Raw genomic sequence first — 57,671 nt, forward strand, 5'->3', positions numbered from 1 at the left:
AAATCACCCACAAATATAATATTAAAAAAGAATCACATATTATAATAGTGATTCTTTTTCGACAAGAGAACAAATACCTCGTTTTAACAATAATATGAGATATGTAAATTCGAAATGTGTTTCTTATATATAGTTTTTACTCATATAAAAATTTATAGATTTACAGATTGGAATCTTAATATTCAGGAATATGCGTGGTTATTTTTGTCCTTGTAGTTGCTCTACTATAGTTTTTGCCTGTGTATCAAGTCTCTGGGCCGCTTCACCAATACCATTGAATTCATGAACTGCTTGTTCTATACATGAGTAACTTTCAGTAACACTCTTTTCTGATTGTAGAGTCCCTGCACTAATCTTTTGTACCTGCTTGGTTATATTCTCTACATTAAAGTGTACATCTTTAGTTACGTTTTTAACTTTATTTGCTAAATTACGAACTTCATTTGCAACAACATTAAAACCACTACCATAAGTACCCGCATGAGCGGCCTGAATTCCAGCATTTAAGGCTAATAAATTAGTTTGTGTGGCAATTTCATTAATCGTTTTCACCATGTCGCGTATAATATTAGTTTGTTCGTTAAGCTCTTGTAATAATTTCATATTGTCATTCGTTTGTTCAACTATTTGTTTAATGGCCGCGGAAACCATATGACTACGCTTAATCCCTTCTTGCGCACGTTCCTTTAGATTTTCCGCCATCTCTTGCAATTCATGTGTTACCTTTGCCGTGCCATCTTCACGTGCAGTAATATCTGTAGCGACTTTAATAACCGCTTGAATCTCTCCATTCTTATCTATAACGGGGGTATACGTCGCTTCTAGCCATATAGTGTTCCCTTGTTTCGTAATTCTCTGTATTTTCCTTTGAAATGAGACTCCATTCCGAAAATTTCTCCAAAAGATATCATATTCTGGACTTTGAGCAAACTGTGCAGTACAAAACTGGCGATGATGACTGTTTAATAGTTCATCCACTTCATAACCCATTGCATATGCAAAATTATGATTTGCCCAGATTACTTTTCCATAGGGATCAAACTCAATCATAGCTAGTGAACGTTCTAATGCAGCAAGTACCTCCCCTTGATTTAATACTTGAGTACTAAGTGAAGTAGTTTTGGAAATATAATCACTCTTCATATGCTTCTCCCCATTTCAAAAATAAATTAAATATCATCGTATCTCCCATCGAATATACCACTATCAAATTATACTAATATTCATATAATTTGTCCCACTTTAATTCGTATATATCAACGATTTTTAATAATATTTTTTCAAAATAAAAAGAGCACTTTTAATTTCAAAGTGCTCTACCATAAAGCTATTCGCGTAGAATTCCAAAAATAGAAAATAACACCAAACGTAATGAACTTCCTTAATCAAAACTACTTTATAAATATCTTATCGAAACAAGCATTTTCACAAAATAAAATACGTTCAAGCAACTGCTTTATTTTTATACGATAAAAACATACTATTTCACCTATTACAATTATCTAGTACTCACGTAAAATAATTTGAGAAGCATAAGACTTAATATACCTCCTATTTAAATTTCCACATAGCATCTTTTTAATGCTAGATATAAGATGCGTTCACCAATTATAAATTCATTTATATGTAACTAATTATTTGATCAATTTTTGAAATAATATATTTGTTCTTGTAATGCCCTTTTTTCATATACTTCTTATCCTTCAATCGTAACCCCCGTAAACATCGATAAGTTTCCCGTTATTTTCTCACCTACACGTAAAAATAGCCCTGCGGCTCTTCCGCTTATACAATGAGAGCCAATTAATAGTTTACCAGTATACGGACCATCCCACGTGTCAATTGTATAGTCAGGCATTTCTATATATTGCTGATATATTTTCCGTTGTTCAAAGTAGTACTCTGTTTTATCTTCAGCTAATAATTCATCATTTTCGTATATAGATACCCCTCCACCTTCACGGCCGTATAAAGGTTTAGAAACATATGATTCATTTTTTTCTATAAATGTTTTATTTGTAAAATATGTTGGTAGGAAGTATTTCTGAATGATTCCTCGCTCTTCTTCCTCAAAGAAAACTTCCTCTTCATAAAGTTGCCAAATTAATGCGAGTACACTTTTATTTTGCATAAGAAAAGCAGCCGGTGGATTTATGATTTTCACTCTTCCTTGCGCTATATGATCTAAAAATTGGAGTCCAATTCTTTTTCCATTTTTATCGGCATCTAAAACTAAATATTCAATTGGATATAGTCTATATAAATAATGGATTCGTTCACCATTTGGCGTATATATACCATCATCTGCCACGACGATATCTTGTATACCTATATAGTTCGTTGATTGATCTAAGCAATAGCTTTTTAAAAATCGAACTGTTTGATGATCTTCATCGTGCCAATCATAACTAGTAAAATATATCGTCTCTTCAGGACTTATATTATAGTCATGTTTAATTTGTTCCCATGCCTGCACAATATGCTCTTCTATATGATTCGGATGGTTCACATCATGATAACGGCACAAAACTTCGTTTGCGACAGACGGCTCTAAATAACCTGTTGGTGTATCACAATTTACTTCTATTAACTTTATATCTTCACCATTTACGATAAAATCAAACCTTGTAAAATATGAAAATAAACCAATATGTTTCATTCTCACAATTTCCCACGTTTCAGCTGGAAATCCTAGTTTTTGAAAATCTTCTGTCGTATTTACAATATATTGATACGTTCTATATAATACATACATAATTTCCTCTGTCGCTTTTGAAATAGCAGTATATGTGTTTACTGGCATACGATACATACCCGTTGCCATATATTGATTCCATTCTTCCTTCTCTAAAAGGCTCGGCCATGTAAATCCATTCCTACCAGCCTCTTCCGCAAGTGAAAACCATACTTTCATATACTCTTTCTGCTCTTGTTCTGTATACATAACTCCATTATCCTTTCATTTTATGATCCCGCTGGTGCTTTTGCGTTTCCAATTCCACTGGAACCAGGATTCACTTTCGGCGTTTGTGTCGTAGATGATTTCGGCGTATTTGTATCTGGCGTCACTTTATTTGAGGAATTTGGCTGTTGTTTATTTAAATCCACTTTATTGGAAGAGTTATTATTATTACTGTTAGTGCCGCCGTAATATCCTCCACCACCGCTGCCACCAGTTCTACTTTGGTCTTTTTCACGATATGGAATAATGTTATTTGTATACGGTTTCTTCATTACATTTGATTTTGCTGTATAATTCATATTTGGGGTTCTGCTTGCTAATAAATATCCTGCTACGAATGGAAGTATTGGTAAATGTGAATTTTCATTATACGATGAAAATGATGGATTATTTTCTTTACATAACTCATCATTTTCTACATTTTCATTAGTAGGAGTTTTATCGTCACAATTTAATGTTTCTTGTTCATTCTCTTGTTTTCCACCATCTGTTTTAACAGCAGTACTTTCTTTCTGGGCCGTTTCTTCTTCATAATCTCCACAGCCCGTTAATAAAAAAGATGACACTCCTATTGAAGTAGCAATTTTTATAAATTTACTTTTATCCATTCTCATGTGTTATACACCTAATTTCTTTTATCTATATTTTTCCAGATACCTTTATTATATAATGTAATTCTTACTTTTTTCAAACTATACTCAATATGTATATTTACATATTTTTAATGCTATTCTTCCAGATAGCATTGAAACCTTTCGACTCCCGGATAGCTTTCTCCTAAACTTTTAACCTGAAAACCAATTTTCTTATAAAATTCTACTGCCTCTTTGTCTGTCTCTGCTTCTACATAAGTCAATTGATGTAGTCTTACTACTTTCTTTATCATTTGCAACGCAATTCCTTTATAACGATATTGTGGAAGGACTGCTATATGGCAAATTCTCGCTTTATTTGCTCCGATTATTTCAATACCTATACAAGCCTCTTCTTCATATTTGTACAAAGTCCCTTTATTACTTTGATAATATAAAACTGCTTTCTTTAAGCTAGCTTCACTTGGCCCGACTGCATACTGTAACACATTTAAAATTGGATCTTTCTCAATTTGTTTCACGCGTTGCAAATTCATTTCTACATCCCTTTCCATGAAAAAAGACTAGCTCTTTCTATAAAGAGCTAATCTCATTACGCCGTTATTTTTTCTTCTTTTTTCACAACTACAGCCACATAACTATGTAGTATCATCCCAATAATAACTAGGCTCATACCAATCCAAGATAAAGATGACGGAATTGGCGCAGATAACAAGATGAGCTCTCCTGCTAGCGCAAATAATACTTCACCAGACTGAGTTGCTTCGACTGTTGCTAGTTTTTGTGGATCATCTTTTACAAGATCTGTCGCAAAGAAGAATAATACAGTCGCAATTAAACCTGAACTAACCGCTACTATAAAACATTGAAAAACTTGACTACTTGACGGTAGCCCGCCTGTTGATGCTTCATAACCAGATAGTAAAAACCAGAATGGCAGGCTTGCTAATGTCATACCGAGAACTCGCTGGAATACATCTAACTCCCCTTTACAAACTTGCATCATTTTTCGATTTCCAAGAGGATACGCAAACGCTGCAATAAGTACAGGAACGACACATAAAACGGTTTCACGAATTCCTAATGAAGAAGCATGTTCTATTTGCATGAGTACAACACCGCATAAAATAATGCCCGACATAACTAATTCTTTCATTGGAAGTTTTTTATGTAATGGATCCACTGCAAAAAATGGTGTTAACAAAATTCCTGCGACGATTGTAATTTGCCATGTTGATGCAACAAGCCAACCAGGTCCAAAAGCTCCAGCAAAACTAAGCGGAGCATAAAAGAGGCCAAATCCAACGATACTCCACACTAACCATTCTTTCGGATTGTTTCTCATATATTGAAAGAGTTGCTTTAAGTTTCCTCTATACATGACAATAAGTAAAAGCATTGGAACCATAAAGTAGTACCGTAATGAAGCACTCCAAATCCAGCTTCCACCTTCTAAGTCCATCGCCCGGTTTAAAACGAAGGTAAAGGCAAAGAAAAATGATGCCAATATCCCTATTGCAATAGCTTTCATTATAAAACCCCTTGTTTAGTTTCTTCTTATACTATACAACAAATTAAATATAATTAAAATTCGAAATCTTTATCTCGCATCTATTCTAGCTTTAAATAGTCTTCTTAACTGACTAATATGAGCTTGATGGTACCGATTATGATCAGCTATATGCCATATCCCCCACCTTATAGTCGCATTTTCTCCCTTTTCATAAAAAACTTCCCGCGTTAAATCGTGTTCTGTTAGTTTCATACATTCCTCATATAACATACATTGCACAGCTTCATAATCTTGCATTAATTGTTGCAGCGTATGTTTTCTTAAACTTGGCAGTTCTCCTACTTCATTTAACATAGGTCCATATATATTTTCAAATGTCAGTGGAACTGCTTCTCCTTTTAAGCGGTACACCCAATGTAAATCGACTACTGCTAAATGTTGAAGTAGTTGTCCGATGCTATTTTCATTATTTTCTGACCCTTCAAAAGACAGTTCTTTCTCATCAATACCTTCCACTAACTTTTGCAATCGTTTAAATGTATCCGTAACCGTCGCATACAAAATCGCTACTTGCGGATTCATATTTTTTTCTAAATGGAAATCTTTCATGCTAAACTACCTCTCTTAAAAGAAAAACACCATATGTTCATCATCACTATACACACCGTTCATTTTTATAGCTCTTTTTTCAATTCCATACGTTTTAAAACCCATTGATTCATACAATTTTTTTGCTGGATCGTTTGTGGACACAACACCTAATGTCAATTGTTCCAAGTTCAGTTCTCTTGCTCTTTCAATTGCCTTACGTATTAACTCACGTGCAAGACCACTTCTTCGATTACTTGCATCTACATACATCGCAACGATATGACCTTTATGTTTATACGCATCTTTCTCTTCTGTTAGTAAAGTAACAACTCCAATTAATTGATGCTCTTCATTAAAAGCACCAAATGTACAACTAGTAGTAGCTGTTAAATTACTTTCCACTCGCCTAATAGGATTTTCCTGACGAATCGCCTCTTCATAAGTTGTTACAAATGCCTCTGGATTTACTTGTAATGCTTGTAAACGTAAGTCCCAATATTTATTCGCGTCTTCTTTCGTAAGTAATCGAATCATATTACTCCATCCCCTTTAAGTTAACATAATATTTTTATAAGACACTATTCAAAAATTCGTATTCTTCCCTTAACATACTATAACGATAACGATGAATGAACTTCCCTTGACGTAATCGATCATTTCCCATTAGCCCTTCACAAACAAAACCAGCCTTTTCATAACTCTTTCTAGCTTGAAAATTATCTTCATCTACACGTATCCAAACTTTTTCTAATTCAAATTCGTAGAATGCTAGATGTAACATACTATATAGAGCCGCTATTCCATACCCTTTACCCCAGTATTCTTTATCACCAATTGCGATTCCCAGTTCCGCATTTTTATTTGTTTTATCAAAGTTTTTAAGATCTACCCATCCAATATGTATGCCGTGCTCTGCAGTGATAGCTCTTTGTTCATAGCCATTTTTCCGATTTATACATGCTTCAATCCATTTTTTCGTTTCTTCACGAGTAAACGGCGGATATTGATCTGTTACAACTAGATGTTTTGTTACTTTGGTATCTAATGACCATTGAAATCGATCTTCTACATCGTCTAGTGTCAATTCCCTTAATTGAACGAATGGTACATTCATTGTGCTATCCCCTTTTTATTTTCCTATAGAAAATCCTTCGAACATTCTTCCTCCATACTGTTCTAGCGTTTTTTCTACAAAAGTAATTAATTTACTTTTCTCTCCTGTTGTATAAAAATGATCAAACGCCGCTACAAATTGATCTGCATATTGATCATCATATCTTCTAAGTACCCTTATAAACCATTTTGAATTTCCAAGCCATTTCCCATTTACTCTTAATACATATTCATGTAATAAATCTGCTAATAAATTCGCGATAAACAATTCTTCTTCTCTTTTTGATGCACCAATAAAATCATCCAAAGTATCCGTAATAAAATACCGCTTCTGCTGCATCATTTCTTCAGTCCATTTAGCTGGTCCTTTATTTAGTAAATCATTTGCTTCTCTTTTTAATTTCTCAACACTTTCATTTTCCCCTTTTAATACAATTCCCTCTGAAACTAATTGTGGTAACGAAGGTCTTCCGCGATCACAATCCATTTTAAAAAAGGTTTTATACGTTTCAAAATTATGTACAAATACTTCGGCTGGCCATCCATTACTATAGAAAGATTCTCTATAACAAGATGACAAACTACAATCAATTATTACAATGTCCAGATCAGATGTTTTTGTCGCTTCCCCTCGTACAACGCTTCCTCCCAGTAAAGCTACATCACAATTCGGAAATTGTGATGTAATTATGCTTTGTGCCGCTTCCATTGGTTTCATAGCCATTCTCCCATTCTTATTTCACTTTCTTTTTTTCAGCTCTTTCTTTTGTTTTTTTTATATAGGCTTCTGCATCAGGTGTTTTACATGACGTTACACCGTGATCAACTTCTACTTTTCCTATCACGCGTGCAGTTTCAATCGCCTGTCGTTCCAACCTTTCATTCCGGACTCCTATTGCAATTAAAGCTCTATTCATCGCTTCTCTTTTACGATTTTTTTCATTATGTATATAAGTTTTAATCTCTTCTAGATACGGTAAAAAGAAGTCATCATGTAACGTTTTATTTTTAATCGTGATATTCGCTAATAATGACCAACCTGCTCTTCCGATCCATTCATCATCAGACTTTGTCCATTCTTCCATTCTTTCTATCGCGATTGGCGATGTACAAATAGCGGTCATCAAAACGTCCATTAAACAATAATAATCAACTTCCTTTACCCATTTATTTAGCTGTTCTGTCGTAACTTTCTTCGGATCTAAAATCATCGTCGCTAAAGTCATTGCATCCATATTTTTTGTTTCCCATAATAAAATTGCTAAATCATGATCTTTTTTTATCTTCTTTTTTAACAATTTTAAATTGGCAAAACTAACTCCGAATAGTGGCTCTTTCGCTCCGTGGTTCTTATACGTTTTACGATTTTGTTCTGTTCCATACTCCTCTAGTTGCTGCATTACTTCCTCAAGTAACATATGCCCACCTCTTTATCTTTTATGTTGATTTCATATGTGCATGTACGATATATTCTACATTACTTTTTGGTTTTCCTATATGTATTTTTAAAATACGGTATGTGAAATTTTATAGATGCGTTTTAATGTAACAGACACCCTCTTCGCTAGCATATTCTGTATACAATACCCTACTAACTCACTCATTGGATTTACTATATATATGAACCAATTACATGCATTTTCATTCAATTCTTATTTCATTTTAGTAAACCTGTAAAATAATAAAATCTTGCATATTTTTGGACAAACTTTTTTGCGCTTGTAAAAAAGTTTTTTTGCAATTACCGCCCTATAATTGCTAATATAGTAGAGTAGAACTTTTATAGAGAGAAGGAAAATTATGCACAATGGAATTCGAATGACAACTTTAGTAAAAAGGGCTATGTTAGTTTGCGCGGGGGTATTATTTACTTACGAAGCCGCTTTTGGATCAGTACATACTGCTCTAGCAAGTACAGAGGATGAAACAAAATCTGTTCAACTTGTAAGTGAAATTCAATCATCTCTTGCACCGAAAGAAGCTCCAAAACAATATAATGGGCAAGTTAGAAAAGTAGCTTACTTAACATTTGATGATGGTCCTGGAAAATACACAGCTGAGCTTTTAGATATGTTAAAAAGTGAAAATGCAAAAGCAACATTTTTCCTAATTGGTTCAAACGTAAAAGCATTCCCGGAACTTGTAAAACGTGAAAATGCTGAAGGCCACTATGTTGGGATGCACAGTATGACTCATAACTACAAGAAGCTTTACACAGAAGGTCATTACGTTGATGAAATGAAAGAAGACCAAGGCTTAATCGCCGGTGTTCTAGGAAAATCACCAGTATTAACACGCCCTGCTTACGGCTCAATGCCAGGATTAAACGAAGCTCTTCGCAACAAAGTTGTTGAGAACGGACTAAAAGTTTGGGATTGGACTATCGATTCATTAGACTGGAAATACAACAAAATGCAAGTTGATGCTGCATCAGCTAAAATTGTAGAAAACGTTCTACATGGTGCTACAAACCCAACAGAAGTTATTCTTATGCACGACATTCATCCACAATCCGTAAAAGCAGTACCTGGAATTATTAAAGGACTGAAGGAAAAAGGATATGAATTAGAAGCCTATAGTGAGAACGAACACTTCCCATTAAACTTCTGGCACGATAATCGTATGTAATGAAAAGACTTGATTTCCTCTAGTAGGTTATCAAGTCTTTTTTTATCGTTTTGGGAATTTCCTTTGTTGCTCTTCAATAGAACGAATAATATTCTCCCTATCATCTTGAGTTATACCGATAGAAAATTCGTACTCTTCTTCCTTACGCCATGCGGGGTTAAGTTCCAGCGATAAGCGAATAACAATGTTAAACTCCCCTGATTTTTCCCCCATAAATTCAAACGCTAAATTTGGTTCTATGAAATCTAGTTCGTTATATGTAGGATTTGGTAAAGATTCAAACCATTTTATCATGTACTGTAAGTCGTATGTTTGTAAAAAAGGATCCATCGTTTCAAAAACTTTATTTTCTTCTGATAGTTTCGCTTTTACCATTAGCCAATTTCTATCACACTCGTCTTTTGCATCTTTAAATTGGTAATTTACAACCTCTAAATGTAATGCTACTTTTTCATTTTTAAAATTCATAAATATCCCCCTTCTTTCTTGGAATCTTTCGTTTTATAAAATTGTATTAATTCCGATCCTTAAAATCATTACCCTTTATACATGAAATATATTTGATTTGCTATATAATCCGAACTAAAGTGCAGTCCATTCCTTATCCACCACATAATGATACCTACCAAAGAGGCTGTCTTAATATCAACTGCAACATAATCATCAGGTAACTTCTTGTTTGTATTCCCTCTTCTTGTTTCTATTAATTGCTTTAAAAATAAAAACAGTTGTTCCTCAAATTGATTCATTTTAAATAATATAAATAAAAAATTCCGGTGGATATATAAATAATCTAGAAATTGTGTTAGCTTTTGTTTTTCTGATAAATCCTTTGCATGTATTAAATCAACAATTTTATTAGAAAGCTCATTTAAAATCTCGTTAGTGATTTGGTCTAGTAAATCTTGAATATCTTGATAATGTAAGTAAAATGTTGTTCGATTTAATCCTGCTTTTGTTGCGATTTTCTGAACCGTTAAGCTTGAAATAGTAGGATTCTCACATAAAAGAGAAAAAACAGCATTTTTAAACATTTCTCTTGAACGAACTGTACGCGGATCATCTTTTTTAAGTGTAGACATTTTGAAACTCCTTTATAGATTTTCTCTTTACTTACTCGACAGTACATATCTAATCTGTCGAGTAGTGAACATTTTCATCAAAACTGTTCATGGTCAGAGAAAACGTATTTTGTTACCATTAATTTTATCGACACATTGTCGATAAATCAAGAAAACAATGAAGGAGTTTACCAATGCAAAAGGAAATATCAGAAAGAAATAAAAAAATTATTTTAATTGTACTCATTGCAGGTTGTTTTTTATCAACGTTAAATCAGACACTATTAAATGTAGCGATGAGTAATTTAATGGAGGTATTTGATGTTACAGCTGCAACCGTGCAATGGCTATCGACAGGATTTATGCTCATAAATGGGGTTCTAGTACCAATTACTGCATTTTTAATGAAATGCTTTACAACAAGGCAACTCTTTATTAGCTCGATGCTCTCTTTGTTTATTGGAACGATTATTTGTGCATGTGCCACGAATTTTGGCGTTCTGTTAACAGGAAGAATGATACAGGCAGTTGGAGCAGGAATTATTATGCCACTAATGATGACTGTTATTTTATATTTGTACCCTATTGAGAAACGTGGGAGTATTATGGGGACTATCGGATTCGCTATAATTTTTGCGCCAGCTATTGCTCCAACATTATCTGGCTTTATTATTGAATATGTATCATGGAGATGGCTATTTATTGGACTAGCTCCATTTGTATTCATCGTTATAATTCTCGCGTTTAAATATTTAATGAATGTTGCCAATACAACAAAAGCAAAATTAGATATCGTAAGTGTCATTTTATCTACGATTGGTTTTGGTTGTATTATATTCGGATTTAGTAGTGCTGGAAGCAAAGGCTGGGATCATCCAGTTGTTATGACAACAATTATTACCGGTGTAATTGTTACAACCTTATTCTGTTTACGTCAAATAAAGTCTAATGATCCATTACTAAATTTATCCGTATTTAAGTATAAAATCTTCACTCTTACATCTGTCATTAACATACTTATTACAATGATTATTTATGCGGATTTAATTCTATTGCCAATTTATTTACAAAACGGACGAGGTTTTACTGCATTTGAATCAGGTTTACTTTTATTACCTGGAGCTGTCATTAATGCCTTCTTATCACCTATCACAGGAAGAATGTTTGATAAATACGGGGCGAAACCACTCTTCATTACAGGTTTAATATGTATCATTATTTCGATGTGGGGTGTAATTGATTTGACCGAATCCACAACTTATATGTATTTAATGGTTCGAACCATTATTCTTCGAATTGGATTAAGCTTCATTTCGATGCCTTTAAATACTGCGGGGCTGAATGCTTTACCAAGAGAACTGGGTTCACATGGTTCAGCAGTAAACAATACCATTCGCCAATTAGCAGGTGCGATTGGAACAGCGGTTATCATCACCGTATATACAATCCAATCAACTTCACATTCTTTACAGTTATCTAATGAACATGGAAACATATCAGCTATGCTAGTAGCGAAATTAACTTCTATCTTCAGCTCAAGTGATGCCTACGTATTTATGTTAGTCTTATCTTTTATTGCTTTAATTATTGCATGTTTCATGCCTAAAAAAGTAGCAATTCAAAAATATGAGAGTAACTCTTAAAGCAAAAATGACATTAAAAATTAAATACTTAAAAGATGGGTTTGAATTTGTACCGGATCCACCTTTTTAAGTATTCATTGCTTACGATTATAATTATTATCCTCGATTTAACTTTTGAAAATTTAATATAGCGTAACAGCTTAGCACATATTACTCTTAAGGAGTGATATGTGTATGGATTTTCTTTCAACCGAATATTTGTCAGCCTTACTGGCCATCATTGTAATCGATTTAGTATTAGCCGGTGATAATGCCATTGTAATTGGATTAGCAGCAAGGCGATTACCGAAAGATCAACAAAAGAAAGTGATTATATGGGGAACTATCGGGGCAATCGCGATTAGAGCCCTCGCTACCTTAGTTGTCGTTTGGTTATTAAAAATACCAGGGCTACTTCTAATTGGTGGTGTACTCCTTATATGGATTGCTTACAAATTAATTGCTGAAGGCAAAGATCATGATATTAAGGCCGAAGAAGGATTTTGGTCTGCTATTAAAACCATTATCATTGCTGATGCATTAATGGGAATTGATAATGTACTCGCTGTTGCGGGAGCTGCGCATGGCAATTTTTCTTTAGTCATCATTGGACTATTAGTGTCCATTCCAGTAGTAGTATGGGGTAGTACATTAATTTTAAAATGGGTGGACCGATTCCCTGTCATCATTACAATCGGAGCAGCTGTCTTAGCTTATACTGCCGCGAAAATGATTGTAGATGAAAAATGGTTCGCTGGATTTTTCGAAAGTAACCCTTTTATAAAATGGGCCTTTATCATTATTATCATTGCCGGTGTAGTATTCTTTGGTAAGATGAAACAAAAAACGAAAGATGTTTCTATATAATGACAACGTTATATGTACAAACAAAAGCGCTACTCCTATGAGTAGCGCTCTTTAATATTTATTTCGTTTCCCCGTCTTCAGTCGTCTTTACCTTCGTTTTATTTTTATCACGATGGTTATAGTTGTACTTCGAACGATCTACCGGCGTAAATCCTTCCGGTGTATAGAATCGTAATAAGTCACCGTTTACGACTTGGTCAGAGTATTTCAGTGATTTTTGAACCATTTGTTCATTTTGTTTTATTTCGTCTGTTAATTCAACAGGGTTACCAGTCGCTGTATCATAGTATTTTCCGTTCAGTGCAGTAACTGTTGGACTTACGTAGTTACCGTTACGGAATGGAACAACTTGTTTATGCTCTGGTGATAATAAATCTGATCCGAACTGGACATAATTTTTCGTATCTGTACCTAGTAAGTGTAATAGTGTCGGAAGAACATCAATTTCTCCGCCGTATTGATGTTGTACGCCGCCCTTCATTCCTGGGACACGAATGATTAATGGTACACGTTGCAGTTGTGCATTTTCAAATGAGTTCATTTCTTTACCCATTACTTGAGACATTGCTGCACCATGATTATCGGAAATACCGTAATGGTCACCGTACATAACGATAATTGAGTTATCGTATAAACCAGATTGTTTCAAATAATCCATGAATCCTTTTACAGATTCATCTAAATAACGTGCTGTTTGGAAATACGTATCTACTGATGAATCACCTGTTTTAGCTGGTTCAATCGTCGCTTCCTCTTTATCAATCGGATAAGGGAAATGGTTCGATAACGTAATGAACTTCGTATAGAACGGTTGTTTCAATGTTTGTAATAACGGAATAGATTCATTAAAGAACGGCTTATCTTTTAATCCATAGTTTACTACATCTTTTTCGTTCATATCGTAGTATGACGCATCAAAGAATTTATTAAAACCAAATGATTTATAAATATCATCACGGTTCCAGAATGTTTTATAGTTACCGTGGAACACTGCTGATGTGTATCCTTGTTGACCTAAAATAGCTGGTGCTGATTGATACGTGTTATGAGCTTTATTTGTAAAAACAGATCCTTGTGGTAATCCAAACATTGAGTTTTCTAGCATGAACTCTGCATCAGATGTTTTACCTTGTCCTGTTTGATGGAAGAAGTTATCAAAGTATAACGTATTCGCATCTTTTGTAAATGAGTTTAAGAACGGTGTAACTTCTTGCCCATTTAATTTATAATCAATTAAAAAGTTTTGGAATGACTCTAAATGAATATAAATTACGTTCATTCCTTTTCCTTTACCAAAGTACTCAGGGTTTGGACTTGCATATGTTGATGCTAGATAATTTCTAACCTCTGTCATATTATCTCCGTCAGCTAACGCCCGTTCTGTTGATGCTTTCGCACTTTGAATACCATCATAAATCGTATAGTTGTATGCCCCTAAATATTTCACAATATAATTACGGTCAAATGTTCTTGTTAATAATTCAGGACGATCAGATTCTGCAAGACCTAAGTTAATGCTGAATAATAAAATACCTGCTACAAATACTAGTGATAATTTATGTTTCGCAACACGCATCGGTTTAGGATTTACAAATTTTGTTGCAACTAAAACAATTAAAATGATTGTGTCTAAGAAGTATAATGGATCATATCCGTGTAGTAATGCAAAAATACTACCGCCTAAATCTCCAAAGTTATTCGTTTGTGTTAATGTCGGGAACGTAATAAAGTCGCTGAAAAAACGATAATATACTACGTTTGCGTATAAAAGTATAGACATTAACAAATTAATAACAATTAACCAAATGTAAGCACGTTTCCCCTTTGCGAATAATGCAAGCCCTAAAAATAGAACTGCTGAACTAAGCGGGTTGAAAAACAGCAAGAATTTTTGGATTGTGTTTGAAATTCCTAAATTAAATTCCGTTACATAAGCTGCATATGTTTTGAGCCAAAATAAAATAACGGCAAACAGAAAGAATCCAAAATGATTGCTTAGCACACTTTTACTTTTTAATAAGAATTGTTTCATTTCTCCACCTCTTTTGATCATCCAAGGCTTATTTTTTTATAAGTCTGTCTCTCTATTCAATTTTTTATCTTCAAATAGATTTTATCTATTTAACTATATGAAGAATACTAGTAATTATAATTTGAAGCTAGTATTTATTCAACTATTTCTTTCTAGACATTTTGACCTTGGTTTCTATTTAACGAAATAAATTTGTAACATTTCCTGTTTTCTCCCAAGATTCATCCACTAATTATGACATCACATACTATATACCTTTATTCACTGCTTCGCAAATAAATATGTCTCCAGTTCTGGAACATTAATGTAATATAATGAAATTCACAATAGATAGCATTTGTTTTTTTCGGTGTATATTAAATCCCTTCATGTATTTCAATTGTCTTCATACTTCAGCCATTCCTTTATATGCAACATGAAAATGTCTTCCCTCCTCTAAAGCTATTTTTGAATAATTATTCATAATTCATAAACACAATGATTATAAAAAAAACCTCGCTCTCATAACGAGAGCGAGGTTTTTCATCATTTATTATTGACCTTTGTACATTGCATCTACTTGCTTTTGAAGTTCTTCATTTTCTAAGAACTCATCGTAAGTAGCCTCTTTATCGACTACACCGTTTGGCGTTACTTCGATAATGCGGTTTGCAATTGTTTGTACGAACTGATGGTCATGAGATGTGAATAACATCGTACCTTTGAATGCGATTAAACCGTTGTTTAATGCTGTGATAGACTCAAGGTCTAAATGGTTCGTTGGATCGTCAAGTGTGATTACGTTCGCACCACTTAACATCATTTTAGATAGCATACAACGAACTTTTTCGCCTCCAGATAATACAGAAACGTTCTTCTTAACTTCTTCACCTGAGAATAACATACGCCCTAAGAAACCACGTAAGAAGCTTTCTGACTCATCTTGTGGAGAGAATTGGCGTAACCAATCAACTAAGTTGGAGTCACTGTTCTCAAAGTATTTAGAGTTATCTCTTGGGAAGTAAGATTGAGAAGTTGTAACACCCCATTTGAATGAACCGCTATCTGGCTCCATTTCACCCATAAGAATTTTAAATAATGTTGTCATCGCAATATCGTTACGACCGATAAATGCAACTTTATCACCTTTATTTAAAGTGAAGTACACATTATCTAACACTTTTTCACCATCAATTGTTTTAGAAAGACCTTCAACAGTTAATAAGTCATTTCCGATTTCACGCTCAGGTGTAAAGCCAACGAATGGATAACGACGTGATGATGGTCTAATATCATCTAATGTAATTTTATCTAATAATTTTTTACGAGAAGTTGCTTGTTTCGCTTTAGATGCGTTTGAGCTAAAGCGCGCAATGAAGTTTTGTAACTCTTTTACTTTCTCTTCTTTTTTCTTATTAGCATCTTGCGTTAATTTTAAAGCTAATTGGCTTGACTCATACCAGAAGTCATAGTTACCAACATAAAGTTGAATTTTACCGAAATCAAGATCAGCCATGTGCGTACAAACTTTATTTAAGAAGTGACGGTCATGGGATACAACGATTACTGTATTTTCAAAGTTCATTAAGAAGTTTTCTAACCATTGAATCGCTTTTAAGTCCAAGTGGTTGGTAGGCTCATCTAGTAATAGAATGTCAGGTTTACCGAATAAAGCTTGAGCAAGTAATACTTTTACTTTCTCTGCCCCAGTTAATTCTGACAATTTCTTATCATGAACATCTTCACCAATACCTAAACCTTTAAGAAGGATTGCAGCTTCTGATTCTGCTTCCCAACCGTTAAGCTCAGCGAACTCACCTTCAAGTTCAGCAGCACGCATACCATCTTCATCACTAAAGTCTTCTTTCATGTAAATGGCGTTTTTCTCTTGCATTACTTTATAAAGTTGTGTGTGACCCATAATTACTGTTTCTAATACTGGGAACTCTTCATATTCGAAGTGGTTCTGTTTTAATACTGCTAGACGCTCACCTGGCGTAATATGTATGTCACCTGTTGATTGTTCGATTTCTCCAGATAAAATCTTTAGAAATGTTGATTTACCAGCACCGTTCGCTCCGATTAAACCGTAGCAATTACCTGGCGTGAATTTTATGTTAACATCTTCAAATAATTTGCGATCCGCGAAACGCAAACTAACGTTACTTACTGTAATCATTTGTGTCCTCCTACTAATACCGCTTATTTCAGCGTTTTCTCACCGATTGTCTTAAAAAATCGCATATTACGACTCAATTATTGTAGACTATAGCTATTATATAGTAGAAGATGGATGAATAGCAACGGTTGATTGCTATTCATCCCTTTTCTACCTTGAATAAAATGTATGTTTTTAACGAAACAATATTATATAGAAGCAAATTATACAATTTAAAGAGGCTTTATTTTGAAGAAAATATTTATCATTGGGGCATTATGTTTATCTCATATTTCCTTAACTGCATGTAGTAATAACAATGCAAAAACACCTACTGAATCAAAACAAGAGAAAAAAGAATCGAAAGTTACTTTCGATTCCATTATTACTGAGTTTAAAAACGCTGGCCTCCAAGCAGAAAATCCAACCGATCCACCGCAAAACGAATTCGGCAATCTTCGAAAAGAAGGAAAACGTATTGTCGTACCAGCTCTTGGTGAAGATAAGGGCGGTCGTTTATTCCAAATTACAAAGAAAGAAGATCTAGAAAAAGTTAAGAAATATTACGATGAATTAGGAAATTCTGCTCCTATGTTATTCTCTCATACACACGCAAAAGGCACTTTTCTTTTACAAATGAATGGTGATATGAAAGATGAAGAGTTTGCAAAATATAAAGATGTGATGGACAAATTTATTAAATAAGAAAAATCCCCTTTTAAAAGGGGATTCTTTTATTTTCTTTTACTTAATTTCTTTGCATAATTCTTCATTTTACTCGTTAACCCTATTAAAGCAGGTAACAATATTGGCATCACAATGATAGCTAGTAGTAACAGTGCAACGCCAACAACAGATGCTACTTGTATAAGCGTCAATACACCTGAAGGGATTAATGCAGCAAATGTACCGCCTAAAATAAGTGCCGCTGATAATACAACTCCTCCAATATGACGAGAAGCAGTTACAATTTTCGTCGCTGGGTCCCCTTCTAACTCATTGTATCTCATCATTACAAAAATACTATAATCCACTCCTAAAGCGACAATCATTATGAAACTAAAGAATGGAACATTCCAGCTTAATGAATCTACATGTAAAACATGCGTACTAACATGTTCACTTATCCCTAATGATGCAAAGTACGCTAATATTAACGATCCAATAATAAAGATGGTGTTTAATAATGAACGTGTAATCACGATTAGTACAATTGCAATTCCAATTAACATAATCGTAGCTGTACGTAAGAAGTCTTGACCTGTTACTTCTTTTAAATCAACGTTTCTAGCGGTTGTACCTCCGATTGCTTTTTTCGCCGAATTTAATTCTGTACCATTTAACGTACCGTCTATCGTTTTATTAATTTCTTCAATGATTGGCATCGCCTCTTTTGAATACGGATTTACGTCTAAAACGATCGTCATTTTAGCAGTCTTTCTATCATGTGACATGTACGTATCCAATGCTTTTTGGAAATCTTCTCCCTCTAAAACTTCTTTTGGAATATAAAATTTCTCAGAGCTTTTTGATTCATTCAGTTCTCCTAAATATTTCTGAGCATCTCCTAGTCCGTTACTTACCTTTTCGAGCCCTTCTGTACTTTTAGATAATCCTGATTGTAATTGTCCCATCTGTTCTTGCAAGTCTTTCAGCCCAGTTAATAACTGGCCTTGCCCATCATTTATTTTTGTTAATCCGGTTTGTAACTCAGATGACTTGTTCGCAATTTGTTTTGAACCTGAAGCACCTTCATCTAATCCATTTTTAAGATCAGCTGCTCCTTTTTGTAATTTAGTAACTCCATTGTTCATTTCTTTTAAGCCATTATCCACTTTCAATAACGATTGATTTGCTTCTTTAAATGAGCCCATCGCCGCTTTATGCTGCGTTGCTAATTGATTTAATTCATTTGAAAGCACGCCTAATTGCTTTTGAGCCTCTTTAGCAATTCCTATCGTTTGCAGTATGTTCGGATCATTTGCTAATTCTGGTTTCGTTTGAATGAAATTAGTCATTAGCATTTCGATTTGTTCGTAGCCTTTTTTTGCACCATCAATCGCTTGAGAAATGCTTCCGAAGTATTGATCGTAAGCACTTAAACCTTTTTCTAACTGTGCATAGCCAGCATGAAGCTGTGACGTTGCATTAGATAAAACATTTATATTTTCATTTACTGAAGTTAATCCACTCTCAATTTGCTGCGCACCTTGTGCTCCGTCATTTATGCCACTTGATAGTTGATGTAAAGCTGTTCCTAATGCTGTTACACCGTTTTTCGCTTCGCTTGTTCCATCAATTAACTTTTGAACGTTTGCAAGACTATTTGAGTCCTTATTACCCATTTTATCTTTCGCAGTAGTTAATCCACCATTAATTTCCTTTATACCACCATTGGCATCTCCTAATCCTGTATTTAGTTCCCCCGCTTGTTTATTTATATATAGTTCTTTTATCCTTTCACCAGTTGGACGCGTCGGTGCATATACTTCTGAAACACCTTTCACTTTCGAAATTTTATCAGTTAACTCATCTAAAGTTTGTAGAGACGTTCCTTCATCTAATTTTTTGTTAGATTGAATGACTAACGTACTTGGTGAAGAAAAACCCGGCGGAAAATGATCTTCTATTACGTTAATCCCCATCTTTGATTCGTACTTATTGTCTACTTCAAATAAGTCATTGTAATTAAGTGTATTAGAATATTTTAATACGAAAGGAATCGATATCACGAATACAATAATTAATGCTACAAATGGTCTTGCTACTGAGTTTTTCGCAAAGAATCCCCATAAACGACTGTCTTCATGACCTTTAAATGTTTTAACTGGATAAAACATCCCTTTACCTAGAAGCACCATAAAAAATGGATTTAACGTAGTTAATACGAGTAATAATACTGCCACACCAATTGCTACCGCTGAAGTAGATTGATATAATTTAAAGCTCGCTAAAGCAAGAGATGCAAAACCAATTAATACTGCTATCCCGCTATATAAAACGGTTTTCCCTGCCGATTTAAATGTTTCTTTCGTAGCCAAAAATGCGTTTTCTTGTTTACTTAATTCTTCTTTAAATCTCGTAAATAATAAAATGTTATAGTCTGTTCCCACCCCAAATAGAACGACAACTACAAAGACTTGCGTAAAGTTTGAAAACGGGAAATTAAATTGGTCTACAAGATGGGCAATAACCCCCATTGAAACTAAGTACGATACACCAACTGTAAGAAGTGAAACAAACGGAACAACAGGTGAACGGAATACAATGATTAATACTACAAGAATGAAAATGATTGAAATGACTTCTGTCTTTTTCACTCCCTCTTGAGAGGATGTAAGAAAATCACCCGCTATTAAGTCACTTCCTGTTAAGTACGTTGTTACCTCTTTCGTTTGTACCTTTTTATGAAGATTATTTGCAACTTTTGATATTTCACCATGTTTTTTATCTATTGATATTTGCGTTAAAATAGTCGTATTATCTTTAGAAACTAATTGTTTCTCCAAGTCTTTATTATCTAAATGTGAAACAACTTCCTTTATTCCTAATTGCTCTTTTTCATTTTGCAGGGCATTGATTGTTTTTGTTATTTCCTCTTTTTGCTCAGTTGTTAAAGCTGCTTTACTACCACTATTAAAAACAGCTATAATGTCATACTTTTCAGTCCCGTCTTTATCCATCTCTTTTAACATTTTGTCAGCAATACTACTTTGTTCTGTATTAGGAATCGTAATGTGCCCTTTTTCTTTCACTAATTTATCCATATTAGGCATCGTTACGATCATTGTAATAGTAATAACGATCCATAGTAGAAAAGATAAACTTCTCCAATTTTTCAGCTTGCTCATTTGAATCCTCTCCCGTTATGAAAATTGCAAAGGAATGAATATTCATTCCCACTCTTTTTAAAATACTTTTACGGAATGAACGTTCATTCCTATCATTCTATTACATTAATTTTTAGCTCTATTATACTGCGGAATTCGGAATGAATATTCATTCCTTTAGTTTTATAGATTTATCATCTCCTGCTTTTCTTTTTCATACCCTTATCGGAATGAATGTTCATTCCTGTCCTTATAACGCTATAGAATCAAATGATTCTAATAGCATTCCAGCAACTTTCTTCCAATTCTTTTACCAATTCTTCTGTATATTCTAATTGCCCTGTTTCCATTACCTTAATTAATTTTTCAATCGGTTGATATACAATGATAATTAAAGCAATTGGTGGTAATGGACGAAGAAAACCTTTTTCGATTCCATCCTCAATTAAGTCCATAAAGAAACCCATAAAGTCCTCGAATATTTCATTACTATGTTCATCGAGAAAATAACTATCACAGTGAGAATTTGTAAAAAGAAAAGCATCTGCATTTTGTCTTGCAAATTCAAATAAACGGTTGTATGTATGGCTAAACTGTTCACGAATATTTGCATTGACTGGAAAATCAGTTTTTATTAATTCTGATAGTTGTAAAACACTTTTCGTAAATAAAGAATTAACAAGCGCTTCTTTATTTTCAAAATAGCGATAAATGGTACCAGCACCTACTTTTGCTTTTTCAGCAATCATCGGAATTGTTGTACCATCATAACCTCGTTCTGCAAAAAGTTGTATTGCAGCATCAAAAATGTCTTCTTGTTTATTTTTAGCCATTTTTTTCACCTCAATTTTCAGGAATGAAAATTCATTCCGTTTTTAATTATAAATTAGATGGCTTAAAAGTCAAGTGTGTGACAAGCATCGTTGCGGTTTTTTATCCCTTACTTGTGAATGAAATTATATCAGCGATTTTCTTAATATATCAGCGCAACTACAATTATATCGGAGATTTTCTTGATATATCGACTTACCGTCAAAAACTGACAGTATTAGGAGAAGCTATCCCGAAACTTCATTGGGATAGCCCAACTTCATATATGCAAATTAAAAGAAATCATAAATAAACGGCTTGTGCACCGGTACTATATTCTCGAATGCTCGTATTTCCTCTTCGCTTCCGCTAATTAATTCAAGTTCATTTAGTTCTATAGGACGTTTGTATCCAAACAATATTGTAGATAGTGCATTTATATCTAGTTTGATCCCTTTATCCATTGGTTGTTCTATAATTGTTATTTCATTATTCGCAAGCCTCACTGTTACGTTATTCCACGGAGCAAGTAAATCTGTAATATGTAAGATCACTTCTTGCTGTGCATTGTTCCAGTTCAACTCATATTGTTTTAAGAACTGCTCCACATCTACAATTCTTCCCATAAAATATGGCTTTATTTCTGCCTTTACTCGCGGCTCTTGCAGTGTATATAACAACGGTTCGTTTTCACTTACTGTCATTTCAAGTTCTTTAATCATAGAATCATGCTGACAAATAAAGTTCCACAGACCATTTCGCGCTTCATTATGCAGTGGAACAAATTCTTCTACTGTCATTTTGTAGTTTTCTATTTTATACAACATATAACCTGCTGCCGTTTTATTTTCATCGTAATAAATCGCTAATGTTAAATCATTATAGACTGCTTGCAACCACCATTTTTCATCGCGAACTAGCATACCGGAAAAACGTTCTGCAAATGTTTCATAAATCTTTTCCACCTCTTCTGGATGATTTTCTTTATTGAAACGTTTCACAGTACCATTTACTTGGTTTTTCATAACTAAATCACTCTTTGTCATACGACATACAAAGAGATTCGCACAAAGTTCCCAGCCGTATTTACGGTAAAATGAAACAGCAAATGGATGTAGCATTGATACTGTATATCCGTCATTTTTCATCGTTTGAAGTGAGTGTTGAAGCAATTCTTTCACATATCCACTTCTTCTATACTCTGGATACGTCGCTACCCCTGCAACGCCTCCCATTTTAAATTTCTCTTTTCCTATGTATATATGAAACGGAATAAGATGCAGTTTTGCTGCTAAATCTTCCCCTTCCATAATACCGTATATTTCATGACTTTCTTTCATCTTTGTAAGTTGTTGCTGCAATCGTTCCTCATCAACTTTATATTGAAAAGCGTATTCCGATAAGCACAATGCTTCTCTAAATCTATCTTCTTTTAATCGCATAACGTTCATATATTTCTCCTCCATTCCTTGTTTGAATTGTACCATAATTCTCAATATTTAAGTGTGGTGAATGAAATTATATGGACTTAACGACACGAATCCAATATAAAAAGCAGATACATCCCGTATCTGCTTTTTATTACTTTATTTTGCTAACTTTTGAAGTTCTTCGAAGAATGTAGGATATGATACGCCTACTGCTTCTGCGTCTTCAATTGTTGTTTTTCCTTCCGCTAGACAGCCGGCAATCGCAAGCATCATTCCGATACGGTGATCACCATAACTATTAACTGTATTCCCTTTTAGAGCTGATTTCCCGTAAATAATCATCCCGTCGTCAGTTGCTTCTATGCGAGCTCCTAGTTTCGTTAATTCTGCAACGACTGTATCAATACGGTTTGTTTCTTTAACTTTTAATTCGTGTGCATCTTTAATTACTGTAATTCCTTCTGCTTGTGTTGCCGCTAAAGCAATAACAGGAATTTCATCGATTAATCTTGGAATAATATCTCCGCCAATTTCGATTCCCTTTAATGAAGATGTTTCAATTGTAATATTTGCAGCTGGTTCTGATGCACCTTCGTTAATTGCTTCTACAGTAAATGTGGCACCCATTTTCTCTAATACATCAATGATGCCTGTACGAGTTGGATTCATCCCTATATTTTCTAATACTAATTTACTATTTGGTATGATCGCACCTGCCACTAAGAAAAATGCAGCCGATGATACGTCACCTGGTACTTGAACATCTGTCGCTGTTAACTTCTGGCCACCTGCTAGTTTCACTGTTTTTCCTTCGCGAGTTACTTTAACGCCAAATGCTTCAAGCATTCTTTCCGTATGGTCACGGGAAATATGTGGTTCTGTAACAGCTGTTACACCTTCTGCACGAAGTCCAGCAAGTAAAATAGCTGACTTAACTTGTGCGCTTGCGACATGAGAAATATATTCAATTGCTTTTAAATCTCCGCCACGTATTATTAATGGAGTAAATGTTCCTTCTTCGCGGCCATCAATGTTTGCACCCATTTGTTTTAATGGATTTGTAACACGTTTCATCGGTCTTTTTGCGATAGACTCATCACCTTGTATGCAAGAGAAAAATGGTGTGTTAGCTAATATACCTGACATTAAACGTATTGTTGTACCAGAATTACCAACATCTAATACAGCTTTCGGTTCTTGTAAGCCTTCTAACCCTTTACCAACTACAGTGACTTCATCACCGTTTTGCACGATGTCTACTCCCATTTCTTTAAAGCAAGAAATCGTACTTAAACAGTCTGCACCAGGTAAGAAACCTTTAATTGTTGTTTTTCCTTCTGCAATCGCCCCGAACATGACAGCGCGGTGTGAAATGGATTTATCTCCTGGAATTGTAATGTTGCCATTTAATCCGTTATTAACAGGTTGTATCGTTCTTTCCTTCACGTTTTCACCTTCTCATTTAAATTGTTTCATAAGTTTGGTATTTTTCTTCTCCAAGCGCTAGCTTTGCTTTCATACGATCCTCTTCTCTTTGGAAGCTAATACGTAATACCCCAAGCAATCCTTCACGCGCTTCTAATATTTGCAAGTTCGTAATACTAATTTCTTCGCGTGCCAAAATACTCGTAATATGAGCCAATGCCCCTACTTTATCTAAAACATCGACGTATAAGTCGTGATAGGCAGGAATTGCCCCTCTCTTTCGTACTGGTAAAGAGTCACGGTATTCTTTCGCGTCTGCAAAATAGTTTTGAATCTCGCCTGCATCTCCGGTAGAAACTGTATCATATAAACCTTCCATTTCAGAGATCCACTCTTTTAATAATACCATTAAATGCTCGCGATTTTGCTTAACAATATCACTCCACATTTTTGGGCTACTAGATGCGATACGTGTAATGTCTTTAAACCCTCCGGCAGCTAGTTGATGAATAAGTGGATTATCTCCTGCATGTTTCTCCACTTGTTTTACTAATCCTGCTGCGATAAGATGCGGAAAATGACTAACAATCCCTGTTACATAATCATGTTCTTCCGTATTTAAAACGAGAAAATGAGATCCTGTTCCTTGTAACCAACGCTTTAGTTCTTCCACATGTTCATTTGGCACATGATTCATCGGCGTTAAAATGTAAAATGCATTTTCAAATAAATGCGCTTTTGCACTTTCAACTCCAGTCTTATGAGAACCTGCCATCGGATGTCCACCAATGAAAGATACTTCCTTTGAAAATAAAGCTTCCGCTTCATTCATAATCGTTCCTTTTGTACTACCAACATCGGTTACAATAACATCTTCTCTTAAACGAAATGACGCTAATTTGTGTAATAACTTCTTCGTTTCTTCAACTGGAGAAGCAAAAACAATTAAATGTGCCTCTTCGCATTCACGCTGTAAATCTACCGCTACTTCATCTACTACGTGTAATTCTTTTGCACGCTCTACTTGTTCTTGAAAAATATCATAACCTGTTATCGTTACATCGTGCTCTTTCTTAATTGCTAATGCAAGAGAGCCTCCGATTAAACCAGTTCCAATTAAAACTACCTTTTTACACATTTGCCTCATCTCGAGACTTTCTTTCTTTATTTTCAAAGTGTTGTTTTAACACTGAAATCACTCCTTCATTTTGCTCCCTTGTTCCGACTGTAATACGGACACCATTTGGGAACGGACGAATAATAAGCCCTGCGTGTGCACAAGCCTCATAAATCTCTCCACCATCATTTACCGGTAAGAAGATGAAATTTGTTTGCGATGGATAAAATGGAATTTCATTTTCCTTACAAAAGCTCTCGTATTGTTGTAATCCCTCTGTATTCACACGAACTATTTCCTCAATAAACTCGTCATCACCAAAAGCAATCGTTGCTGCTTTTTGTGCTAATGAAGATACGTTAAATGGCAAACGTACGACATTTAATTTCTCAATTAGCTCTTCCTGGCCAATCGCATATCCAACGCGGAAAGAAGCTAATCCATACGCTTTAGAAAATGTTCTAAGTACAAGAATGTTTTTATGTTTTTCTAAAAGCGGTAATGTCTCTGGGAAATCTTTTGCTGTTACGTATTCATAGTACGCTTCATCAATGACAATTAACGTATTTTCACTAATATCTTCAATAAATTGCGTCAACTTTTGATCATCCACATATGTGCCTGTCGGGTTATTCGGATTACAAATCCATACGATTTTCGTATTATTATTTACCGCTGAAGAAATTTCGTCTAAATCGTATACGCCGTTATTTAAAGGAATTTCTTTCACTTCACACCCTTCAATAATTGCATGATGACGGTACTGAGGGAATGTTGCACCTGCCGTTACGATGTTATCTCCTGCCTTCAGTACTGCACGACTTATCATTTGAATAACTTCATCTAAACCACTACCGCAAAGTACTTGTTCCATTTGTACATGTAACTTATCTGCAATTGTTTGACGGAGCGTTGTAGCACCTCCGTCAGGATATAAAGCATGTTCCAACCACGATTTTTGCAACTCATCTAAAACACGTGGTGAACAGCCGAATGAATTTTCATTCGATGCTAATTTCACAAATGAATGATCTCCATACACTTCTTTCATTTGTTCAGGTGATTTACCTGGTTTATATGGTTGTAATGATGAGAGTTGATCTTTTACTTGCATGTTAAAACCACCTTTTTATTAAAATTCTTTTGCATATTTATTGTGTTGCGTAATGTTTTGCTGAATTAACTCCATACGATCTTTTCCGAATTGTTCGACTAGTGCATGTGCAAGTTCCCATGCTACAACAGATTCAGCTACTACTCCCGCTGCTGGTACTGCACAACTATCAGATCTTTCAATACTCGCTTGGAAAGCTTCTTTCGTATCAATGTCAACACTTGCTAACGGTTTGTATAATGTAGGTATTGGTTTCATAACGCCTCTTACGACAATTGGCATTCCTGTTGTCATACCACCTTCTAAACCGCCGGCATTATTCGTTTTTCTCGTGTATCCATTTTCTTCATCCCATAAAATTTCATCGTGCACTTTACTTCCTGGCTGCCTTGCCGCTTCAAAACCAACGCCAATTTCAGCACCTTTAAATGCATTAATACTCATAATTGCACCAGCAAGTTTTGCATCTAATTTACGATCGTAATGAACGTAACTACCAACACCTATTGGCATACCCTCTGCAATGACTTCAACAATACCGCCGATTGAATCCCCACTACTTTTAGCGTTATCTATCGCATCCATCATCTCTTGTTCTACTTCTTTATCTAAACATCGAACTGGTGAATTTTCAGTTATTGTTTGAATTTCTTCTATCGGTAAGTTAGCAATATGCTTCGCTTGCACACCACCAATTTCAAGAACATGCCCTGCAATTTCTACGCCTAATTCTTTCAAAATTTGTTGCGCAACTGCACCAGCAGCTACACGAACTGTCGTTTCTCTTGCAGATGAGCGCTCTAGTACGTTTCTTATATCACGATGTCCATATTTAATTGCGCCGTTTAAATCCGCATGTCCTGGGCGTGGTTTTGTAATTGTACGTTTCATTTCTTTACTTTCTTGCTCCGAAATTGGCTCTGCACCCATCACTTTCGTCCAATGTTTGAAATCATCATTTTTAACGATTAACGTTATTGGTGAGCCAAGTGTCATCCCATGACGAACACCACTTACAATTTCAACTGTATCAGTTTCTATTTGCATGCGTCTTCCGCGTCCGTGCCCTTTTTGTCTTCTTAATAATTCTTTGTTAATATGTTCCGCTGTTAATGTTAAACCTGCTGGTACACCTTCTAAAATAACTGTTAACTGCGGCCCATGTGATTCTCCAGCTGTAATGTATCTCATTTCTCTTACCCCTTTACTATTTTTTTGTACAAAAAAGTCCCTACTGAGCGCTCAGTAGGGACGATGTTTATCGCGGTACCACCCTAGTTGTAGACTTCTTTCGTCTACCTCTCTTCTTCTTTAACGATCGTTTGACCGTCTTTCCCTCCAAAAGTTGGCGGAAAAGATGCTCCAAGGCTGTAATTCATGCTTACCTTTGTACTGATTCACACCGACCATCAGCTCTCTTTAACAGTGAGATAAGCACTACTGTTTCCTCTTCAGCGCATATATAATATGGAATTAAGATAATTTATTTTTGAATCCTTTTAGCTCATCCATGAATCTATGGAATTCTGGAATATCCATTTGTTGTGCAGAATCTGATAATGCAACTGCTGGGTCTGGGTGTACTTCAGCCATTACTGCATCTGCGCCAATTGCAAGTGCTGCTTTCGCTGTTGGTAATAATAAATCTCTACGCCCAGTTGAATGTGTTACGTCAACGATAACTGGTAAATGTGTTTCTTTCTTTAAAATCGGTACTGCTGAAATGTCTAATGTGTTACGTGTTGCTCTTTCGTATGTGCGGATACCGCGCTCACATAGAATAATTTGGTCGTTACCTTGTGCAATGATGTATTCCGCTGCGTTAATGAACTCATCAATTGTTGCTGCTAAACCACGTTTTAGTAATACTGGCTTGTTAACTTTACCTACAGCTCGTAATAAATCGAAGTTTTGCATGTTACGTGCACCAACTTGAATTACATCAACGTATTCTAATGCCATTTCAACATCGTTCGGATTTAAAATTTCACTAATGATTGCTAAGTCGAACTCATCTGCAACTTGGCGTAAAATTTGTAATCCTTCTACTCCTAAACCTTGGAAATCATATGGAGATGTTCTCGGTTTGAAAGCACCACCGCGCATTAATTTTAGGCCTTGGTCTTTCATCGCTTGCCCTACTTGACGAACTTGCTCTAAGCTTTCTACCGCACAAGGTCCCATGATGAACGTTTGTGTTCCGTTTCCAATCAATTCACCTTTTACATCAACGATTGTGTTTTCTTGTTTCTTTTTACGTGATACTAGTAATGCTTTACGGTTATCATCTTCTTGTAATTCTAAGCTAGCTTTGAAGATTGTTTTGAAAATGTGTTGAACTGTTGACGTTTCGAATGGTCCTTCGTTATGCTCTGCGATCATATCAAGCACTTCACGCTCACGTACTGGATCAAAACGTTTCGTACCTTGTACTTGCTTCTGTTCCCCAATTTTTTGAACGATTTCACCACGTTTGTTTAAAAGGTGTAATAGTTGTAAGTTAATTTCATCTACCTGTTTACGTAATTGATCTAATTCATGATTTGCCATTTGGAAATCCTCCTCGAATGTTTTAAAAGTATAGTAAGAGAATGAAAAATTCTCTATTTTCTGAACTGATAAATTATACAAATTTTAAGTGGAATCGATACCTCTTCTTATTTTAAACGAATACTTACCATAAGGACACTATCTACTAGATAAAAACCCACTTTTTTGTACAAAAAATCCCTACTGATCCAATCAGTAGGGACGATATTTATCGCGGTACCACCCTAGTTGTAGACTTCTTTCGTCTACCTCTCTTCATTGTTAACGATCATCTGACCGTCTTTCCCTTCATAAAGACAATACTTATCTTTATTACGAAAAAGATGCTCTAGGACTGTAATTCGCTCTTGTTTTTGTACTGGTTCGCACCAACCACCAGCTCTCTGTTACAGGGAAACAACAACTACTGCTTTTCCTTTCAACGCATATATATTTAATTTTCAAGTTAGACCACTAAAATACAAAAAGTCCCTACTGAATAAATCAGTAGGGACGATATTTATCGCGGTACCACCCTAGTTGTAGACTAACTTTCCGTCTACCTCTCTTCACTGTTAACGATCAATTGACCGCTTTTCCTTCATAAAGACAATACTATCTTTACTACGAAAAAGATGCTCCAAGACTGTAATTCATGATTATCCCTGTACTGGTTCACACCAACCACCAGCTCTCTGTTACAGTAAGACTAACCACTACTGTGATCTCTTCATTGCACTTTGTTTATTCAAATGTTTTTGAAATTGAATAAGTATGATTCGTATTATAGAACGCTTTTCAAAACACTGTCAACAACTTTTTATATATTTTTTAAAATTCCACTTTAGTCCTACATTTCTTCTTGTAAATTCTCCATAACCATTCCGATGCGAATTATCTCATTATCTATTGCATTTAATACATGTTTTTCTACTCCATATCGGATTAATACTTCTTTTATTTGCATGATTTCAATTTCGAGTATATCGGCTTCCTGAAGCGTTTGCAGTAAAGTGAAAAATATATTTGCATACAATTCTTTATACATTTTTATACTCTCCGTCTTTTCAAGTATTTCATTAAATAGCTGTTTGAACTCCGTTTGATTCCCTTTTCCGCCTACATCCGAAAATGTTTTACATATGATAGATAATCCTCTTTCTAATATTTCATCCATAAATAAAATAATACGTAAAAGCATTACATATTCTCTAGTTGTGATTTCACCCATTTTCGGTCGTTCTCGCAAAAATATACTGAGCCAAGCTACCCAAAATTTTTGTTGTTCTTTTGCACTCAACGTTTTGATGTAATAGCATAAAAACTGCATAAATTTAATTTTATTTTCTTCATTTTCTTGTATAAGCAACGGGTATAACCAATCTGTTTTTTGCTCCCAATACAATACACACTTAATAAATACAAAACTAAGCCATTTCAAGAAAGCTTCCCTTGTATGCGGATGTAATACTTCCAAATGTTCTACCGCATACTTAATAAATCGCTTCATTTCTGAAAATAAAGGTAAATTTATTTGCGTGTAACATAAACCTGCCCATGCATATTTCGTAATCTCATTTTCCTTCTTTAACTCTAAATACGGTAACAAATATTTTCGGCACCATTGCTTCTCAATATGATAAAGAAATGTAATATCTGCTACTAAACGGGCCATCATAAAATTTGTCCGCTTTGAACTAACTCTTACTTGTTCTTCAAATAAAAATAAATATTCATACACATTGCGATCGTATAAATGATCATATGATAGCAATTTTAATAATACAGCTGTCATTTTCCCAACAGGATGCTGAATCGATTCGTTGTAAAAATCTTGTTTTCCAAGCTTAAAATCTGTATCACTTTTCATTACTTGAGGGAATACCGAAAAAGCAAAACGTTTCACATTGCGTATACTATTTTCCTCCAACTCTTCTAATCGATTACTAATTTCATATAGAAAGCTACTAATTAACCAATGAAAAGCAGTATTTCTAACAAATTTCTGTAATAGCGGAATTACTTTTTGGATTTGTTCATTTGTCAATCCTCGGTTATTTCGCCACTCTCTAATACAAACAAACCATACTTCATTACTTATTTCGTGCATACCAACTAATTGATAAGCAAATGAAATACTCCACTCTGTATTTAACTTACATGCTTTCGATAACATCTCTAAAAAATGGCGTTGTTCAAAAACACCGTCTTGAGAAAATTGACGAACTTGCTTCATAATTTCATCATCTTTCAGCTGTAATAATCCATCGGCCGTTACATTACAAGTAATACTTTGTTCTATGATCTCTTTCTTTTGTACACTGTATCGATCAGAATGAAAATGAGGATGTTTTTGCTTCATTACCTCATAACCTTTTGCCGTCGATGGACTACTCGAGTCACAAATGAATAATAAATCTAATACTAAACAAATATCAAATGCCCTCTCCTCCGCAAGGTCCTTCAGTACAATTTGAATGACTTCTTCTTTTGTTTTTTCTAAAGAGAGTGCGAAATGATTTTTTATAAGTTGAAAAACTTCGTGTTTATACGTGACATCTAAAAGAAGTTCTTCCTGTAACAACCATTTCATTTTGTCATCGGCGCTAACAAATATATTTTTATTCATCGCATCAATTGCAATTCGATTTTGAAGTATGCTGTTTGCTTCTATCATTTCTGTAATATAATAATTAGCCTTTTTCTCATTGTTTTCACATAAATAGGCTAAACACTCTTTTACAATTTGAATTAAAAACGCAAGGTCATTTTGCTGAAACTCTTTTTCCGCATTTTCCTTATCCCTTTTTTTCAGGGCTGTTTGTCTTAGTGATAACATTCGCATCTTCTCTATTCCCATCATCATAATTGGAACGGCGTAATAGGAAATATGCGGCTTCATTTTCTCATTCCAAATTTGCTCCACATAAGAAAATGTAGATACTGGCAAACGACTCGATTCCTCAAGTTCTATTGATTCTTGCGTATCATTTCCCCATTTTCTTTCCCGCTTCAATTTAAGTTTTCCATCCAAAATAAACGTTAGTAATAATAAAGCAATCTCTTTATGCTCAGGAAAAGAACATTTTTGGAGTAAGTAAGAAATTTTTTCAATTGATTTACTATCTTTTTCAGCTGTTTCTAGTAAAAGAAGTGTCCATCTTGCAAACAACAACGGGTCCATTTTAATTTTTGTTTCGTTTAGGTAGCTGCAAATTGTTCTCCATAATAACGGAGATATTTTAGAATGATTTTTAAAAATCAATTGAAATAATTCTTTTTGATGACTAAAAAGAAATTGTTCCACTAACCATTCTGCAAGTAATTCATCTACCTCATTATCATTTGATGTAACTAAAAATAAATTTTGTAATTTTCCTTCTGCTTCAAGCCATTCCACCCATTCATAATCATGAGCAAATTCAACAAAGTAGCGGACTGTTTCAATTTTTTTTATGGATTGTTTTATGTATGATAATTGTTCCTGCTCTACTGACGGTGGAACTGTTACTATGTCACGAATCCGCATTCGTTTTGTAATATAATTATCTCCCATTAATTCCGCCCATCGCTTCACTGCTTTAACGAGAGATTGATGATTATTGCCTTTATTCGGATATACAATCGGCCGTATTCCTAAATGCTCCCAGTGGTACGTATTTTCCCCTTGTGCAACAAATGCAAAACGCCTTGTACTTGGCGGTAAACCTGTCGCTAAATATTTCATTACGGGGTCATTATGGCTATATCCAACGAATAAAACGGTATAATTCGAAAATAAATCAACTAAAAATCTTCTTGCCCATCCTTCCGTCAAGTAAGCCCTTCCAAAATCACCATCTGTTAATATTAATGCTTCTTTCTCTTGTTCTATATTGCCATGTATGTAAGCGAGTCCTTTAAACGCTCGACCTGTAGGTAACGCAGGTGCGTAATATACGTTTAATTCTCTATTCATTTCTTTCATCGCAGTTGTAAAATGCCGATCAAAATTTGTCGTTACAATACGGACTTCTGTATCTAAAGGAAACAACCTCGGAATCGCATAATGAAGCGGATTCGGTTTTGATTTTTCAGTATGAACTAAATCTCTTGCAACTTGATGTACATCTTTTGTTTTCGCAATTTTACCAAGATAATAATCATGTGGTTCTGTTATTTCACGCGTTTCCACATATAACGTTTTCGCAATTTCATCAACTAGATCATCAAAATTCGGTAAGTTTGATTTCCCTTTCATAGAAACTCCCGCTCCAACAAATAGTACTAACTTTCCTTGTTCAAGATGATCAATTAACTCATCTGGAATTTCTACTTCTGAAGTAATCCACACCATGGATTCCCCCTTACCTAAAAATGTCATATACTCTCATTTTACTATAACATTTTTTCTTTGTTTTTTTAATATTTAGACAAAAACGAACGTGAAAAAGTTTTATGTAAATATATTTGTTACAATGTATGAACTCCTAAATTTATTGTAAAACTATGTATAAATCGGAGGTGTAAATATTGAATGGTTTTACTGTAGTTCTTATTAAGTTTATATCGTGCATTATCGCATTTAGTATTGGACTTGCTTTATTTTTCCCTGCAACATTCGTCCAAATTATTTCATTTAGTCTCTTTGTTACAATCGTATCCTATATGTTCGTCGATAAAATCATATTAAACCGAATTGGCAATACTGGTGCCATTATGTCGGATTTCTTACTAACGTATTTAAGCGTATGGATTTTCGGTAATATTTTATTAGACAATTACATGCAAATAGCATGGGGCAGCTTCCTTTCCGCTACAGTCTTTACATTATCTGAAGTAATCGTTCATCGCTTTTCTAGCTCACACACAAGGCACAACAATGATAACATTCATATTAATCGCCGCTTTGCATATGGTACGGAGTTTGCTGAAGAGCAGAATATATTGGATAAAGATAAGAAGAAATAACATTTTGATGCAGGGGCGCCCTTTTTAATTATGTGGTGCTCCTTTTTCTATACTCTAAATTCGGTACATGAAATTATCAAAGCGCTTATTTATATACTGAGGCAACATGTATTACTTTTGATTTAAATTATAATCACATTCTTCAGCAATTGGATCCTAACTTCGTTTGCCATTTCCATAATAATGTACGGTTTTCCCTTTTCCCATCTATATACTTTGGAAATGAGATTATATTTTTCTCCATGAAAATATCCCCTTCAAGTATAGTGTAACATTCCACATTGAAAATGTAGTTTTTCACACTATCTCCTTTAAGGGGATAATCAACCTTTATTATTTATTAACTCGTGCTGCTTTTTCTCGGTTTAAAACAAAACCATTTCGATTTTTAAGATGCATCTTCAAACTGACTATTGTATAAATCCGCATAAAATCCTTTTTCAGCAATTAACTCTTCGTGATTACCACTTTCAATAATATCTCCGTCTTTCATAACCAAAATCAAATCGGCATTTCTAATTGTTGAAAGTCTGTGTGCAATAACAAATGATGTTTTACCCACCATCAATTTATCCATCGCTTCTTGAATAAGCGCTTCAGTACGAGTGTCAACGGAACTAGTAGCCTCATCTAAAATAAGTAACGGTGCTTTTTTTACCATGGCCCTTGCAATAGTAAGCAGCTGTTTTTGCCCTACAGATAAGCTCGCTTTATCATTTAAAGCTGTATCGTAACCTTTAGGCAAAGTTCTAATAAAATGGTCCAAACCTACTGCCTTACAAGCCGCAACTACTTCTTCATCAGTTACTTCTACTTTGTTATAAATTATATTTTCCTTAATCGTACCTTCAAATAACCAAGTATCTTGCAACACCATACAAAATAGATCATGAACATTTTTACGAGTAATCGAATTAGTCGGTACATCCTCAATTTTTATTTCACCACTATCAACTTCATAGAAACGCATAAGGAGGTTAACAAGCGTTGTTTTCCCTGCACCGGTAGGTCCAACAATTGCAACTTTTTGGCCGGCTTTGATATGAGCAGAGAAATCTTTAATAATAAGCTTCTCTTTCGTATATCCAAACTTAACATTTTTAAATTCCACATTACCTTTGACATCATTGGCATTTAATATAGTTTCTTTGTCACTTTCGTCTTCAAGCTCATCTTCGTCTAAGAATTCAAATACACGTTCGCTTGCTGCAGCAGTTGACTGCAAACTTGTTGCTGCCTGTGCTAACTGAGACAATGGCTGTGTAAATAAACGAATATAAACCATAAATGAAACGATAACACCAAATGTAATGGTACCTTTCATCGCTAGTGTAGCACCTACTACACAAACAACAACATATCCCAAATTTCCAATAAAGATCATAAGGGGCATCATCATCCCTGACATAAACTGTGATCTCCACGCACTTTTAAACAAGCTTTCATTGATTTTATTAAATTGTTGCTTCGCTTCTTTATCGCCGTTATAAACCTTCACTATATCATGCCCTGAGTAAATTTCTTCAATATGCCCATTCATTCTACCAAGGTCTTTCTGCTGGCGTATGAAATATTTTTGTGATTTGGATATGATGAAAATCATTAATACAAATCCAACTGCCGTTGCAGCAATAGCCGAAAGTGTCATCGTAACATTAATTGAGAACATCATAATTAAAGACCCTAGGAACATAACGACCGCTGTCACTAACGAACCAACACTTTGATTTAAAGTCTGACCAATCATATCTACATCGTTTGTGACACGACTTAATACATCTCCATAGGTCGTAGAGTCAAAATATTTTAATGGTAATTTATCGATTTTGTCAGCAATATCCGTACGTAATCGTTTGGATACTCGCTGAGTAATAGTGGCCATAATAAACGACTGAATATAGCTGAAAATAAAACTCAGTCCGTACAAAATAGCAAGAAGTAGAGCAATATTTCCTATTGCCGTAATATCAATCTTACCTGCCATACCCTCCGTAATTAAATCAGTTATTTCACTAAGCATATTGGGCCCAATGATAGTAAAAATGGTTCCTACAGCTGCCAATACAAGCGCAAAGACAATCGCTGGTAAATACGGTTTACAATAGGCAATTAACTTTCCCCACGGCTTTTTAAAGTTCTTTGGCTTTTCTCCAGGAGCTACCATTCCTCCTGGGCCACCGCTACTTTTTCGAGGACTATTTGTTTGATTATTACGCATTTCCCAGCTCCTCCTTCGATAGTTGTGAATAGGCAATTTCCTGATAAGTCTTACAAGTTTTCAACAATTCATCATGTGTTCCCATACCTACTATTTTACCTTCGTCAAGAACGATGATTTTGTCAGCATCTTTAATCGTTCCAATTCGCTGTGCTACAATCAAGGTCGTCGCACCTTTCGTTTCTTTTTTCAAGGTAGAACGAAGCTGACGATCTGTTTTATAATCTAGTGCAGAGAACGAATCATCAAAAATAAAGATTTCAGGATTTTTGCTTACTGCTCTTGCAATAGAAAGGCGTTGTTTTTGTCCCCCAGAAAGGTTTGTACCGCCTTGGGCAATAGCAGCATTATATTCGCCATCCATTTTTTCTACAAATTCTTTTCCTTGGGCAATTTCCACCGCTTTTTTGATATCCTCATCTATCGGCAAGGTTTGGCCGTTATCACCATATGCCACATTGGATTTTACTGTACCTGAAAATAATACGGCTTTTTGAGACACATAACCAAACTTATTATGAAGGGCTTCTTGTGCATACTCTTTTACATTGATCCCGTCGACTATAACCTCTCCCTCAGAAACATCATAAAATCTTGGAATCAAATTAATCAGCGTACTTTTGCCACTACCAGTAGAGCCAATAAAAGCGACAGTTTCACCTTTATGTGCCGTAAAACTAATATCTTTCAAAACATATTCTCCTGCGTCAGGATATTTAAAGCTCACATTACGCAGTTCGATTTCACCTTCAACTCCCTTAGGCGACGCCTTCATCTCCCCATCCGTAATTGTCTGAGGGGTATCTAACACTTCATTAATACGTGCTGCAGATACTGAAGCACGCGGCAGCATAATAAACGTCATCGCTAATAACATAAACGCCATAACGACCTGCATTGCGTAAGACGAAAATACTACCATATCACTGAACAAACCGATTCGATCCATTCCACCTGCATTCATAATCAAATGAGCCCCAATCCAATAGATAGAAAGAGTTAAACCTGACATAATTAGACCCATACCCGGCTGCATAATGGCCATCAGGCGGTTCACCAAAAGATTTGTATCTGTTAAATCTTCATTTGCTTTTTCAAATTTTGCTTCTTGATACTCTTGTGCGTTATAGGCATGAACAACACGAATACCAGTTAAACCTTCTCTTGTTACTAGGTTCAGATTATCTGTCATTTTTTGGACTACTTTAAATTTCGGTAGCACAAAGATGATAATGCTGCCTATCATTACAAGCAAAGCAACGACTGCTACTCCTGTTGCCGCTGACCATTCCCAACTTTTACCTGTAATCTTCAAAATGGCCCAAACCGCAAGGATAGGAGCTTTAATCATAACTTGAAGACCCATTGCAACAGTCTGCTGTATTTGCGTTATATCATTAGTAGAACGAGTAATAAGACTTGCCGTTGAAAAACCATTAATTTCTTCCATAGAGAAAGATAACGTTTTGTTAAATACCCCTTTTCTCAATTCTTTTGAAAGGGAAGTTGCTACTCTCGCCGCAAAATAACCAACAACAACTGATAAAATCATACTGCCGAGAGCACATAAAAGCATCTTTCCTCCTGCTGCCCATATCTCGCTCGTTTCGCTACCCTTCGTCTGTACAAGGGTTGTAATTTCAGACATAAAATCTGGTAGTTTCAAATCTAACCAAACTTGACCTGCAATGAACACAATACTAGCAACAATAAGTATCCATTCTTTTTGTTTTAAGTATTTAAATATTTTCAACATATTTACATTTCTCCTCATTTTCCGATAATATGCCAATGATATTGTGAAAAATAATTCTAAACAGAATTACCTTTTTAAATCCCTCACTTTTTTTGTGGATATCATTTAATTTTCCACCCTTTTATAGAGCCCTTTTTTTAGTAATGAAATTTCTAAAGTATAGTTTTCCACCGACTCATCGAATGGTATTTCCTTCGCAAAATTTTGAATAAGATTGTGAAAAGTCACCGCCGTGATAATCTTCATAACATGAAATATTTCTCGTTCTTCTGTAATATTTAATTTTTCTTTATTTATTAAGACCATGATTTCGGACAATCTATTTTTATGATTATCCTCGTTCATATTTCGAGTAAATGTATTTTCAACTTTATAATTCATATTTAAAAAGGCATTTCTAAAAAAATTTCGATTTTCTAGGTTTTTGAATTTTTCTAGCATATATTGGTACAATTCAATATATGAGTCAAATAAATCACCCTCATTTTCTTTTAATATTGAAATGAATTTTTCATTATCTCTTTTAGAATGATCATTTAATAAAAAGAAGAAAACATCTTCTTTATCCTCAAAATATTGATAAAAACTTCCCCTCGGTATTCCAGCGTCTTTAATAATATTAGAAATCGATGCTTCGAATAACGGAACTCTTGAAAATTCTTTCATCGCTGCCTGAATTAATAGTTCTTTTTTTTCTCTTTCTAAATTAAAAAATGTTTGTTTAGGCATTGTTATTCCTCCGATCAAATAAGTGACAACGTGTCACAATTAGGCGTAATCCAATACTATACGACAACGTGTCATACGTCAACGGAAAAATATGACACGTTGTCACACTTATTTAATTATTGTTTATCGGGAATCGCCTCATCTTTTTTATTTCTTAATACATAGAGTACCGAATGATAAAGAGACATATACTATAAAATATAACATCTGACACTACGAAGATTTAATGTATAAATCAATGTAACGTTTTATTTCTATCTTAATTTCACTTTAAAAATCCCAATAATAAAGAGGCCCCTCATATAGAGATGGCCCCATTCCTACTTATGCTTCTACCTTCAAATCGTTTAGTGAAACGACATCAGCAAACGCTCCAAACACTACGTTATGATGCTTCACAATGTCTTCAGCACGTAACACTTCTGTATCAAACGTACTATGTGCATCACTCACTAACGTTACTTTATACCCTTCACTAAACGCTCTTCGCGTTGTCGTATCCACACAGTACTCTGTTTGCATCCCTGAAATAATAACGTGTTCAATTCCTTTTTCTTGTAACACTTCGCCTAAGTTTGTCTTATGGAATGAATCTGGCGTCGTCTTTTCAACGATACTGTCCCCTTCTTGCGGAGCAATCGCCGCATGTATTCCCCAACCATCTGTACCTTTTTCTAACGGATGACCTTTAGGCCCGTTATGTTGGACATAAATAACCGGAATATCATTTGAACGACATTCTCCAATAAGTTCTTGCAATGTTTGTAAAAACTTTTCCCCATTATGTACTGGCATTCCTATTGTATACATACCTGCTTGCACATCAATTACTATTAAAGCTTTTTTCATTTCGCGCAGCTCCCTTTTTTGTACTCCATCATCCAACAATCTTCTAATTTCCCCTCATGCAGCTCATGTTCCTTTAATATCTTCACCTTTTTAAATCCGCATTTTTCATAACAGTTTATTGCGCGTTCATTATTTACTTTCGGGTCCATTGCGATTGCTTCTGCTCCCATGTTCTCCATAATATATGTAATTGCTGCCTGAACGAGTTTCGTTCCAATTCCTTTTTCCCAATAAGTCGGCTCACCGATAAATTGATCCATTCCCCATATATTTTGGGATTCTTCATAGCCATATAATGCTTTCCACTCAGAATCAACTGGATACATTTGAATATAACCAATCGGCATATTATCAAACTCTATTACACACCTTTTTTCATGACTATTGGGATTATGTATGAAATGATCCAGTACCATTTCTACAGATTGCGGATTATCTCGCCCTTCGTAATACTGCAAGACTTCTGGGGCTGTTAACCATTTTGAAATGACCTGTGCATCCTCTTCTTTTACGTACCGTACCGATACATGATCTTTTTGAAATAGCATATAATACCTCTTTTTAATTATTTATATTTTTCCTTGTTGTAAAATCTTTCATTGCACCTATTAATGCGTATGGTAACAATGTAATCGCAAAAAATGCTGTAAACACATTAAAATGAGGAATTTCATATGGAGTGAACCATTCCGTGAAAAATTCAGAATGTAAAATTCTATTTAAAAACTCTCCACTTGGCTTAAAATTTGGTGCCCATCCTGTAATCTCACAAATAATAAATAGTAATTGAACAATTATAAATACCCCTAGATAGCGAAACCATGTCCGTTTCCAAATCGGCTGCGCCTTATTTAATTCATGTTCCATCTAACTCCCACCTTTTTATTTCAATCCTATTAATTATACACTTTCCGCACTTTTTTTGTTAAAATTTTCTATATACTCATTCACGATGGGGGAATACATTATGTCTAATCCTTTACTTAAATCAACTTTAATCATTCTTAGAGGCAACTCCGCAAGTGGTAAAACAACAATCGCAAAGCAACTACAAGAACATTTCGGACAAGGTACACTTTTAGTATCACAGGATGTTATACGTAGAGATATGCTTAGAGTACACGACACGATGGGGAATTTATCACATGATTTACTATTTGAAATTACAAAGTACGGAAAAGGAAAATGTGAGTTTGTTATTTTAGAAGGTATTTTAAACAGTCGAAGATACGGTGAAATGTTAAAAGAATTAATACATTATTTTGAAGGAAACGCTTATACATATTACTTTGATTTATCGTTAAAAGAAACGATTCGACGACATAACACAAGGGAAAAGCGGCATGAATTTGGTGAGGATTCCCTAGAAAAATGGTATAATCCACACGATACAATTGAAGTTGCTAGCGAAACTATTTTTACAGATAACTTCACGCAAAAAGATATATTTGATGCGATTCTTAATGATATTATGGTACGAAAATAAGACCGACAGAATATGTCAGTCTTATTTTTATTATGTACTTTGCATTTCAGTTTTTATAATTGAACAATCTTTACATATGAAAAAATAAAAGCCAGTCTCAATAAAGAGAACTGACTTCTATCTATAAAAATATATGTATTATAGAATTTTCACTTTAACAGTTTGTCTTCCCCAATTCATAGCCTTACTTTTTGAACCCATTAAAACATCAATGCGATTTCCTTTAATTGCACTTCCCGTATCACCAGCGATAGCTTCTCCATAACCTTCTACCCATACTTTAGATCCTAATGGGATTACTTTCGGATCAACTGCGATAATTCTCATATTCGGATTAGCCGTTAAATCATGCCCCATCGCAGTTAAAACGCGTCCACCATATGTACCATTTTCACTTGGATCAGCAGTATATGCTGTCGCTACTACCGTTAATTCACGTTTAGCAGACTGTATGTTATTTTTAGACTCTTCTTTTGCTTTTGCTTCTTCTTTAGCTTTTGCTATTTCTCTTGCTTTCTCTTCTTCCTTAGCTTTGGCTATTTCTCTTGCTTTCTCTTCTTCCTTAGCCTTCGCTATTTCTTGAGCTTTTGCTTCTTCTTTAGCTTTTGCTATTTCTTTAGCTTTTGCTATTTCTTTAGCTTTCTCTTCTTCTTTAGCCTTCGCTTCTTCCTTAGGCTTTACTACTTCTTGCACTTTCGTTTCTTCCTTAGCCTTTACTACTTCTTGCACTTTCGTTTCTTCCTTAGCCTTTACTACTTCTTGCACTTTCGCTTCTTCCTTAGGCTTTGCTACTTCTTGCACTTTCGCTTCTTCCTTAGGCTTTGCTACTTCTTGCACTTTCGCTTCTTCCTTAGGCTTTGCTACTTCTTGCACTTTCGCTTCTTCCTTAGACTTTACTACTTCTTGCACTTTCGCTTCTTCCTTAGGCTTTGCTACTTCTTGCACTTTCGCTTCTTCCTTAGACTTTACTACTTCTTGCACTTTCGCTTCTTCCTTAGGCTTTGCTACTTCTTGCACTTTTGCTACTTTTTGTGTTTTTACTTCTCCCTTAGCTTTAACCGTTTTTTGGACTTTCGCTACTTGCTTCGTTTTCTCTTCAGCTTTTTTTTCAACTGGTGCTGTACTTGATAGGAAAGAAACATTTGCATAAGCTGTTTTTCCTTTATACTCAAATTGTAGCCAACCGTCTTTTACTTGATGCGTTGATTCAATTACATCATCTTTTTTCAGTCTGCCAAGAATTTCTGATTCTGTATTTGCATCAGAACGGACATTTAACAAATTCGCTGTTACATGATACACATCTTTTGTAAACTCTGAGCTTACAAACACTTCTTTACCGTTTAAATCAATTTTTGACCATCCATCTTCGGTATTTATTACTTTTAACTCTTGTCCCTCTTTTACCTTTTCAACAACTTTTGATTCCGTTGTCGGTTTTTCACGTACGTTGAGTACATCTGCTGTTACGATCGTTTCTGCGATAGCAGTTGTGGTAAAAGCCCCCAACCCAAAAACAGTTGCTGTTGCTGCTCCAATTACTTTTTTCATATTAGCCTCCATTATATTTTTTTGAATTCTATCAAATGCTTCCATAAAACTATAAAGTTTTATGGAATATCAAAACATTTGCAACAGTATATCAATACCACTTAATATACTGCTATTAAAACTCCTTACTCCAATACTATCAAATTCTTATTTTTAATTCTATATATTATAAGTCTCCTTATTTTCTATAAACGTTTTATGCCCTTCTTCACACTAAATAGTTGTTGCAATTCCAGCCAAAAACAAACTTACAATTGCCAAAAATTGAGTACCTACTATAGCCCCTCTTAAATGGAACTTGTAATCTTTATATCCCTTCATCCCTTCTGTACTAGGAATAACAACAAATCTCGGGGTAATCCAGCAAAATATTAGCCAATCAATTATAAATAAATCTACTAAATTAAAAATCATTAAAATACCAAAACTATGTAAATAGGCATCAACATATAATAATTTTTCATGTTTATGCAGTATATATGTAGAAACGAAAGGAGTACTGAAAAGAATAGCATTATATATGATATTAAAGTAAATCGTTTGCTTTTTTTCATGAATCGATTTTGGAAAAACTACCTTTTGAATATCTTTTGGATAATCAGTTAACGAAAGACGAGGATTATAATATAAAGAGCCCAAAATCAATACGGATAGTACAATAGACATAATGACACCAACGTACATCATTTGCTCAAATGAATTCATATGCTTCATTCACCCTTTTCTGTAATTACACTATAATGCATCCACTTAATTAACAATTGTATGTACTCTATCCACCAAAGATTAACAATTGTCTTTGTTAATCTTTTATAATTGAAATTATGATTTATCTTTTCTGAAGAACAATTAAAAATTAGTTTGGAGGAATATTATGAAGAGGCTATATTTTAATAAGTTCCAAATGAATACATTGGTCTTTGCCATGTAACGGTAAATGAGGAAAATGCGAAAGAAGCTGAAATTGGATATATACTGTTGCCGGAGCACTGAGGGAAAAGATACGGAAGTGCAATTGCCAAGGAATTAATAAATATTGCGAAACAAACAGAGGTAAGCATACTAAAGGCAATTATTGATCCAAACAATATCCCCTTTCGAAAAATTTTACTAAATATCGGTTTTACATCTGAAATAGTTTGTGAGATTGATGGATTGCCTGGAGAGATTTTAAGTACATATATTTAACTATAAAAAAAGAAATGCTACATTTGAACTAAAAGTAGCATTTCTTTACATATTAAGTCCTATTCAACTATCGAAAGTAAAACTTTCTCAAGCTCTTTTTTAGAAAGCATACTACCATTTATATAGATTTGATATGCATTTTCCCCTTCTTTCGCAGGTACCACTATTTTCATAGCCCGTACATTCGATTCTTTATACTCACCGAATGTTACGTCATAGCCATTTAATTTATATTTCTTTATATCTCCAGTAAAATTATGTCCTCTTTCAGATGGTTTATCAAATGGTCTATCAAGAAAATAATCTTTATATTCTCCTTCAACAATTTCTAATTGATGAATTGTAAAACCTAATTCTTCCTCTGAAGTATGTGGCTGTTTTTTTACATTTTGATTTTCATATCTCATCGTAATAAGTGGCATAGGTTTTCCTAGTGTTGCTTCAGCTTTTACCTCTTCAAATACTAATTGATGTCCAACCGGAATATATGTTGGATGCTTGATTGGAAAACCAGTTATTTGTTCAGCTTGTTCAAATGTATAGGTAAAATGTTGATCTATGCTTTCTTCATATGTATTTAATTGTTCCATTACTTCTCTATCTCTTTTTTCTTCATCAGCATTTAGACGATTTGTAGCTGTATATTGTCTCACACCATTCTCTACGACACTTACTTTCTTATAAAAATGGTACGTTTCCTGTAATAAAGCTACATACTTTTCAAAGTCCTCTTCTGTAAATATACTTTTAGCAATTTCTATACGTTCCATTACTAAATTATAACCATCCTCAGTCATTCCCATATCTTGTCTTGCTTTTTCTGGTGTCCCAACAATTTTATCCATTAATGTGGTACCTGCAAAAGTACCAGTTGGTATTAAAATAGCCGCAGCTATAAAGCCAAGTAATAACTTTTTCTTCATAGAAATCTTCTCTTTATTTTTCATCTTTTGGTATTTATAAAAAGATGCTTGTACTTTATCTTCCAGATTAGGAGAAGGCTCTATATTCGCTGCTTTTCTTTTCAATTCATTCGTTACATATTTTTCAAAATCCATTTATTTCTCCCTCTCTTATGTCTGGCATATGCTCCATTTCAACTCTTAATCGTTTTAGCGCCGTATGTAACCGGGATTTCACTGTACCAATAGGAATTTGAAGAAGTGCAGCAATTTCCTCCATGCTATATTCATGGAAGTAACGCATAATTATTACTTCACGATGCTTATAAGATAATTTTTGGACAATCTCCACCAATTCATTACGTGTTTCCTTATGTAAAATATCTTCATGCATAATGTAAGGACGATCTTGTTCATACATTTTTTTCTTTTCAAAAATTCGAAACCTTCGCCACGATTTACGACGCCAATCCTGTACTTGGTTCACAACTAGTCCATGTAACCAAAAACGAAAGGAACGATTTATATCATAGTTTGTTACGGACTTCCACATTTGTATGTACACTTCATTCACTATATCGTCTACATCTTCGTTTTGACTTCCTACTAAAAATACTACTGTTTTATAAATATCTTTACATGTGTGCTCATAAATAAATCGAAAGGCTCCTTGCTCCCCAGATTCCATTTTATATAGCCATTCTTTTAATTGTACTTCATCCAAAATTACGTTCTCCTCTCATAATCTTTCACACTATATTCGCCCGTTTCTCACAAAAGGTTCATTTTACATGGGAATTTATTTATTACAATAAAAATATAAGTTATATTTTTAAGGAAAGGAGGATTTCAAGAATGAATATAGAGGATAAAATTCACGCTGAAAACGTGTTAAAAAATCTCTTCGTAGGAGCGCAAGTTGATGGATTACAATTTGGAATTTCTCCAACCGCAATAAAGATTCATTTTACAAATTTTCACGATCCTGTTCACTATGAGGGACAATTATATATCAATATCGAAACGAAATGGTGTTTATTTAATAAACCTCCCCATAAATACCCATCTAATGAAGATGAATTTGATGATTATACTGAGAATGAAGAATATACGAATATATTTGAAATGAGAAGACAAAAAATTATAGATATACAACTCGGCATAGAAAGCCCTCATTTAATCATTACATTAAGTAATGGGCAAATTATTTTCGTAAATGGTTTTCATGATGATTATGAATGTTGGCAAGCTGGTGTTCAATGTGAACAATGGCTTGTTGTTGCTGCACCAGGTAATGAAATCTCCACTTGGACTCCCGATGAGTTTCATGAAAAGTAGCTAATGGTATATTCCCATTAGCTATTTTTCATCTTGAAGAACCACTAACAAATCGTCTCCTTCCCAAGCTTCCAACTAAACCATCTTCCATGCCCTTCCGTTTCCCCAACCGTTTCACGATATTCGTTTCCGTTAATATAATAATCAATATGAAGGTCCCGGTCCCACATGTTGTTATATAGGTGGAATACATCACGTTTTGCGCCGATTTCTTGTATTTGTTTTTCTAGCTTATGTTTTACTGGTTCAGGTATTTGATTTGCGACGTGTGTGTGGAAAATACAGATTACAGCCTCTTCACTTATTTGTTCAATAATAGATGGCAACAGCTCCACACCGTCTCCTTCTATTAATTGGACAGATTCATTTTTTACTAAAGATGCTGCTTGGTCAAACATTTCAAGTCTTTCTTTATGTTCCGGCCAAATGAGTGCACGTAGCCATAAATAATCTTCATCACTATGTAAATCATTTACATGTAAGTCTAGTCCGATTCTTTCTACGACAGATGGACTTTCTTTTAGAAAATGAGGCATCTTCTTCCCTCTTATTTCAGAACTTAATTGTACGTTCGAATTTATATTTCCGTATATTTCATCTGTTCCGTACGAATAGCTATATTGATCCCAGAAGAGTTGTAATCCAGAACTTGTACCAATTTCGATTAACGCTAACGGCTTTTTCACTTTATTAAATATGTAACAGAAACTTGGGTATAAATACGCACATCGTCTTACTTCATTCGTTTGAACAAGTTTCGTTTGTAACAAAGTAATGATTTCTTCTCGGTACATTTTACAGAAATCTTTAAAATGATCAAAAGCTTGATCTAAATCCGTATGAACATTTTCAACTAAGCTTCTATAATACGTTTTTAAATGATGTTCTTTCCCTGCTAGTAATAAATAATGTACTGCGCCTAATAATAAGTTTGGAACTGGTTGGCCTACTTGAGCGTAGGAAGATAGTGTAAGCACTTCATCATCTTCAGCAATTTTTATAGATAAGTATTCATACAAGTTACTTGACCCTTTACATTCCGTTATTGAAAAATTTCGAAATAAGTTTGCGATTTGTTCTTGTGTACGCATTGGTATCCCTCCTTTTAATTTAACGGAATAATCATACAATTAATAACACAAAAATTCCATAAAAAGGAATCTCTTCTATCCAATTCAGGATACGTAAGCTTTTTCGAGATAATTTCAAACTGTAATTTTTTTCTATTCATTAACTGAAAAGTGCTTGTTAAATAAGAATTTTGGCAAATAAAACGTTAAATAGTTTAAAATTATCAGATAACACTAGATATTTTAGTCTATTAATTATTATAATAGAGTATGAGATGGTTATACAATTGAGACAAAAAAGGTAAATACCTAGGTGGGGCCTAGGCGGTGTTTTCTTTTTACGGCTTAGATACAAGTAAACACCTACTCTTTTTTGCCAATATAGGGGATGGAGAGATTATCATGAGCAACATGCAGCAAAAAACAGACGTTATCTTAATTGGTGCAGGAATTATGAGTGCAACGTTAGGCTCATTACTAAAAGAATTAGCACCTGAATGGGAAATTAAAGTTTTTGAAAAACTCGCAAGTGCCGGGGAAGAAAGCTCTAATGAATGGAATAATGCAGGTACAGGGCATTCTGCGCTATGCGAACTGAACTATACTTCCGAAAAATCTGACGGATCTATAGATATTAGTAAGGCTGTAAAAGTGAATGAGCAATTCCAGCTTTCAAGACAATTTTGGGCATATCTTGTAAAAAGCAAATTAATTCGTAATCCACAAGATTTCATTATGCCTCTACCTCATATGAGTTTAGTACAAGGTGATAAAAATGTTGAGTTTCTAAAAAACCGTTTTGAAGCGCTTTCAAAAAATCCACTGTTTCAAGGTATGGAATTTTCCGATGCTCCTGAAACATTAAAAAAATGGCTTCCACTCATTATGGATGGTCGTACACCAAACGAACCGATGGCCGCAACGAAAATTGACTCTGGAACAGATGTTAACTTCGGTGCATTAACACGTATGTTGTTTGATTACTTAAAAACGAAAAATGTTGAACTAAATTACAAACATAGTGTGGAAAATATTAAACGCACGAAAAATGGTTTATGGGAAGTAAAAGTACACGATATGAATAGTGGTAAAATTGAGCATCATACTGCAAAATTCGTCTTTATTGGCGGCGGTGGCGGTAGCCTACCTCTACTACAAAAGACCGGTATCCCTGAATCAAAACATATCGGTGGATTCCCAGTAAGTGGACTATTTATGGTATGTAAAAACCAAAAAGTTGTAGAGCAACATCATGCGAAAGTATACGGTAAAGCTAAAGTTGGCGCTCCGCCAATGTCTGTACCTCACCTTGATACGAGATATATAGACAATAAAAAAGCTTTACTCTTTGGACCGTTCGCAGGATTCTCACCTAAATTCTTAAAAACTGGCTCAAACCTTGACCTAATTGGTTCTGTAAAACCAAATAACGTCTTAACAATGTTAGCTGCTGGTGTAAAAGAAATGGGATTAACAAAATACTTAATTCAGCAAGTTATGTTATCACATGAAAAACGTATGGAAGAATTACGCGAATTCATTCCGAACGCGAAAAGTGAAGATTGGGATATTGTAGTTGCTGGGCAACGTGTGCAAGTCATTAAAGATACTGATGCTGGTGGTAAAGGTACACTTCAATTCGGTACAGAAGTTGTAAGTGCCGCTGACGGCTCAATCGCTGCATTACTAGGTGCATCACCAGGTGCTTCTACTGCCGTTCACGTCATGCTTGAAGTATTAGAAAAATGTTTCCCAAGCCGCATGGTAGAATGGGAAGAAAAAATAAAAGAAATGATTCCTTCTTATGGCATTTCGCTAACAGAGAATCCACGATTGTTCCAAGACCTTCACACTTCTACAGGTCGTACGCTTGGATTAAACGAAAAAGAAACGGTTCATAATTAATGAAGAAATAAAAAAACGTCCGGTATATTCGGACGTTTTTTTATTTCTCTGACAAAGAATTATTGTGAATGAAATTATATCAGCGATTCGACAATGAATATCAACTTAACGACCAAAAACGACAATCCAATATTAACTTTCAGCTAAACATTTTCCTTATCGGGAGAACTTCCCTCTACATTCATGTTCCCCAATCTCCTTACTGCGAAGCTTCCCCTACTGATAAAGAGTTTGCACATTCTTTTCACCCAACTATTTATCCAGCATTAATGTGCAGTAAGATTCCCATCACAATATTCGGCTTGAACAAAGAAATTAGGTGAGAGTCGGACTAATAATCAGCGGGGATGAATAAAAACTCCACGGAGTAAAGTTTCAACTGGAATAAACAAAATATACGGCACATATGTTTAAGCAGTGGTCAATTGTTGAAAGGGATGAAGAGTATGACACAGCTAAACTTTGAAGAGAATTTATTAACGAAAGTAGCTTGGTACTATTATAAAGACCAATTAACACAACAGGAGATCGCTTCACTTCTTCATATTTCAAGAAATAAAGTCGTCCGGTTATTAGATAAGGCGCGCAGTGAAGGTATCGTTACATTTCACGTAAAAGGGACTGGTTTACACTGTTTAAGTATCGAGCGTGACCTAATGAAAAAATTCCACTTAAAAGATGCCTTTATTATCCCTACTCCAATAGACAATTATCACGCTTCTCTCGGAAAAGCTGCTGCACAATATTTAGAGACTCAGCTCCAACAAGGCGATTTACTCGGCATTGGCTGGGGAGAAACAATTAGCAAAATGCTAGAAAACATTCATTTTGATAGTTCTATTAATCTTTCAATCATAACGCTAACAGGCGGAGTAAATCACTATCTCCCGAGAAAACAAAACTATTTACACCACATACAAGGCGATCTTCACATTATCCCTACGCCGTTTCTAGCATCTACAACCGAAATGGCACAAAGTATTCTATCAGAACCGAGTGTAAAAGATATGCTTCATGTCGCTTCACTTGCTCATACAGCAGTTGTTGGTATTGGCGGCTTATCTCTAGATGCAACTATTGTAAAAGAAGAAAAGTTAACGCTACGCGAAATGACATATATTCGTAGTCAAAACGGGGCGGGCGATATTTTAGGGCAGTTTTATAATACGGATGGTGATTTATTAAACCTCCCGCATCACAGCCGCCTTATTGGTACACCGCTCTCGATTCTACGCAAAATGAAGCATGTCGTCGGTGTTGCTGGAGGCACAGAAAAGATAGATGCAATTTATGGCGCCTTACAAGGAAAGTTCATTCATACATTAATTACCGATGAGGAAACGGCCCTCTCCTTATTACGAAAGGATGGTGATTGTTAATGTCTCATTTATTAGCTTTCGATGCTGGTACAGGAAGCATTCGAGCTGTTCTTTTTGATTTACATGGCAATCAAATTGCGGTCAGTCAAAAAGAATGGGTTCATAAAACGGATCCTCGTTACCCAGGTTCTATGAATTTTGATGTAATAGAAAACTGGAAGCTAGTACAACAGTGCACGAAAGAAGTTTTACAAAAAAGTAATGTCTCTTCCTCTTCTATTCAAGCTATTAGCGCTACTAGTATGCGAGAAGGTTTTGTTTTATATGATAAAAATGGGCAAGAAATATGGGCATGTGCAAATGTTGATGGCCGTGCATCCGCTGAAGTTAGTGAGCTAAAAGAAATCCGCTCACATCTTGAAGAAGATTTATACAGAAAATCTGGGCAAACTTTTTCATTAGGTGCTTTACCCCGCCTACTTTGGATTAAAAAACATGAACCAGACGTTTATAGCAATATTCATTCTTTTACGATGTTAAACGATTGGATTTTATATAAATTAAGCGGCGTACTGCAAATTGATCCCTCAAACGGATGTACGTCCGGTATTTTCGACTTACAAAATAGAGTGTGGGATAACGATATCGCTAAGGAGTGCGGTCTAACTTTGCCATTTTCACCAACAGTAAATGAAGCTGGTACAGTAATTGGCAACGTTACAAAAGAGTCTGCAGCATTAACTGGATTACGTGAAGGAATTCCTGTCGTCGCCGGGGGCGGAGACGCTCAAATGGCATCACTCGGAACGGGAGTCGTGAAGCCTAATCAAACATTCATATGCGGAGGTAGTTTTTGGCAACAAGAAGTGAATGTTACAGAACCAATAATAGATCCACATGCTTTAATTCGCGTAAATTGTCACGTCGCACCTAACCTATGGCAATATGAAACAATTGCCTTTTTCCCAGGCCTTGTTATGCGCTGGTTTCGAGACGCTTTTTGCCAAGAGGAAAAGAAACTTGCTGACAAACTCGGTGTAGATGCTTATGAATTATTAGAAGAACAAGCGAAAGACGTACCGGTCGGTTCACATGGCATTATCCCTACTTTTTCAAACGTTATGAACTATATTTCTTGGCGTCATGCTGCACCTTCTTTTTTAAATTTAAGTTTAGACGCTGACAAATGCGGAAAGAAAGATCTGTTCCGTGCTATTGAAGAAAATGCCGCCTTCGTTACACTTGGTAACTTAAAATTAATAGAAAATCTTACAGGGACATTCCCTTCTGAAGTCATTTTTGCTGGCGGTGCCGCTAAAGGAAAACTATGGCCACAAATTCTATCAGACGTACTCGGTATCCCTGTAAAAGTACCAGTTGTAAAAGAAGCAGCTGCTTTAGGAACTGCGATTGCTGCTGGAGTTGGCGCTGGCATATATTCATCTATGGAAGAAACTGCCGAACAGTTTGTACAGTGGGAAAACACATTCGAGCCAATTACTGAAAATCACGAACTTTATAAAGAGTTCTATGAAACATGGAAAACTGTGTATGTCAGTCAGCTCGCTTTAGCTGATAAAGGGCTCACCACACATATGTGGATTGCACCTGGTGCACTGTAACATATTACATAAAGGAGTGAAATGTATGTTAAAAGCGAATGAAAATGATTTCTCCTATCGCTTCGGTGATAACGGGCCGAAATATTTAATACAAGGTCCGAATATTGATCTTGGCCTTGTTGTCATTCAGCCTGGGCAGGAGTTTCAAAATCACTATCATACGACGTGCGAGGAAGTCTTTTATGCATTAGAAGGTGAAATAGATTTCTATGTAAATAACGAAAGAGTTCCGATTAAACAAGGTGATGTCCTGCAAGTTCGCCCTCATGAGTCTCACTATCTTATTAACCATTCTGACAAACCTTTTAAAGCAGTTTTTATAAAGTCACCACATTTACCAAATAAAGATACGGTACAAACGAAAAATCCAACATTAACGAAGGAGTGATTTCAAATGACTTGGGGATTTAAAAATCGATTAAATACAATTTTACCTGATGGCAGAGCGGTTATGTTAGCGATAGATCACGGCTACTTTTTAGGACCAATTCACGGGCTAGAACAACCACTTGAGACTGTTAAAAACTTACTTCCTTACACAGATTCCCTCTTTTTAACGCGCGGTGTACTTAGCTCCTGTATTCCTGAAAACTGCAGCACACCAATGGTTATGCGTGTATCAGGCGGAGCTACAGTCGTCGGTAAAGACTTAGCGAATGAAACAATTGTTACACCTGTAAAAGAAGCAGTAAAACAAAACGCAATTGGCGTCGGTGTTTCTGTTTTTGTCGGATCAGACTATGAAACACAAACAGTTACGAATCTCGCAAATGTAGTTACAGAAGCTCACGATTACGGTCTGCCAGTTCTCGGCATTACCGCTGTTGCAAAAGAACTACAAAAACGAGAAGCTCGTTTTCTCGCACTCGCTTCTCGCGTTTGTGTTGAAATGGGCGCTGACATTATAAAAACGTATTACTGCGAAGGATTCGAAAAAATAACGAGCACTTGCCCTGCCCCAGTCGTCATCGCTGGTGGACCAAAACTAGATTCAATTGAAGACGCATTAAACATTACGTACAATGCGCTGCAAGAAGGTGCAATCGGCGTAGATATGGGCCGAAACATATGGCAGTCTGAACATCCTGCTGCAATGATTCAAGCGATACATGGTATTGTGAAGAATGGATTGAATGTGAAAGAGGCGCTCCAATTATTTGAAAATGTAAAAAATTAAGCTAAAATATAAACAAAATCAATATTTACTATAAGGAAAAGCCCATATGTTAGATTACTAAGTAATCTAACATATGGGCTTTCTTGTATATTTTTTATCGTTCCGAATTTGATCAGATTTCTACAAATCACGTACGTTCCATACAATTTCACCGCGCTCACCCCACGTACTGTGATGCCGCTTAAATCCTATCTTTTCTAATACCCGGAAAGACGCAGTATTCCAAGCGCCTACAGTAGACCAAAGTCTATGGCGACCCGTAGCAATCGCAGCCTCCAGCACAGCTGATGCTGCCTCTGTTGCATAACCATTACGATGAGCATATTGGAACAATTCGTATGCAATCTCCGGCTCTTCAAGCGTGGAACGCCCAATGATTAAGCCACAGTACCCGATGAAATCCCCTTCGTCTCGCCTACGTATAGTAAGAAGAGAAATACCATTTTCAGCTGCTTTCTTGCGCTTCTCAATAAGATCGCTACGAACAGATTCAACGGTTGGCATGTCTACACCACGTTCACCAATTAACTTTCTCAGCCAGACCGCATCATTTTCCTCCCACATATTCAGGTCGAGTCGTTCCGTTTTTAGCTGGAACGTCATATCTTTAAAAACAGCTGTCATAGCGGTAACCTCCTATTTATATCACTGTACTATTTATAATAGTTTCGTACTGTACCATATGAAAAACCTACTTGATTCTCTAAAGAATGATTTTAGATTTTCACTTAATCTATAAAACACTTTCCTCCATTTCTTAATATAACGATACATCTCTAATAATTTACTGCTATAATCAGCGTTCTCTACTAAATTTACACTTAATATCTATATTATAAATGTAACGACCTTTCTTTTTTTGTTAAAATAAAGAAAAGGAGGAATGATTATGCAAAGAATATCTTTTGAACGCCCTACTGATTATTACGATGAAAAATTATATACTATCGATGAAAAAATTTGCGCCCTATTAAAAGAACGAAAAGAACTTTCAGGTGGTGGCACAGATGGACATTTAAATCATCATTTCCTTGTATCTCCTGCCCTTCCTGATAATTTGTCTGGAATAAGTTTACGATTCAAAGAACTCAATATGCCGTTTAGGAAAGATCAAGCTGTACTTGAATTTGAAATTAAGATAGATTAATAACGAAGCTGTCTCACAAACCATTTTCCTGACTAAAATCCGTTTATTTTTACTTTTATGTCCCTTAAAATGATCAAGCCCCTTTCCAAACTGGATAAGGGGCTTGCTTTACACCTTCAAACAATTACTCTTGTTGATTGTTATTGAACTTTCTTACCATCTTTATAGTCAAGGCAGGACACCTCAATTAATAAACCGTTAAATACTGTAAAATAAAAACCATAACTACTACCTCTCACTGAATAAGGTTCCTTGTCTATTTCAATGCCACCAGCTACTAAACGATTATACGCTTGATCAACTTCACTTAAAGTATCCACTAAAAAACCAATGTGAAAAGCTTCAGGATACATCACTTCCTTATTTCCCTTAAATGCTTTTGGATCGCTTAGCACAAGTATAAATCCACTCTCATCACTCATTACTACTAGTGCCTTTCCCTTTTGCTCCAAAAATTGAAAATCAAAAAATGTTTCAAAGAAATGTCTCGCTTCTGATAAATCATCAACACATAAATTCAAATGATTTAACTTCATTCACTCATCTCCTTTTAAGCAGAGGGTATGTAGACTCATTTTCATAACACTTAAATATGTAAGGTAAGATATTCAAGCGTTCCGTCTAAGACTATGCTTTATAGTCTAATACTTATTTCTATAGCCTAGAACGTTTTTTTAATGACTGCAATTACATAGAACGTTCGACGCGGAATATTAATTTACCTATAGAAAATGTCCACATTATTTATTTTTTAAATTATGAAAAACCCACTTAATCAAGAAAGTTGCTGAAGGAATGCGCTCTGTTGTATCTCCTAAAAATAGTTTATTAAGTAATGAATCTAAATGAATGGGCTTATTCGGTAACGTTTGAATATACCTTAAAACAGAACCAACTGGCGGTACTGGCTTATTATTAGCAGCCCATATCCCTTCTAATCATGTCCAAGTTGACGTATGAACTATATATGAAGCTTTTAACTCATCATTTTCTTTCAAAGCAGACTGAATTTTAATGAGTGAACTATGCAACCAATGAGAAATACCTTTCACTTTGCCGCTAGAAATACGATAGTTTTCAAATTCATATGTAGCTATTTCCTTTAACCTTTTCAACTCACCGCTTTTATCAAATAAAATTTCCCCTTCTAAAAATGAGTATAGTTCCATCGGATTGTTTTTAAAGTTTACTAATATTTGATTAACGTCTGCATACTTATATTCAACTAAAATTTTTTCTCTCATTTCAGAATGAAATTTATTCTTTTGCCCATCTTCTAAAAGAATATATAAGTCCAAATCCGAATCAGGATATGCATCACCCCTTGCAACAGATCCGATAAGCATACATCCATTTACCTTATCCATAGATAACATTTCAGCTACTATTGTCTGCACTAATTTTTTATGTAGTTCATGTTTAATAAATATTTGTGCGTCTAACATTTGTAACCTCCAAACATATTATTATGGAGCTATTCGTTACCTATATATGTTACTTCTCTCATACCTTTAATCTTCTACATACTTATTCAACAATTGTCAGTTCATATACAATTGCGTCTTTACTACTTTTTGTTTTATCTTGAATCGTAACAATATCGCCAGCTTTTATTTTCGAAGCATTCACTACTTTTACCATCTCTGGCGGAACAAATCCTCCATTGTTCTCTTTATTTAGCGGAAACTACTTTACTGATTTATTAGTTGCTTCTAAAATTTTATATTTAATTGTACCATCATACTTTATTTCACCAACAAGATCTTTTACTAATGTAGGTGTATATTTATCCTCTTCTTTTTCCAAAGAAATATGATCACCTATATCTAGGATACCGTTTCTTACAGGTGCCTCCCATTTTGTTGGATTTAAATCATTTAAACTTACTTTTACACTATCTTCTTTATTTGAGCTAGCATCTTTTAGAATTATATCATTATACTTCTGATCAATAATGATATACTCCTGCCGCTCTACTATTTTTACACTGCTTTCACGTTTTTCTTCCTCATTCTTAGATACTCCTTCTTTCACATTATTATTACTACATGCTGATAATAAAGTCGTTGCTAAAACTGTCATTAGTAATATTTTTTTCACTTCATTTACCACCATTTATAACTAAACAATTAAACATATATCACATCCATATTTTACTATAAATCAAAAAAAGAGGATATTTGTTTATTAATAAACAAATATCCTCTACCTTTACATATATATTACGACTGTTGATAAGCCGCTTTCGATGATTTCACATAGTAAACTGCGTGATCAACGTTAATGATATGATCTGGTTTTGGTTTACCACGACTCGCTCTATGCCCTGCTAAGTGTTCTTCACTTGTTTCCCAGTTTTTCCATGCTTCTTCAGATTCCCAGCGAATCATAACAACTACTTCTTCGTCGCCGCGTCTTACTTTTTTCACAAGAACACTTAAGTCGATAAAGCCTTCAAATTTTTCAATAATACCTTCTCCAGTGAAACGTTCTACAACTATATTTGATGTACCTTCTTTTACTGTAAATGTTTTCGTTTCGATAAACATATATCCCACTCCCTCTTTGTAATACGAATACTACTATTCTTCTATTATAGTTGATTATGATAATTATTTTCAATTATAAAGTTTAAATTTTTCGAATTATGCTGTTTTCTCTTCAACTGCCTCATCTAAAAATTTGAAATACGGAAGTAATATTCCTATTAAAGAAGTAACACATATAATTGCACCTATGATTAAAAATAGCGCTCTTACTCCCCACATTTCACTCAGTATTCCCCCTAATAACACACCTAATGGCATAGCGGATCGTATAAAAAATAAACGCACTGAAAATACTTGTCCTATCATATTGTTTGGTACTGTTTGTTGGCATATTGTTGTGTTATGAACATTGAAAAATGAAATACAAATGCCTGCAACTACTTCAATGAGCACCGCAATTACTATACTATGATTGAACCCTAGAGAAATGTATGTTAGTCCTCCTATAAACAATCCACCAAGCATAAGTATACGCCGGCTTTTATATGTTACTTTACCAACTAATATAGATCCAACTACATAGCCAAGCGGGAAACCAGCC

At 34.9% G+C, this 57,671-nt stretch carries 51 protein-coding genes, 3 pseudogenes and 3 other annotated features (1 of these 57 only partly in view); of the genes and pseudogenes, 14 read left to right on the forward strand and 40 right to left on the reverse strand.

All coding sequences use genetic code 11. The features are described from left to right. Window positions 1–198: 198 nt before the first annotated feature. The 10 genes from KZZ19_RS14220 to KZZ19_RS14265 form a co-directional block, all read right to left on the reverse strand. The gene (locus tag KZZ19_RS14220; RefSeq protein WP_237980181.1) at window positions 199–1,143 is read right to left on the reverse strand and encodes a methyl-accepting chemotaxis protein; all 945 of its coding nucleotides are present in this window, start codon (window positions 1,141–1,143) and stop codon (window positions 199–201) included. Between the two features lie 553 nt (window positions 1,144–1,696). Further along, window positions 1,697–2,944, reverse strand: a complete 1,248-nt coding sequence (locus tag KZZ19_RS14225) for a glutathionylspermidine synthase family protein (protein WP_237980180.1) — start codon at window positions 2,942–2,944, stop codon at window positions 1,697–1,699. Between the two features lie 20 nt (window positions 2,945–2,964). After that, the gene (locus KZZ19_RS14230) at window positions 2,965–3,576 is read right to left on the reverse strand and encodes a hypothetical protein (protein WP_237980179.1); all 612 of its coding nucleotides are present in this window, start codon (window positions 3,574–3,576) and stop codon (window positions 2,965–2,967) included. Between the two features lie 113 nt (window positions 3,577–3,689). After that, the gene (locus KZZ19_RS14235; RefSeq protein WP_237980178.1) at window positions 3,690–4,091 is read right to left on the reverse strand and encodes a GNAT family N-acetyltransferase; all 402 of its coding nucleotides are present in this window, start codon (window positions 4,089–4,091) and stop codon (window positions 3,690–3,692) included. A 56-nt stretch (window positions 4,092–4,147) separates the two neighbouring features. Then, the gene (locus KZZ19_RS14240; RefSeq protein WP_237980177.1) at window positions 4,148–5,086 is read right to left on the reverse strand and encodes a DMT family transporter; all 939 of its coding nucleotides are present in this window, start codon (window positions 5,084–5,086) and stop codon (window positions 4,148–4,150) included. Window positions 5,087–5,155: 69 nt separating this feature from the next. Continuing rightward, window positions 5,156–5,677 (reverse strand): DinB family protein, encoded by a 522-nt coding sequence (locus tag KZZ19_RS14245; protein WP_237980176.1) that lies wholly within the window; start codon window positions 5,675–5,677, stop codon window positions 5,156–5,158. A 15-nt stretch (window positions 5,678–5,692) separates the two neighbouring features. Further along, entirely contained in the window at window positions 5,693–6,193 is a 501-nt protein-coding gene (locus KZZ19_RS14250) for a GNAT family N-acetyltransferase (RefSeq protein ID WP_237980175.1), read from the reverse strand. 34 nt (window positions 6,194–6,227) lie between these two features. Beyond that, window positions 6,228–6,773 carry a GNAT family N-acetyltransferase gene (locus KZZ19_RS14255; protein ID WP_237980174.1) on the reverse strand — a complete coding sequence of 182 codons (546 nt, stop codon included), beginning with the start codon at window positions 6,771–6,773 and terminating at the stop codon, window positions 6,228–6,230. 15 nt (window positions 6,774–6,788) lie between these two features. Beyond that, on the reverse strand, window positions 6,789–7,490 hold the full coding sequence (locus KZZ19_RS14260) for a nucleotidyltransferase domain-containing protein (protein ID WP_237980173.1): 702 nt from the start codon (window positions 7,488–7,490) through the stop codon (window positions 6,789–6,791). A 16-nt stretch (window positions 7,491–7,506) separates the two neighbouring features. Next, window positions 7,507–8,190: a DNA alkylation repair protein gene (locus KZZ19_RS14265; RefSeq protein WP_237980172.1), complete on the reverse strand. Its 684-nt coding sequence runs from the start codon at window positions 8,188–8,190 to the stop codon at window positions 7,507–7,509. Between the two features lie 382 nt (window positions 8,191–8,572). Here KZZ19_RS14265 and KZZ19_RS14270 point away from each other — a divergent pair, with 382 nt between their 5' ends. After that, window positions 8,573–9,400, forward strand: a complete 828-nt coding sequence (locus tag KZZ19_RS14270) for a peptidoglycan-N-acetylglucosamine deacetylase (protein ID WP_088096745.1) — start codon at window positions 8,573–8,575, stop codon at window positions 9,398–9,400. Between the two features lie 42 nt (window positions 9,401–9,442). Here KZZ19_RS14270 and KZZ19_RS14275 read toward each other — a convergent pair whose 3' ends face one another. Together KZZ19_RS14275 and KZZ19_RS14280 are read right to left on the reverse strand one after the other, a co-directional pair. Further along, window positions 9,443–9,868: a WapI family immunity protein gene (locus KZZ19_RS14275; RefSeq protein ID WP_237980170.1), complete on the reverse strand. Its 426-nt coding sequence runs from the start codon at window positions 9,866–9,868 to the stop codon at window positions 9,443–9,445. Between the two features lie 68 nt (window positions 9,869–9,936). Then, a complete protein-coding gene (locus KZZ19_RS14280; RefSeq protein WP_237980169.1) occupies window positions 9,937–10,482 on the reverse strand; it encodes a TetR/AcrR family transcriptional regulator in 546 nt (181 codons plus the stop codon). Window positions 10,483–10,655: 173 nt separating this feature from the next. Here KZZ19_RS14280 and KZZ19_RS14285 point away from each other — a divergent pair, with 173 nt between their 5' ends. Together KZZ19_RS14285 and KZZ19_RS14290 are read left to right on the forward strand one after the other, a co-directional pair. Next, window positions 10,656–12,104: a DHA2 family efflux MFS transporter permease subunit gene (locus KZZ19_RS14285; protein ID WP_237980168.1), complete on the forward strand. Its 1,449-nt coding sequence runs from the start codon at window positions 10,656–10,658 to the stop codon at window positions 12,102–12,104. 174 nt (window positions 12,105–12,278) lie between these two features. Continuing rightward, window positions 12,279–12,950: a TerC family protein gene (locus tag KZZ19_RS14290; protein WP_088096747.1), complete on the forward strand. Its 672-nt coding sequence runs from the start codon at window positions 12,279–12,281 to the stop codon at window positions 12,948–12,950. 58 nt (window positions 12,951–13,008) lie between these two features. On the opposite strand, the gene KZZ19_RS14295 is transcribed toward KZZ19_RS14290, so the two are convergent. After that, window positions 13,009–14,982, reverse strand: a complete 1,974-nt coding sequence (locus tag KZZ19_RS14295; RefSeq protein ID WP_016087429.1) for an LTA synthase family protein — start codon at window positions 14,980–14,982, stop codon at window positions 13,009–13,011. A gap of 532 nt (window positions 14,983–15,514) precedes the next feature. Further along, the gene (locus tag KZZ19_RS14300; RefSeq protein WP_088096749.1) at window positions 15,515–17,140 is read right to left on the reverse strand and encodes an ABC-F family ATP-binding cassette domain-containing protein; all 1,626 of its coding nucleotides are present in this window, start codon (window positions 17,138–17,140) and stop codon (window positions 15,515–15,517) included. A 237-nt stretch (window positions 17,141–17,377) separates the two neighbouring features. Between KZZ19_RS14300 and KZZ19_RS14305 the strand changes: the two genes are divergently transcribed. After that, window positions 17,378–17,824: a stress protein gene (locus tag KZZ19_RS14305; RefSeq protein WP_432442728.1), complete on the forward strand. Its 447-nt coding sequence runs from the start codon at window positions 17,378–17,380 to the stop codon at window positions 17,822–17,824. A 29-nt stretch (window positions 17,825–17,853) separates the two neighbouring features. Here the strand turns inward: KZZ19_RS14305 and KZZ19_RS14310 are convergent, their stop codons facing one another. The 9 genes from KZZ19_RS14310 to KZZ19_RS14350 all read right to left on the reverse strand — a co-directional run bounded on the left by KZZ19_RS14310 (window position 17,854) and on the right by KZZ19_RS14350 (window position 33,737). Further along, window positions 17,854–20,970, reverse strand: coding sequence for an MMPL family transporter (locus KZZ19_RS14310; protein ID WP_237980166.1), 3,117 nt, complete (start codon window positions 20,968–20,970; stop codon window positions 17,854–17,856). Window positions 20,971–21,215: 245 nt separating this feature from the next. After that, window positions 21,216–21,782, reverse strand: a complete 567-nt coding sequence (locus KZZ19_RS14315) for a TetR family transcriptional regulator (RefSeq protein WP_001107293.1) — start codon at window positions 21,780–21,782, stop codon at window positions 21,216–21,218. 270 nt (window positions 21,783–22,052) lie between these two features. Beyond that, on the reverse strand, window positions 22,053–23,210 hold the full coding sequence (locus KZZ19_RS14320) for a GNAT family N-acetyltransferase (RefSeq protein ID WP_237980165.1): 1,158 nt from the start codon (window positions 23,208–23,210) through the stop codon (window positions 22,053–22,055). Window positions 23,211–23,345: 135 nt separating this feature from the next. Beyond that, the gene (gene aroA, locus KZZ19_RS14325; protein ID WP_237980164.1) at window positions 23,346–24,635 is read right to left on the reverse strand and encodes a 3-phosphoshikimate 1-carboxyvinyltransferase; all 1,290 of its coding nucleotides are present in this window, start codon (window positions 24,633–24,635) and stop codon (window positions 23,346–23,348) included. Between the two features lie 16 nt (window positions 24,636–24,651). Beyond that, entirely contained in the window at window positions 24,652–25,752 is a 1,101-nt protein-coding gene (gene tyrA, locus KZZ19_RS14330) for a prephenate dehydrogenase (RefSeq protein ID WP_237980163.1), read from the reverse strand. Beyond that, the gene (gene hisC / locus KZZ19_RS14335; protein WP_237980162.1) at window positions 25,745–26,845 is read right to left on the reverse strand and encodes a histidinol-phosphate transaminase; all 1,101 of its coding nucleotides are present in this window, start codon (window positions 26,843–26,845) and stop codon (window positions 25,745–25,747) included. Before hisC ends, tyrA begins: the two co-directional genes overlap by 8 nt. 18 nt (window positions 26,846–26,863) lie before the next feature. Next, window positions 26,864–28,036: a chorismate synthase gene (aroC, locus tag KZZ19_RS14340; RefSeq protein WP_237980158.1), complete on the reverse strand. Its 1,173-nt coding sequence runs from the start codon at window positions 28,034–28,036 to the stop codon at window positions 26,864–26,866. Window positions 28,037–28,089: 53 nt separating this feature from the next. Further along, window positions 28,090–28,309, reverse strand: a binding site (T-box leader). A 9-nt stretch (window positions 28,310–28,318) separates the two neighbouring features. After that, entirely contained in the window at window positions 28,319–29,395 is a 1,077-nt protein-coding gene (locus KZZ19_RS14345; RefSeq protein ID WP_088096758.1) for a bifunctional 3-deoxy-7-phosphoheptulonate synthase/chorismate mutase, read from the reverse strand. 194 nt (window positions 29,396–29,589) lie between these two features. Continuing rightward, window positions 29,590–29,826, reverse strand: a binding site (T-box leader). 54 nt (window positions 29,827–29,880) lie between these two features. After that, window positions 29,881–30,117 (reverse strand) — a binding site (T-box leader). A gap of 107 nt (window positions 30,118–30,224) precedes the next feature. Further along, the gene (locus KZZ19_RS14350; protein WP_237980156.1) at window positions 30,225–33,737 is read right to left on the reverse strand and encodes a DUF4020 domain-containing protein; all 3,513 of its coding nucleotides are present in this window, start codon (window positions 33,735–33,737) and stop codon (window positions 30,225–30,227) included. Between the two features lie 149 nt (window positions 33,738–33,886). On the opposite strand from KZZ19_RS14350, the gene KZZ19_RS14355 reads away from it, so the two are divergent. Continuing rightward, window positions 33,887–34,324, forward strand: coding sequence for a YndM family protein (locus KZZ19_RS14355; RefSeq protein ID WP_016087419.1), 438 nt, complete (start codon window positions 33,887–33,889; stop codon window positions 34,322–34,324). 388 nt (window positions 34,325–34,712) lie between these two features. Here the strand turns inward: KZZ19_RS14355 and KZZ19_RS14360 are convergent, their stop codons facing one another. The 6 genes from KZZ19_RS14360 to KZZ19_RS14385 all read right to left on the reverse strand — a co-directional run bounded on the left by KZZ19_RS14360 (window position 34,713) and on the right by KZZ19_RS14385 (window position 40,743). After that, window positions 34,713–36,542 (reverse strand): ABC transporter ATP-binding protein, encoded by a 1,830-nt coding sequence (locus tag KZZ19_RS14360; protein WP_088096761.1) that lies wholly within the window; start codon window positions 36,540–36,542, stop codon window positions 34,713–34,715. Further along, on the reverse strand, window positions 36,535–38,298 hold the full coding sequence (locus KZZ19_RS14365) for an ABC transporter ATP-binding protein (protein WP_098047776.1): 1,764 nt from the start codon (window positions 38,296–38,298) through the stop codon (window positions 36,535–36,537). The genes KZZ19_RS14360 and KZZ19_RS14365 overlap by 8 nt, the downstream gene beginning before the upstream one ends. A gap of 105 nt (window positions 38,299–38,403) precedes the next feature. After that, complete coding sequence (locus tag KZZ19_RS14370) at window positions 38,404–39,027, reverse strand: TetR/AcrR family transcriptional regulator (RefSeq protein WP_048547590.1); 624 nt, start codon at window positions 39,025–39,027, stop codon at window positions 38,404–38,406. Between the two features lie 324 nt (window positions 39,028–39,351). Then, complete coding sequence (locus KZZ19_RS14375) at window positions 39,352–39,876, reverse strand: cysteine hydrolase family protein (protein WP_237980154.1); 525 nt, start codon at window positions 39,874–39,876, stop codon at window positions 39,352–39,354. Continuing rightward, the gene (locus KZZ19_RS14380) at window positions 39,873–40,424 is read right to left on the reverse strand and encodes a GNAT family N-acetyltransferase (RefSeq protein WP_237980152.1); all 552 of its coding nucleotides are present in this window, start codon (window positions 40,422–40,424) and stop codon (window positions 39,873–39,875) included. The genes KZZ19_RS14375 and KZZ19_RS14380 overlap by 4 nt, the downstream gene beginning before the upstream one ends. 13 nt (window positions 40,425–40,437) lie before the next feature. Further along, complete coding sequence (locus KZZ19_RS14385) at window positions 40,438–40,743, reverse strand: YfzA family protein (RefSeq protein WP_237980150.1); 306 nt, start codon at window positions 40,741–40,743, stop codon at window positions 40,438–40,440. A 100-nt stretch (window positions 40,744–40,843) separates the two neighbouring features. Here KZZ19_RS14385 and KZZ19_RS14390 point away from each other — a divergent pair, with 100 nt between their 5' ends. Next, entirely contained in the window at window positions 40,844–41,362 is a 519-nt protein-coding gene (locus KZZ19_RS14390; protein WP_237980148.1) for a kinase, read from the forward strand. A gap of 138 nt (window positions 41,363–41,500) precedes the next feature. Here the strand turns inward: KZZ19_RS14390 and entB are convergent, their stop codons facing one another. Beyond that, entirely contained in the window at window positions 41,501–42,913 is a 1,413-nt protein-coding gene (entB, locus tag KZZ19_RS14395; RefSeq protein WP_348637995.1) for a cell wall-binding protein EntB, read from the reverse strand. 213 nt (window positions 42,914–43,126) lie between these two features. Continuing rightward, complete coding sequence (locus tag KZZ19_RS14400; RefSeq protein ID WP_237980144.1) at window positions 43,127–43,618, reverse strand: nitroreductase; 492 nt, start codon at window positions 43,616–43,618, stop codon at window positions 43,127–43,129. 198 nt (window positions 43,619–43,816) lie between these two features. On the opposite strand from KZZ19_RS14400, the pseudogene KZZ19_RS14405 reads away from it, so the two are divergent. Beyond that, a pseudogene (locus tag KZZ19_RS14405) lies at window positions 43,817–44,101 on the forward strand (GNAT family N-acetyltransferase); the annotation flags it as partial. A gap of 59 nt (window positions 44,102–44,160) precedes the next feature. Here the strand turns inward: KZZ19_RS14405 and KZZ19_RS14410 are convergent. Together KZZ19_RS14410 and KZZ19_RS14415 are read right to left on the reverse strand one after the other, a co-directional pair. Beyond that, window positions 44,161–45,159, reverse strand: coding sequence for a hypothetical protein (locus KZZ19_RS14410; RefSeq protein ID WP_237980142.1), 999 nt, complete (start codon window positions 45,157–45,159; stop codon window positions 44,161–44,163). Beyond that, a complete protein-coding gene (locus KZZ19_RS14415) occupies window positions 45,149–45,727 on the reverse strand; it encodes a sigma-70 family RNA polymerase sigma factor (protein WP_237980140.1) in 579 nt (192 codons plus the stop codon). The genes KZZ19_RS14410 and KZZ19_RS14415 overlap by 11 nt, the downstream gene beginning before the upstream one ends. Before the next feature lie 131 nt (window positions 45,728–45,858). On the opposite strand from KZZ19_RS14415, the gene KZZ19_RS14420 reads away from it, so the two are divergent. Beyond that, window positions 45,859–46,341, forward strand: coding sequence for a hypothetical protein (locus KZZ19_RS14420; RefSeq protein WP_237980138.1), 483 nt, complete (start codon window positions 45,859–45,861; stop codon window positions 46,339–46,341). A gap of 44 nt (window positions 46,342–46,385) precedes the next feature. Here the strand turns inward: KZZ19_RS14420 and KZZ19_RS14425 are convergent, their stop codons facing one another. Continuing rightward, entirely contained in the window at window positions 46,386–47,432 is a 1,047-nt protein-coding gene (locus tag KZZ19_RS14425) for a DUF2332 domain-containing protein (protein WP_237980136.1), read from the reverse strand. Between the two features lie 381 nt (window positions 47,433–47,813). On the opposite strand from KZZ19_RS14425, the gene KZZ19_RS14430 reads away from it, so the two are divergent. From KZZ19_RS14430 to lsrF, 5 genes are all read left to right on the forward strand, one after another. Beyond that, window positions 47,814–49,316, forward strand: coding sequence for a malate:quinone oxidoreductase (locus KZZ19_RS14430; RefSeq protein WP_098342126.1), 1,503 nt, complete (start codon window positions 47,814–47,816; stop codon window positions 49,314–49,316). Window positions 49,317–49,762: 446 nt separating this feature from the next. After that, window positions 49,763–50,695, forward strand: a complete 933-nt coding sequence (locus KZZ19_RS14435) for a sugar-binding transcriptional regulator (protein WP_237980134.1) — start codon at window positions 49,763–49,765, stop codon at window positions 50,693–50,695. Then, window positions 50,695–52,257: an autoinducer-2 kinase gene (gene lsrK, locus KZZ19_RS14440; protein WP_237980131.1), complete on the forward strand. Its 1,563-nt coding sequence runs from the start codon at window positions 50,695–50,697 to the stop codon at window positions 52,255–52,257. Before KZZ19_RS14435 ends, lsrK begins: the two co-directional genes overlap by 1 nt. 25 nt (window positions 52,258–52,282) lie before the next feature. Continuing rightward, entirely contained in the window at window positions 52,283–52,645 is a 363-nt protein-coding gene (locus KZZ19_RS14445) for a cupin domain-containing protein (protein WP_144611730.1), read from the forward strand. A gap of 6 nt (window positions 52,646–52,651) precedes the next feature. Further along, window positions 52,652–53,434: a 3-hydroxy-5-phosphonooxypentane-2,4-dione thiolase gene (gene lsrF, locus KZZ19_RS14450; RefSeq protein WP_237980129.1), complete on the forward strand. Its 783-nt coding sequence runs from the start codon at window positions 52,652–52,654 to the stop codon at window positions 53,432–53,434. A 120-nt stretch (window positions 53,435–53,554) separates the two neighbouring features. Here lsrF and KZZ19_RS14455 read toward each other — a convergent pair whose 3' ends face one another. Then, window positions 53,555–54,058, reverse strand: coding sequence for a GNAT family N-acetyltransferase (locus tag KZZ19_RS14455; RefSeq protein WP_237980128.1), 504 nt, complete (start codon window positions 54,056–54,058; stop codon window positions 53,555–53,557). 265 nt (window positions 54,059–54,323) lie between these two features. Between KZZ19_RS14455 and KZZ19_RS14460 the strand changes: the two genes are divergently transcribed. Continuing rightward, entirely contained in the window at window positions 54,324–54,581 is a 258-nt protein-coding gene (locus KZZ19_RS14460) for a hypothetical protein (RefSeq protein ID WP_237980126.1), read from the forward strand. A gap of 140 nt (window positions 54,582–54,721) precedes the next feature. Here the strand turns inward: KZZ19_RS14460 and KZZ19_RS14465 are convergent, their stop codons facing one another. The 5 genes and pseudogenes from KZZ19_RS14465 to KZZ19_RS14485 form a co-directional block, all read right to left on the reverse strand. Beyond that, complete coding sequence (locus KZZ19_RS14465; RefSeq protein ID WP_237980124.1) at window positions 54,722–55,117, reverse strand: VOC family protein; 396 nt, start codon at window positions 55,115–55,117, stop codon at window positions 54,722–54,724. A gap of 204 nt (window positions 55,118–55,321) precedes the next feature. Continuing rightward, a pseudogene (locus KZZ19_RS14470) lies at window positions 55,322–56,026 on the reverse strand (nucleotidyltransferase domain-containing protein). An 82-nt stretch (window positions 56,027–56,108) separates the two neighbouring features. Next, a pseudogene (locus KZZ19_RS14475) lies at window positions 56,109–56,696 on the reverse strand (hypothetical protein). 107 nt (window positions 56,697–56,803) lie between these two features. Then, the gene (hmoA, locus tag KZZ19_RS14480) at window positions 56,804–57,130 is read right to left on the reverse strand and encodes a heme-degrading monooxygenase HmoA (protein WP_000469503.1); all 327 of its coding nucleotides are present in this window, start codon (window positions 57,128–57,130) and stop codon (window positions 56,804–56,806) included. A 96-nt stretch (window positions 57,131–57,226) separates the two neighbouring features. Continuing rightward, window positions 57,227–57,671 carry the 3' end of an MFS transporter gene (locus KZZ19_RS14485; RefSeq protein WP_237980122.1) on the reverse strand. Its footprint extends 776 nt past the window's final position, so 445 of the gene's 1,221 nt are visible here — the last part of the coding sequence; the start codon falls outside the window, past its right edge — the gene reads right to left on this strand; its stop codon occupies window positions 57,227–57,229.

This window comes from Bacillus thuringiensis (genome assembly GCF_022095615.2).
GTDB classification, from domain to species: Bacteria; Bacillota; Bacilli; order Bacillales; family Bacillaceae_G; genus Bacillus_A; species Bacillus_A cereus_AG.

Bases quoted from the DNA above. Each gene is read 5' to 3' on its own strand.
- KZZ19_RS14220 (WP_237980181.1), bottom strand. From the start codon at position 1,143: ATGAAGAGTGATTATATTTCCAAAACTACTTCACTTAGTACTCAAGTA.
- KZZ19_RS14225 (WP_237980180.1), bottom strand. From the start codon at position 2,944: ATGTATACAGAACAAGAGCAGAAAGAGTATATGAAAGTATGGTTTTCA.
- KZZ19_RS14230 (WP_237980179.1), bottom strand. From the start codon at position 3,576: ATGAGAATGGATAAAAGTAAATTTATAAAAATTGCTACTTCAATAGGA.
- KZZ19_RS14235 (WP_237980178.1), bottom strand. From the start codon at position 4,091: ATGAATTTGCAACGCGTGAAACAAATTGAGAAAGATCCAATTTTAAAT.
- KZZ19_RS14240 (WP_237980177.1), bottom strand. From the start codon at position 5,086: ATGAAAGCTATTGCAATAGGGATATTGGCATCATTTTTCTTTGCCTTT.
- KZZ19_RS14245 (WP_237980176.1), bottom strand. From the start codon at position 5,677: ATGAAAGATTTCCATTTAGAAAAAAATATGAATCCGCAAGTAGCGATT.
- KZZ19_RS14250 (WP_237980175.1), bottom strand. From the start codon at position 6,193: ATGATTCGATTACTTACGAAAGAAGACGCGAATAAATATTGGGACTTA.
- KZZ19_RS14255 (WP_237980174.1), bottom strand. From the start codon at position 6,773: ATGAATGTACCATTCGTTCAATTAAGGGAATTGACACTAGACGATGTA.
- KZZ19_RS14260 (WP_237980173.1), bottom strand. From the start codon at position 7,490: ATGAAACCAATGGAAGCGGCACAAAGCATAATTACATCACAATTTCCG.
- KZZ19_RS14265 (WP_237980172.1), bottom strand. From the start codon at position 8,190: ATGTTACTTGAGGAAGTAATGCAGCAACTAGAGGAGTATGGAACAGAA.
- KZZ19_RS14270 (WP_088096745.1), top strand. From the start codon at position 8,573: ATGCACAATGGAATTCGAATGACAACTTTAGTAAAAAGGGCTATGTTA.
- KZZ19_RS14275 (WP_237980170.1), bottom strand. From the start codon at position 9,868: ATGAATTTTAAAAATGAAAAAGTAGCATTACATTTAGAGGTTGTAAAT.
- KZZ19_RS14280 (WP_237980169.1), bottom strand. From the start codon at position 10,482: ATGTCTACACTTAAAAAAGATGATCCGCGTACAGTTCGTTCAAGAGAA.
- KZZ19_RS14285 (WP_237980168.1), top strand. From the start codon at position 10,656: ATGCAAAAGGAAATATCAGAAAGAAATAAAAAAATTATTTTAATTGTA.
- KZZ19_RS14290 (WP_088096747.1), top strand. From the start codon at position 12,279: ATGGATTTTCTTTCAACCGAATATTTGTCAGCCTTACTGGCCATCATT.
- KZZ19_RS14295 (WP_016087429.1), bottom strand. From the start codon at position 14,982: ATGAAACAATTCTTATTAAAAAGTAAAAGTGTGCTAAGCAATCATTTT.
- KZZ19_RS14300 (WP_088096749.1), bottom strand. From the start codon at position 17,140: ATGATTACAGTAAGTAACGTTAGTTTGCGTTTCGCGGATCGCAAATTA.
- KZZ19_RS14310 (WP_237980166.1), bottom strand. From the start codon at position 20,970: ATGAGCAAGCTGAAAAATTGGAGAAGTTTATCTTTTCTACTATGGATC.
- KZZ19_RS14315 (WP_001107293.1), bottom strand. From the start codon at position 21,782: ATGGCTAAAAATAAACAAGAAGACATTTTTGATGCTGCAATACAACTT.
- KZZ19_RS14320 (WP_237980165.1), bottom strand. From the start codon at position 23,210: ATGAACGTTATGCGATTAAAAGAAGATAGATTTAGAGAAGCATTGTGC.
- tyrA (WP_237980163.1), bottom strand. From the start codon at position 25,752: ATGTGTAAAAAGGTAGTTTTAATTGGAACTGGTTTAATCGGAGGCTCT.
- hisC (WP_237980162.1), bottom strand. From the start codon at position 26,845: ATGCAAGTAAAAGATCAACTCTCATCATTACAACCATATAAACCAGGT.
- aroC (WP_237980158.1), bottom strand. From the start codon at position 28,036: ATGAGATACATTACAGCTGGAGAATCACATGGGCCGCAGTTAACAGTT.
- KZZ19_RS14345 (WP_088096758.1), bottom strand. From the start codon at position 29,395: ATGGCAAATCATGAATTAGATCAATTACGTAAACAGGTAGATGAAATT.
- KZZ19_RS14350 (WP_237980156.1), bottom strand. From the start codon at position 33,737: ATGACATTTTTAGGTAAGGGGGAATCCATGGTGTGGATTACTTCAGAA.
- KZZ19_RS14360 (WP_088096761.1), bottom strand. From the start codon at position 36,542: ATGCGTAATAATCAAACAAATAGTCCTCGAAAAAGTAGCGGTGGCCCA.
- KZZ19_RS14365 (WP_098047776.1), bottom strand. From the start codon at position 38,298: ATGTTGAAAATATTTAAATACTTAAAACAAAAAGAATGGATACTTATT.
- KZZ19_RS14370 (WP_048547590.1), bottom strand. From the start codon at position 39,027: ATGCCTAAACAAACATTTTTTAATTTAGAAAGAGAAAAAAAAGAACTA.
- KZZ19_RS14375 (WP_237980154.1), bottom strand. From the start codon at position 39,876: ATGAAAAAAGCTTTAATAGTAATTGATGTGCAAGCAGGTATGTATACA.
- KZZ19_RS14380 (WP_237980152.1), bottom strand. From the start codon at position 40,424: ATGCTATTTCAAAAAGATCATGTATCGGTACGGTACGTAAAAGAAGAG.
- KZZ19_RS14385 (WP_237980150.1), bottom strand. From the start codon at position 40,743: ATGGAACATGAATTAAATAAGGCGCAGCCGATTTGGAAACGGACATGG.
- KZZ19_RS14390 (WP_237980148.1), top strand. From the start codon at position 40,844: ATGTCTAATCCTTTACTTAAATCAACTTTAATCATTCTTAGAGGCAAC.
- entB (WP_348637995.1), bottom strand. From the start codon at position 42,913: ATGAAAAAAGTAATTGGAGCAGCAACAGCAACTGTTTTTGGGTTGGGG.
- KZZ19_RS14400 (WP_237980144.1), bottom strand. From the start codon at position 43,618: ATGAATTCATTTGAGCAAATGATGTACGTTGGTGTCATTATGTCTATT.
- KZZ19_RS14410 (WP_237980142.1), bottom strand. From the start codon at position 45,159: ATGGATTTTGAAAAATATGTAACGAATGAATTGAAAAGAAAAGCAGCG.
- KZZ19_RS14420 (WP_237980138.1), top strand. From the start codon at position 45,859: ATGAATATAGAGGATAAAATTCACGCTGAAAACGTGTTAAAAAATCTC.
- KZZ19_RS14425 (WP_237980136.1), bottom strand. From the start codon at position 47,432: ATGCGTACACAAGAACAAATCGCAAACTTATTTCGAAATTTTTCAATA.
- KZZ19_RS14430 (WP_098342126.1), top strand. From the start codon at position 47,814: ATGAGCAACATGCAGCAAAAAACAGACGTTATCTTAATTGGTGCAGGA.
- KZZ19_RS14435 (WP_237980134.1), top strand. From the start codon at position 49,763: ATGACACAGCTAAACTTTGAAGAGAATTTATTAACGAAAGTAGCTTGG.
- lsrK (WP_237980131.1), top strand. From the start codon at position 50,695: ATGTCTCATTTATTAGCTTTCGATGCTGGTACAGGAAGCATTCGAGCT.
- KZZ19_RS14445 (WP_144611730.1), top strand. From the start codon at position 52,283: ATGTTAAAAGCGAATGAAAATGATTTCTCCTATCGCTTCGGTGATAAC.
- lsrF (WP_237980129.1), top strand. From the start codon at position 52,652: ATGACTTGGGGATTTAAAAATCGATTAAATACAATTTTACCTGATGGC.
- KZZ19_RS14455 (WP_237980128.1), bottom strand. From the start codon at position 54,058: ATGACAGCTGTTTTTAAAGATATGACGTTCCAGCTAAAAACGGAACGA.
- KZZ19_RS14460 (WP_237980126.1), top strand. From the start codon at position 54,324: ATGCAAAGAATATCTTTTGAACGCCCTACTGATTATTACGATGAAAAA.
- KZZ19_RS14465 (WP_237980124.1), bottom strand. From the start codon at position 55,117: ATGAAGTTAAATCATTTGAATTTATGTGTTGATGATTTATCAGAAGCG.
- hmoA (WP_000469503.1), bottom strand. From the start codon at position 57,130: ATGTTTATCGAAACGAAAACATTTACAGTAAAAGAAGGTACATCAAAT.